Origin of the sequence: Streptomyces sp. NPDC005774 (assembly GCF_042871645.1) — a bacterium.
Lineage (GTDB): Bacteria > Actinomycetota > Actinomycetes > Streptomycetales > Streptomycetaceae > Streptomyces > Streptomyces pratens.
Map to the genome: position 1 here is coordinate 57672 of NZ_JBIAIV010000015.1, position 51955 is coordinate 109626.

43 protein-coding genes and 3 pseudogenes (1 of these 46 running past the window's edge) are annotated in these 51955 nt (G+C 71.2%); 23 read left to right on the forward strand and 23 right to left on the reverse strand.

Annotated features, from left to right (window positions below; translation table 11 throughout):
• The 3 genes from ACFYQA_RS16275 to ACFYQA_RS16285 all read right to left on the reverse strand — a co-directional run.
• On the reverse strand, positions 1-1114 hold the 5' portion of the coding sequence (locus ACFYQA_RS16275) for an FAD-dependent oxidoreductase (RefSeq protein WP_388917395.1). Its footprint begins 419 nt before the window's first position; 1114 of the gene's 1533 nt are visible here — the first part of the coding sequence; it begins with the start codon at positions 1112-1114; its stop codon lies off the left edge, out of view.
• Positions 1115-1258: 144 nt separating this feature from the next.
• Positions 1259-1927: a histidine phosphatase family protein gene (locus ACFYQA_RS16280; RefSeq protein ID WP_388917398.1), complete on the reverse strand. Its 669-nt coding sequence runs from the start codon at positions 1925-1927 to the stop codon at positions 1259-1261.
• 292 nt (positions 1928-2219) lie between these two features.
• Positions 2220-3353, reverse strand: a complete 1134-nt coding sequence (locus ACFYQA_RS16285) for a glutathione-independent formaldehyde dehydrogenase (protein WP_388917401.1) — start codon at positions 3351-3353, stop codon at positions 2220-2222.
• A 177-nt stretch (positions 3354-3530) separates the two neighbouring features.
• On the opposite strand from ACFYQA_RS16285, the gene ACFYQA_RS16290 reads away from it, so the two are divergent.
• Entirely contained in the window at positions 3531-3722 is a 192-nt protein-coding gene (locus ACFYQA_RS16290) for a hypothetical protein (protein WP_030931808.1), read from the forward strand.
• A 22-nt stretch (positions 3723-3744) separates the two neighbouring features.
• Here the strand turns inward: ACFYQA_RS16290 and glpK are convergent, their stop codons facing one another.
• Both glpK and ACFYQA_RS16300 read right to left on the reverse strand, forming a co-directional pair.
• Positions 3745-5262: a glycerol kinase GlpK gene (gene glpK, locus ACFYQA_RS16295; RefSeq protein ID WP_388917404.1), complete on the reverse strand. Its 1518-nt coding sequence runs from the start codon at positions 5260-5262 to the stop codon at positions 3745-3747.
• A gap of 87 nt (positions 5263-5349) precedes the next feature.
• Entirely contained in the window at positions 5350-6237 is an 888-nt protein-coding gene (locus ACFYQA_RS16300) for an MIP/aquaporin family protein (RefSeq protein ID WP_388917407.1), read from the reverse strand.
• A gap of 149 nt (positions 6238-6386) precedes the next feature.
• On the opposite strand from ACFYQA_RS16300, the pseudogene ACFYQA_RS16305 reads away from it, so the two are divergent.
• Positions 6387-6745, forward strand: a pseudogene (locus tag ACFYQA_RS16305) (transposase); the annotation flags it as partial.
• Here ACFYQA_RS16305 and ACFYQA_RS16310 read toward each other — a convergent pair.
• The gene (locus ACFYQA_RS16310) at positions 6735-7997 is read right to left on the reverse strand and encodes a hypothetical protein (RefSeq protein WP_388917410.1); all 1263 of its coding nucleotides are present in this window, start codon (positions 7995-7997) and stop codon (positions 6735-6737) included. The pseudogene ACFYQA_RS16305 and the gene ACFYQA_RS16310 overlap by 11 nt on opposite strands.
• Positions 7998-8533: 536 nt before the next feature.
• On the opposite strand from ACFYQA_RS16310, the gene ACFYQA_RS16315 reads away from it, so the two are divergent.
• Entirely contained in the window at positions 8534-11077 is a 2544-nt protein-coding gene (locus ACFYQA_RS16315) for a glycoside hydrolase family 2 protein (RefSeq protein WP_388917413.1), read from the forward strand.
• A gap of 68 nt (positions 11078-11145) precedes the next feature.
• A complete protein-coding gene (locus ACFYQA_RS16320; protein WP_388917632.1) occupies positions 11146-12162 on the forward strand; it encodes a LacI family DNA-binding transcriptional regulator in 1017 nt (338 codons plus the stop codon).
• 63 nt (positions 12163-12225) lie between these two features.
• Here the strand turns inward: ACFYQA_RS16320 and ACFYQA_RS16325 are convergent, their stop codons facing one another.
• The 4 genes from ACFYQA_RS16325 to ACFYQA_RS16340 form a co-directional block, all read right to left on the reverse strand.
• Positions 12226-13920, reverse strand: coding sequence for a multicopper oxidase family protein (locus ACFYQA_RS16325; RefSeq protein ID WP_388917416.1), 1695 nt, complete (start codon positions 13918-13920; stop codon positions 12226-12228).
• Between the two features lie 193 nt (positions 13921-14113).
• Positions 14114-14881 (reverse strand): alpha/beta fold hydrolase, encoded by a 768-nt coding sequence (locus tag ACFYQA_RS16330; protein WP_388917419.1) that lies wholly within the window; start codon positions 14879-14881, stop codon positions 14114-14116.
• 190 nt (positions 14882-15071) lie between these two features.
• The gene (locus tag ACFYQA_RS16335; protein ID WP_388917422.1) at positions 15072-15314 is read right to left on the reverse strand and encodes a hypothetical protein; all 243 of its coding nucleotides are present in this window, start codon (positions 15312-15314) and stop codon (positions 15072-15074) included.
• Entirely contained in the window at positions 15311-15571 is a 261-nt protein-coding gene (locus tag ACFYQA_RS16340) for a hypothetical protein (RefSeq protein ID WP_388917425.1), read from the reverse strand. The genes ACFYQA_RS16335 and ACFYQA_RS16340 overlap by 4 nt, the downstream gene beginning before the upstream one ends.
• Positions 15572-15818: 247 nt before the next feature.
• On the opposite strand from ACFYQA_RS16340, the gene ACFYQA_RS16345 reads away from it, so the two are divergent.
• Both ACFYQA_RS16345 and ACFYQA_RS16350 read left to right on the forward strand, forming a co-directional pair.
• Positions 15819-16655 (forward strand): helix-turn-helix domain-containing protein, encoded by an 837-nt coding sequence (locus ACFYQA_RS16345; RefSeq protein WP_388917428.1) that lies wholly within the window; start codon positions 15819-15821, stop codon positions 16653-16655.
• Positions 16643-16852, forward strand: coding sequence for a DUF397 domain-containing protein (locus tag ACFYQA_RS16350; protein ID WP_388917431.1), 210 nt, complete (start codon positions 16643-16645; stop codon positions 16850-16852). The genes ACFYQA_RS16345 and ACFYQA_RS16350 overlap by 13 nt, the downstream gene beginning before the upstream one ends.
• Before the next feature lie 104 nt (positions 16853-16956).
• On the opposite strand, the gene ACFYQA_RS16355 is transcribed toward ACFYQA_RS16350, so the two are convergent.
• A complete protein-coding gene (locus tag ACFYQA_RS16355; protein WP_388917434.1) occupies positions 16957-17916 on the reverse strand; it encodes an ABC transporter substrate-binding protein in 960 nt (319 codons plus the stop codon).
• An 84-nt stretch (positions 17917-18000) separates the two neighbouring features.
• Between ACFYQA_RS16355 and ACFYQA_RS16360 the strand changes: the two genes are divergently transcribed.
• The 3 genes from ACFYQA_RS16360 to ACFYQA_RS16370 are packed head-to-tail and all read left to right on the forward strand — an operon-like array spanning position 18001 to position 20965.
• On the forward strand, positions 18001-18999 hold the full coding sequence (locus ACFYQA_RS16360; RefSeq protein ID WP_388917436.1) for a FecCD family ABC transporter permease: 999 nt from the start codon (positions 18001-18003) through the stop codon (positions 18997-18999).
• The gene (locus ACFYQA_RS16365) at positions 18996-20105 is read left to right on the forward strand and encodes a FecCD family ABC transporter permease (protein WP_388917438.1); all 1110 of its coding nucleotides are present in this window, start codon (positions 18996-18998) and stop codon (positions 20103-20105) included. The genes ACFYQA_RS16360 and ACFYQA_RS16365 overlap by 4 nt, the downstream gene beginning before the upstream one ends.
• A gap of 44 nt (positions 20106-20149) precedes the next feature.
• Positions 20150-20965: an ABC transporter ATP-binding protein gene (locus ACFYQA_RS16370; RefSeq protein WP_388917635.1), complete on the forward strand. Its 816-nt coding sequence runs from the start codon at positions 20150-20152 to the stop codon at positions 20963-20965.
• Between the two features lie 166 nt (positions 20966-21131).
• On the opposite strand, the gene ACFYQA_RS16375 is transcribed toward ACFYQA_RS16370, so the two are convergent.
• The 3 genes from ACFYQA_RS16375 to modA form a co-directional block, all read right to left on the reverse strand.
• Positions 21132-22232 carry an ABC transporter ATP-binding protein gene (locus ACFYQA_RS16375; RefSeq protein ID WP_388917440.1) on the reverse strand — a complete coding sequence of 367 codons (1101 nt, stop codon included), beginning with the start codon at positions 22230-22232 and terminating at the stop codon, positions 21132-21134.
• A complete protein-coding gene (modB, locus tag ACFYQA_RS16380; RefSeq protein WP_388917442.1) occupies positions 22229-23023 on the reverse strand; it encodes a molybdate ABC transporter permease subunit in 795 nt (264 codons plus the stop codon). The genes ACFYQA_RS16375 and modB overlap by 4 nt, the downstream gene beginning before the upstream one ends.
• A gap of 86 nt (positions 23024-23109) precedes the next feature.
• The gene (gene modA / locus ACFYQA_RS16385; protein ID WP_388917445.1) at positions 23110-23931 is read right to left on the reverse strand and encodes a molybdate ABC transporter substrate-binding protein; all 822 of its coding nucleotides are present in this window, start codon (positions 23929-23931) and stop codon (positions 23110-23112) included.
• Positions 23932-24169: 238 nt separating this feature from the next.
• Here modA and ACFYQA_RS16390 point away from each other — a divergent pair, with 238 nt between their 5' ends.
• From ACFYQA_RS16390 to ACFYQA_RS16410, 5 genes are all read left to right on the forward strand, one after another.
• Positions 24170-25636 carry an ATP-binding protein gene (locus ACFYQA_RS16390; RefSeq protein WP_388917448.1) on the forward strand — a complete coding sequence of 489 codons (1467 nt, stop codon included), beginning with the start codon at positions 24170-24172 and terminating at the stop codon, positions 25634-25636.
• A gap of 544 nt (positions 25637-26180) precedes the next feature.
• Positions 26181-27716 (forward strand): polysaccharide lyase family 1 protein, encoded by a 1536-nt coding sequence (locus ACFYQA_RS16395; RefSeq protein ID WP_388917451.1) that lies wholly within the window; start codon positions 26181-26183, stop codon positions 27714-27716.
• 132 nt (positions 27717-27848) lie between these two features.
• Positions 27849-29108, forward strand: coding sequence for an MFS transporter (locus tag ACFYQA_RS16400; RefSeq protein ID WP_388917454.1), 1260 nt, complete (start codon positions 27849-27851; stop codon positions 29106-29108).
• Positions 29109-29178: 70 nt separating this feature from the next.
• Complete coding sequence (locus tag ACFYQA_RS16405; protein ID WP_388917457.1) at positions 29179-29760, forward strand: sugar O-acetyltransferase; 582 nt, start codon at positions 29179-29181, stop codon at positions 29758-29760.
• Positions 29761-29767: 7 nt separating this feature from the next.
• Complete coding sequence (locus tag ACFYQA_RS16410) at positions 29768-30331, forward strand: TetR/AcrR family transcriptional regulator (RefSeq protein ID WP_388917460.1); 564 nt, start codon at positions 29768-29770, stop codon at positions 30329-30331.
• Between the two features lie 63 nt (positions 30332-30394).
• On the opposite strand, the gene ACFYQA_RS16415 is transcribed toward ACFYQA_RS16410, so the two are convergent.
• The 7 genes and pseudogenes from ACFYQA_RS16415 to ACFYQA_RS16445 form a co-directional block, all read right to left on the reverse strand.
• Positions 30395-31669 (reverse strand): MFS transporter, encoded by a 1275-nt coding sequence (locus ACFYQA_RS16415; RefSeq protein WP_388917463.1) that lies wholly within the window; start codon positions 31667-31669, stop codon positions 30395-30397.
• Positions 31670-31674: 5 nt separating this feature from the next.
• Entirely contained in the window at positions 31675-32322 is a 648-nt protein-coding gene (locus ACFYQA_RS16420; RefSeq protein ID WP_388917638.1) for a GNAT family N-acetyltransferase, read from the reverse strand.
• Positions 32314-33474: pseudogene (locus tag ACFYQA_RS16425) on the reverse strand (type III PLP-dependent enzyme); the annotation flags it as partial. The pseudogene ACFYQA_RS16425 and the gene ACFYQA_RS16420, both read right to left, overlap by 9 nt.
• Complete coding sequence (locus tag ACFYQA_RS16430) at positions 33471-34847, reverse strand: DUF6271 family protein (RefSeq protein WP_388917466.1); 1377 nt, start codon at positions 34845-34847, stop codon at positions 33471-33473. The pseudogene ACFYQA_RS16425 and the gene ACFYQA_RS16430, both read right to left, overlap by 4 nt.
• Complete coding sequence (locus tag ACFYQA_RS16435; protein ID WP_388917469.1) at positions 34844-35917, reverse strand: phytanoyl-CoA dioxygenase family protein; 1074 nt, start codon at positions 35915-35917, stop codon at positions 34844-34846. Before ACFYQA_RS16435 ends, ACFYQA_RS16430 begins: the two co-directional genes overlap by 4 nt.
• A gap of 232 nt (positions 35918-36149) precedes the next feature.
• Positions 36150-37253: pseudogene (locus ACFYQA_RS16440) on the reverse strand (glycoside hydrolase family 3 protein); the annotation flags it as partial.
• A gap of 226 nt (positions 37254-37479) precedes the next feature.
• A complete protein-coding gene (locus ACFYQA_RS16445) occupies positions 37480-38244 on the reverse strand; it encodes a GntR family transcriptional regulator (protein WP_388917471.1) in 765 nt (254 codons plus the stop codon).
• Positions 38245-38615: 371 nt separating this feature from the next.
• Between ACFYQA_RS16445 and ACFYQA_RS16450 the strand changes: the two genes are divergently transcribed.
• From ACFYQA_RS16450 to ACFYQA_RS16465, 4 genes are all read left to right on the forward strand, one after another.
• On the forward strand, positions 38616-39890 hold the full coding sequence (locus ACFYQA_RS16450; RefSeq protein WP_388917474.1) for an extracellular solute-binding protein: 1275 nt from the start codon (positions 38616-38618) through the stop codon (positions 39888-39890).
• An 88-nt stretch (positions 39891-39978) separates the two neighbouring features.
• Complete coding sequence (locus tag ACFYQA_RS16455; RefSeq protein WP_388917477.1) at positions 39979-40965, forward strand: carbohydrate ABC transporter permease; 987 nt, start codon at positions 39979-39981, stop codon at positions 40963-40965.
• A complete protein-coding gene (locus ACFYQA_RS16460; RefSeq protein WP_388917480.1) occupies positions 40962-41792 on the forward strand; it encodes a carbohydrate ABC transporter permease in 831 nt (276 codons plus the stop codon). Before ACFYQA_RS16455 ends, ACFYQA_RS16460 begins: the two co-directional genes overlap by 4 nt.
• Before the next feature lie 9 nt (positions 41793-41801).
• On the forward strand, positions 41802-43292 hold the full coding sequence (locus ACFYQA_RS16465) for a glycoside hydrolase family 3 protein (protein WP_388917483.1): 1491 nt from the start codon (positions 41802-41804) through the stop codon (positions 43290-43292).
• A gap of 84 nt (positions 43293-43376) precedes the next feature.
• Here ACFYQA_RS16465 and ACFYQA_RS16470 read toward each other — a convergent pair whose 3' ends face one another.
• Entirely contained in the window at positions 43377-45008 is a 1632-nt protein-coding gene (locus ACFYQA_RS16470; protein WP_388917485.1) for an MFS transporter, read from the reverse strand.
• Between the two features lie 771 nt (positions 45009-45779).
• Between ACFYQA_RS16470 and ACFYQA_RS16475 the strand changes: the two genes are divergently transcribed.
• A complete protein-coding gene (locus ACFYQA_RS16475) occupies positions 45780-46421 on the forward strand; it encodes a TetR/AcrR family transcriptional regulator (RefSeq protein WP_388917488.1) in 642 nt (213 codons plus the stop codon).
• Between the two features lie 164 nt (positions 46422-46585).
• Here ACFYQA_RS16475 and ACFYQA_RS16480 read toward each other — a convergent pair whose 3' ends face one another.
• Entirely contained in the window at positions 46586-47362 is a 777-nt protein-coding gene (locus tag ACFYQA_RS16480) for an IclR family transcriptional regulator (RefSeq protein WP_388917491.1), read from the reverse strand.
• A gap of 79 nt (positions 47363-47441) precedes the next feature.
• On the opposite strand from ACFYQA_RS16480, the gene ACFYQA_RS16485 reads away from it, so the two are divergent.
• From ACFYQA_RS16485 to ACFYQA_RS16500, 4 genes are read left to right on the forward strand one after another with little or no spacing between them, the layout of a single operon-like run.
• Complete coding sequence (locus ACFYQA_RS16485) at positions 47442-48611, forward strand: cupin domain-containing protein (protein ID WP_388917494.1); 1170 nt, start codon at positions 47442-47444, stop codon at positions 48609-48611.
• Positions 48608-49456 (forward strand): fumarylacetoacetate hydrolase family protein, encoded by an 849-nt coding sequence (locus ACFYQA_RS16490; protein ID WP_388917497.1) that lies wholly within the window; start codon positions 48608-48610, stop codon positions 49454-49456. Before ACFYQA_RS16485 ends, ACFYQA_RS16490 begins: the two co-directional genes overlap by 4 nt.
• Positions 49456-50166: a maleylpyruvate isomerase family mycothiol-dependent enzyme gene (locus tag ACFYQA_RS16495; protein WP_388917500.1), complete on the forward strand. Its 711-nt coding sequence runs from the start codon at positions 49456-49458 to the stop codon at positions 50164-50166. Before ACFYQA_RS16490 ends, ACFYQA_RS16495 begins: the two co-directional genes overlap by 1 nt.
• 40 nt (positions 50167-50206) lie before the next feature.
• Positions 50207-51562 carry an FAD-dependent oxidoreductase gene (locus ACFYQA_RS16500; RefSeq protein WP_388917503.1) on the forward strand — a complete coding sequence of 452 codons (1356 nt, stop codon included), beginning with the start codon at positions 50207-50209 and terminating at the stop codon, positions 51560-51562.
• Positions 51563-51955: the final 393 nt, after the last annotated feature.

The following is a 51955-nucleotide window of genomic DNA, read 5'->3' on the forward strand; positions in this document are numbered from 1 at the left end:
CCATGGCGCCGTTGCTCATGCCCCAGCCGCCGAACCCGGTCGCCACGTACGCATGGTGCGCGCCGGGATGGAAGGGGCCCACCAGCGGCACACCGTCGCTGGCCTCGTTGTCCTGGGCGGCCCACCGGTACGCCGTGTCGCCGACCGGGAAGTGCTCGTGCATCCAGGCGTCCAGCCGGAGGAACCGCTCGTGGGTGTCACCCGTGCCGGGCGTGAAATCCTCGCCCGTGACGATCAGCAGACGCCTGCCCTCGTCGAGCGGAGCGGTACGGACCGACCGCTTGCCCATGTCGTCCGTGATGTACATGTGCTCCGGCGCTGCGGAGGCCGGCAGGGGAGCGGCGACGACCAGTTCCCGGTTCGGTGACAGGCGCGCGAAGAGGAGAGCCCGGTCGAAGACCGGGTAGTGCGTGGCGACGACGACGTCCTTCGCCGTGACCGTCGTTCCCCGTTCGGTCTTCACCTTGCACGGACTGCCCTCGGTGAGGCCGGTCACCCGGGTCCGCTCATGAATGACACCGCCCCGTGCGGTGAGGTCGTCCGCGAGGGCGAGCAGATACCTGCGCGGGTGGAACTGCGCCTGGTGCGCGACGCGCACGGCCGCCGCCACCGGGAAGGGTAGGTCGGTCTCCGTCACGAAGGACGCGTCCAGCCCCGCTTCCGCGGCCGCCTCGGCCTCGGCCTCGAACACGGCACGGCGCTGCGGGTCGGTGGTGAAGGTCAGAGCCGACGCCCGCTCGAAGTCGCAGTCGACACCCAGTTCGGCCGCCACCGCTCCGACCCGTTCCACCGCCGCCTGCTGGGACCGGGCGTACTGGCGCGCGCCCTCCGCGCCACGGGTACGGCGCAGCCGCTCGTACACGAGGGAGTGAGCCGCGGTGAGCTTCGCCGTCGTGTAGCCGGTCACCCCGGCCGCCACGCGATCCGCCTCCAGCACGACCACACTGCGCCCGGCCCGGGTCAGTTCCCAGGCGGTACTCAGGCCGGCCATGCCCGCCCCGATCACGGCGACGTCCGCCGTCGTGTCGGTGTCCGACGGGGGCCACCGGGTGCCCGGTGCGGTAGCCATCCAGTACGACTCGGCCATGCCGGGCAGTTCAGGTCGCGTTGTCATGGATCAGGTGTTCCCCCCGCGGCCGCGAGGAGACGTGGCGGGCCTTTTCTTCCCCTGAGCGGCCCTGCGCCACCGTATGCACCGTCACGTCACCGAACACGTTGTTCTGGACCTGCGCGAGGTACGGATGGGCGAGACCGGTGGTCAGGCCCCGAAGCCCGCCAGGGCTTCCCCCGCGGGCCCGCTCGCACCGGGGGCGCCGGCCGCGGGACCGACGGACCGGCCTGCCCAGGTATGGACACGCCAGCCTTCGTCGGGCGCGCCGGAGAGGATGACGACACCGGTGTTCCGGAGCGCGTGCCGGGCCGCGAAGTCGACGTCGACGTTCTCGGCCCGCGCCGCCGCCCACATACGGATGGCGGCGCCGTGACCGACCATGGCCACGGTCCGCGCCCCCGTGCCCGCGGCCTCCTCGACCACCGCGTCGAAGCGCCGCAGCGCCTCCACGCCGTTCTCCCCGCCCGGCATGCGCAGCCCGGTGTCTCCCGCCGACCAGGCGAAGGCGGTGGTCAGGTACGTCTCGACGGCCTGGTCGTCGCCCCGCATCTCCAGGTCGCCGGCCGACAGTTCCCGGATGCCGTCCCGCACCCGGACCTCCAGCCCCGTCCGGGCCGCCAACGGCTCAGCAGTGAGCTGGGTGCGCAGCAGCGTGGACGCGTAAAGCGCGCCGATCTCCTCCTCCGCGAGTGCCGTGGGGAGGGCGGCCGCCTGCTCCCGGCCCAGGGGAGTCAGCGCCGGCCCCGGTGCGGCCGTGTCCAGCAGGTGCTTGAGGTTGGACGGGGTCTGACCATGGCGAATGAGCAGCAAGCGCATGCGAACGGGCCTGTCTTCAGGGAGGCTGGTGGCGGATTTCCACTGTGCCACCTCAAGACCATGCCCGGGGCGGCGGGGCCGCATGGGACCGCAGGGGCCGACGCGTGGCAACGGCTTGTCGCCACGCGTCGGCCCCTGCGGTGCCAGGCGGCATCATCTCCGCGAGCGACACCCGCCGGAGCGAGGCGCAGTGCGTACCGAAGTGCTCGGCGAACGGCGGCCAGAGGTGTCGGCCATGGAGTCCGAGGAGGAGGCCCGTCGGCTCGCGCCGGAGGAGGCCGCCGGACAGGCTCTACGGGTGCAGCACCACCTTGGTGTAGCCCTCGATCCGCTTGTCGAACTTGTCGTAGGCCGACGGCGCCTGGTCCAGGGGCAGTTCGTGGGAGACGACGAAACTGGGCTTCGCCCTGCCCTCGATGATCATGTCCCGCAGGAACCGGTTGTAGCGCTTCACGTTGCACTGGCCCGTGCCGAGCCGCAGACCCTTCTCGAAGAGCTTGCCGATCGCGACGAGGAGCATGCCCTGTTTGGCCTGCTCGTCCGGGCCTCCGGGGTCGGACGGGACGTAGAGGCCGGGTACGCCGATCGCCCCGGTGGCCCGGACCGTACCGACGAGCGAGTTCAGGACGGTGGCCGGCTCCTCGTGGTCCGCGCCCTGCGCCGTGGCCTGGTAGCCGACGGCGTCAACGCCCTTGTCCGTGCCCTCACCGTCGGTCTGCTCCTTGATCTGCTCGACCGGATCGCCCTCGGCGAAGTTGACCGGAACCGCGCCGATCTCCTCGGCCTTCTGCAGCCGCTCGGGGACCCGGTCCACGACGAACACCTTCCTCGCCCCGCGCAGCAGAGCGGAGTAGGCGGCCATGAGGCCGACGGGCCCCGCGCCGTACACCGCGACGCTCTCGCCGGGGCGGACCTGGGCGAGTTCACAGCCGTGGTAGCCGGTGGGGAAGATGTCGGCGAGCAGAATGAAATCGCTCTCGTGCTCCTGTCCCGACGGCAGTTTCAGGCAGTTGAAATCCGCGTAGGGGACGCGCAGGTATTCGGCTTGACCGCCCGGCCAGGGCCCCATGGAGACGTAACCGTAGGCACCGCCGGGGAAACCGGGGTTGACGGTCAGACAGAATGCGGTGAATCCGTCGACGCAGTTTTTGCAGAATCCGCAGGAGACGTTGAAGGGCATGACCACGCGGTCGCCGGCCTTGAGCGAGGTGACGCCCTGGCCGACTTCCTCGATGATCCCCATGTTCTCGTGGCCGAAGACGATGCCGGGCTCGGCACCGGTGCGGCCCTCGTACATGTGCAGGTCGGAACCGCAGATAGCGGTCGAGCTGACCCGTACGATCACATCGTTCGGGTGCTGGATTCCGGGCTTGCCGACATCTTCCACGGCGACGCTGAACGGCTCCTTGTACACGACGGCCTTCATGGCTGCAACCTTTCGCTCGGCGATATACGCTGCTGGTTGCCACGCCCCCCGAATCATCCGCGTGACGCATCTCTCATGATTCTCCGGACTTTCCGAATGGGCAAGCCAGTAGCCTCCGGGAAATGCGCATCCGGCGCCGTCCCGTGAATCATGAATCAGGAAGGGGGAGAGGCGGACATGGCAGCTCAGAGGTTGGGTACCTTGCTCGTCCCCGTGCCGGGACTGTCCGGCACCACCTACCCACCGGGAACGACCGTGACGGTCCGTGGTCGCGGTGCGACGGTCGACGCCTTCGTCAACGGCGACTGGCTTCCTCTGTCGTGGTGGGAATTCTCCGACGGCCTCCGTGAGGACATCGCCGACCGCTGACAGCCGCGTCGGCCGCCGTTCGTCAGGTGACCTTGACCCAGTCCAGGGTGCGTTCCACGGCCCGCTTCCATTCCTGGTAGCCGTTCTGGCGCTGCTCCTCGCTCCATACCGGGCTCCAGCGCTTCGACTCCTGCCAGTGCGAGCGCAGTTCGTCGGTGTCGCGCCAGAAGCCGGTGGCGAGGCCGGCGGCGTAGGCGGCGCCCAGCGCGGTGGTCTCGGCGACCACCGGACGGCTGACCGGCACACCCAGCACGTCGGCCTGGATCTGCATGCACAGGTCGTTCGCGGTCACGCCGCCGTCGACCTTGAGCACGTCCAGGTGGACACCCGAGTCCTGTTCCATGGCATCGACCACGTCGCGGCTCTGGTAGCAGATGGCCTCCAGCGTGGCCCGTGCGATGTGACCGCCGGTGTTGTAGCGGGCCAGCCCCACCATGGCGCCTCGGGCGTCGGAGCGCCAGTACGGGGCGAACAGGCCGGAGAAGGCCGGAACGAAGTACATTCCGCCGTTGTCGTCCACCGTACGTGCCAGCTGCTCGCTGTCCGGGGCGCTCCTGATGATTTTCAGCTGGTCGCGCAGCCACTGCACGGCCGCGCCGGTGACGGCGATGGATCCCTCCAGCGCGTAGACCGCGGGGCTGCCGTCGAACTGGTACGCCACCGTCGTCAGCAGCCCGTGTTGCGAACGCACCAGCTCCGTACCGGTGTTGAGCACCAGGAAGTTGCCGGTGCCGTAGGTGTTCTTGGCCTCGCCGGGGGAGAAGCAGACCTGGCCGACGGTCGCCGCCTGCTGATCGCCGAGGACGCCGGTGATCGGGACGGGGGCGCTCAGCGGCCGGGAGGTCCGGGCCTGGCCGTACGCCTCGGGATGGGACGAGGGGCGGATGGACGGCAGCATCGCGCGCGGGATGCCGAAAATGCCCAGCAGTTCGTCGTCCCAGTCCAGGGTCTCCAGATTCATCAGCATGGTGCGGCTGGCGTTGGTCACGTCGGTGGCGTGCACACCGCCGTTGGGCCCGCCGGTGAGGTTCCACAGCACCCAGGCGTCCGTGTTGCCGAACAGGGCGTGGCCCGCCTCGGCGGCCTCGCGCAGTCCGTCCACGTTCTCCAGCAGCCACTTGATCTTGCCGCCGGAGAAGTAGGTGGCCGGCGGCAGGCCGGCCTTGTGGCGGATGACCTCGCCGTGGCCGTCACGTTCGAGGGCGGCGGCGATGCTGTCGGTGCGTGTGTCCTGCCAGACGATGGCGTTGTAGTACGGGCGGCCGTTGCGCGGGTCCCAGACCACGGTCGTCTCGCGCTGGTTGGTGATGCCGATGGCCTTCAGATCGGTGGCCGACAGGTTTCCGGCACGGAGGGCGTTCTGGATCACCGTGTTGGTGCGCTCCCAGATCTCCACCGGGTCGTGCTCGACCCACCCCGACCGCGGCAGGATCTGGCGGTGCTCGAGCTGGTGTTTCGCCACCTCGTTTCCGGCGTGGTCGAAGATCATGAAACGTGAACTGGTGGTGCCCTGGTCCACCGCGCCGACGAATTCGGGCATCGTGGCCACCTCTTCTCGTGGTCGTGCGGGAGGGTGCGCTCCGGGGCAGGGGGGCGCGTCGCTGATCAGGCCTGATCCGGACAGGCTTTAGGGCTCTTCGGTGGCCGGGCCCTCTTCGGCCGCCCCGAGCCTGGCCTTGATCACCGGGCTGATCAGCAGGTCGTACACACCGGTCCCGACGACTCCGCCGATGAGGGGGCCGACAATGGGGATCCACCAGTATCCGCTGAACCATTGGAAGGTTCCGGGCAGGGCGATGGATCCCCAGCCTTCGAAGAAAGTGAACAGCCGGGGTCCGAAGTCGCGGGCCGGATTGATCGCGTATCCGGCGTTGGTGCCGAACGTCAGACCGATCGCGACGACCACCAGGCCGATGAGGAACGGGCCCAGATTGGACATCGGGGCCGTATTGCGGGTGTCGATGAGTGCACAGATCAGTAGAAGCAGAATTCCGGTGCCCACGATTTGGTCGAGCAAGGGCCCCCACCAGGAATCCCCGAAGTATTCGGCGGGGAATGTGGCGAAGATCGAGTAGGTCGCCAGTGATTCGTCACGGGGAACCCCCGCCTTGAAATTGGCCGCGTCGATCGCCCACCGGTAGCACGCGTAGACGAGTGCGGCGGCGACGAACGCCCCCACGACCTGCGCCAGCCAGTAGGGGAGGACCTTCCGCCAGGGAAAGTCCCGTCGGACGGCGAAGCTCAGCGTCACCGCGGGATTGATGTGGGCGCCGCTGATGCCGCCGGCCACATACACGCCGAATACCACGGCGAGGCCCCATCCCCACGAAATGATGAGCCAGTTGGCGGGACCGAAGTCCGCTGTTTGTCGACCCGATCCGGGCAGGCCGACGACGGCAACGGCCACCGACCCGGCGCCCAGTAGAATCAGGACGAATGTCCCCAGAAACTCCGCGATCATTTCACCGGCGAGGCCTTTTCGGTAACCACGTCGATGGACTATGCGTTCAGCCATCGGTTCTCCTCGGCTGGAATGGCGCAGAATTGCCCTCCCCGTTACCGGGAATCTATATCGGCCGGAGGGATCCCGCCTGCGCGGCGCCGAATTTCCCTCGCATGGAGTAATGGCGCCTTTCCGCTCTCGGCCCGAGGTGATCCGGCCGGGGCGGCGAACCGAAGCCGATCTGGCTGTGGTGGTCACGCACCGACGCCACTGCCGCGGACACCGACCGCTGCCGGCAGGCGTTCCTGTGCTGGTTCGGCATTGAGCACACCTTCAGAATGATCAAACAGACCATGGGCTTGACCAGGCTCAAGGTCCGGGAACCGGAGGCCGCCGACCACTGGACCTGGCTGGTGATCGCGGCCCACACCCGGCTCCGCCTCGCCCGCCCGCTCGCCGTCGACCTGCGCATCACCCGGCAAAACGCTACGACGTCGGCCTCGAACTCGTCGCCGGCCGGCCCTGCCGCCGCCCCGCTCACCACAAGAAAAGCACCAAACCGCGGCGCGTCACCGAGTGAGCGCGCTCGGAGGGGTGCTGGCCGTGCCGGCTGTGCATGTCTCATCGGAGAGCTGTCGCACGGAAACGCGCGGGGCCCCGTGTGCAGGAGGGAGGACGTGGAAGGCGTAACAGCCCTCCGCTGTGGTCTCGTTCACGAAAATGAAACTTCTTGGTGGTCCGATACCGAGCATTTCGGCGATAACGGTAATCGATTCACCTTGCCTCTTGATGTCGGCCAATCCCTCAGTAGATTGCGTGGGAGGGAAGAGCTGGGCGATCTCTGCGTCTTGCAGGACTCCGTCAGCTGCGGCTCGGGCGAGGCGCTGTCGGCGTGTCTCGACGTTTTCACGCAGGTCTGCGCGGGCCTTCGTTTCATCACGCTCTGGTTGAGTCGCCAACCAGATCCAGGCGCTTACGACGGTCACGAGCAACAAGACACAGAGGGCTATGACCCCATTGAATAAGCAACCGCCGGTGGTGCCGATCTGGACTTGTGGTCTTCTCGCCATGGGCACAGCCTGTAGCACGAGCACGCCTACACGCTGACTGCGCCGCCAAACCGTAACGCCATGGACGGCGCGGACCAGGCACGTGCCTTCCTGCTCAGCCATGACGTCCCGGCCGGCGACGCGGACACGGTGTGGACGGCCGTCGCCCTGCACACCACGCCGGAGGTGCCGGTCTCCCACGGCGTCGCGCAACCGGTCCAGGTCGCGGGCGCCGTCCGGGGTGGACAGGTGGGGCAGCAGCTTCGCGGCCCGCTTCCGGCATCCGTCGGCCAGTTCAGCCCTCCCGGCGTACCAGGCCTGCCGTTCCTTCTCGCCCACCGGGAACCCGGCCGGCTGCCGGGCCCACCAGGCCGCCGCCTCCTCGGCGTCGGCGAAACAGCGCACCGCCGTGCTGCGGCCGATACCCCGGGGATCCCAGCTGACCACGTCGAAGCGTTCGCGCGGCCCGGCCGGGAAGAACCGTTCGTACCAGAGCGGCAGAGCGGCCGTGCCGGAACCGCCCGGGCCACCGGGGTTGAAGAACAGCGAACCGATCCGCTCGGACGGGCCGGTGGCCTTGTGCCGGATCAGGGCGAGGTCGATGGTCTCACCCGCCGGACGGTCGTAGTCGAGCGGAACTTCCAACGTCGCGCGGTCGAAGCCCTGCTGGGCCGGATCTTCGCACGGCTGCCACTCCAGGGCCGCCGCCCCGCTCGGCCCTCCCCGCACGGGCTGCGGCACGGCGGCGGCAGCGGGGGAGAACAGTACGCACGGCAGCACCACCGCGACGCACCACGCCAGCCTGCCTCGACATCTCGATATCGGCCCTGACATCAGGTGTCCCTTCGAGTCGACGTGCCGGCCGCTCGTTGCCGGGGGCCGGGCTGTTTCCCCTCGCCCAACGGCCGGGCGGTTCGCACCGCACGCGCTGAGCATCCGAACGCGGTACGGGAGGAGAGACCCCACCGCCCGGAGTCCGGCGAACGACGAGGTGCGGGTCGGAAACGACGAGGTGCGGGTCGGGGCGGGACGAAGATCGCGCGGGTTCTTGCACCCCCGGCACCCCCGGCACCCCCGCACCCTCGAGGGGACCTTTCCGATGAACCGGTAAAGCCGCGCATGTCTCCGCGCCGCCCATGGTCGCCTGTTCGCCGTCGCGGCGGTGTTCTGCGGAATGTCCTCCGCCTGCGCTTTTCCTGGAACGGTTCCCGCGTCCCGGGTGTGGGATCAGGGCGTACTAGACCGGTTCAGTCGCCTGCCGTTAGTTTGAGCGGAGCCGTACACGAGAGGGCCGGACCGTCCTGCTGAAGGAGTCGTACATGAAGGAAGCCGTCCAGCTCACCGAAGGATGGAGCCTCGACCACGGCGGGAGCCCCCTGCCCGCTCAGGTCCCCGGCTGTGTGCACGTCGACCTGCTCGCGGCCGGTCTGATCCCGGACCCCTGCGTCGGCCTGAACGAGACCGAGGTGGCCTGGGTGGGCCGCCGGGCCTGGACCTACACCCGGGAGCTGGCGCCCGGCGAGACGGCCGCGGAACGCCACGAGCGGACCGACCTGGTCTTCGACGGCCTCGACACCGCGGCCGTGCTCACTCTCGACGGGTACGAGCTCGGCCGGACCCGGAACATGCACCGGAGCCACCGCTTCGACGTCACGGGCCGGCACGGCCCGTTGCACATCGCGTTCGCCTCCGCCTATGAGGAGGCCGCTGGGGTGCGGGCGCTGACCGGGGAACGGCCCAACGCCTACCCCGAGCCGTTCCAGTACATCCGCAGGATGGCGTGCGGCTTCGGCTGGGACTGGGGGCCGACGCTGGTCACCGCCGGGATCTGGCGCCCGGTCCGGCTGGAGCGCTGGTCGACGGCGCGTCTGGCGGCCGTCCGCCCCCTGGTGACGGTCCGCGACGGCCTGGGCAGGGTGGAGGTGCGCGTCGACGTCGAGCGCACCGAGCGGGGAGCGGACCGCCGCCTGGAGGTACGCGCCGCGGTGGGCGGCGTACAAGCCAGTGCCGCGGTGGACGGGACCGGCGCGGTGCTGACCCTCCAGGTACCCGACCCGCGGTTGTGGTGGCCGCGCGGATACGGCGAACAGCCGCTGTACGACCTGGAGGTGACCCTCGTCGACCGGGGCCGGGGTGCGGCAGCACCGGCCGAAACCCCCGCGGGGGGCCGGCCGCTCGACTCCTGGACGCGCCGGATCGGGTTCCGCGACGTGACCCTCGACCGCTCACCGGACGAACACGGCACCGCGTTCACCTTCGTCGTCAACGGCCTACCGGTCTTCGCCCGCGGCGTGAACTGGATCCCCGACGACGTCTTCCCCTCCCGCGTCACCCCCGAGCGCTACCGCACGCGGCTGCGCCAGGCCGCCGACGCCGGCGTCGACCTGGTACGGATCTGGGGCGGAGGCATCTACGAGGACGACGCCTTCTACGACCTCTGTGACGAACTGGGCCTCATGGTCTGGCAGGACTTCCTCTTCGCCTGCGCCGCCTACCCGGAGGAGCAGCCCCTGCGCGGCGAGGTGGAGGCCGAGGCGCGGGACAACGTGGTCCGGCTCATGCCGCACCCCAGCCTCGTCCTGTGGAACGGCAACAACGAGAACCTGTGGGGGTTCCGGGACTGGGACTGGGAGCCCGGACTGCGGGGCGACTCGTGGGGCGGCGGCTACTACCTCGACCTGCTGCCCCGCGTCGTCGCCGAACTCGACCCCACCCGTCCCTACACCGCCGGCAGCCCCTGGTCCGGTTCCTGGGACCACCACCCCAACGACCCCGCGCACGGCACCCACCACTCCTGGGAGGTGTGGAACCGCCGGGACTACGCGGAGTACCGCGACTCCGTTCCGCGCTTCGTGGCGGAGTTCGGCTGGCAGGCACCGCCGGCGCTGGCGACCCTGAGGCGCGCGCTTCCCGGGGAGCGGCTCGCTCCCGACTCGCCCGGCATGCTCCACCACCAGAAGGCCGAGGACGGCAACGGCAAGCTGAACCGGGGCGTGGCACGCCACTTCGTCCTGCCCGAGGACGACTTCGACCGCTGGCACTACCTCACCCAGGTCGTGCAGGCCCGCGCGGTCGCCGCCGGGATCGAGCACTGGCGGTCGCACTGGCCGGTGTGCGCCGGCACCGTGGTCTGGCAGCTCAACGACTGCTGGTCGGTGAGTTCGTGGTCCGCGGTGGACGGCGACGGCCGCCTCAAGCCGCTCTACCACGAGCTGCGCCGCGTCTACGCCGACCGCCTGCTGACGCTCCAGCCGGGCGGCGTGGACGACGACACCGACGGCCCGGTGCTCGCCGTGGTCAACCAGTCCGCCGCACCGTGGCACACCGCCGTGAGTCTGCGCCGCGTACGCGCGGACGGCACCGTCCTGGTGGAACAGGTCCTCGACGATCTGACCGTCCCCGCCCGTCAGGTGAATCGCCTGCCCGTGCCCGGCGACCTGATCCCGGACGCGCCGTCCGCGAGTGAGTTCCTCGTCGCGGACACGCACGCGGACGTGGGCACGGAGGAACTGCGCGCCCTCTACTTTCCCGTCGCCGACAAGGACTTCGCCTACCCCGCCCCGCGCTACGACGTCGTCGTACGGACCCCGGTCGGGCCGGCGGGCCCGGCCGGTGCGGGAGACGGCGACGACGCCGGCGATGGTGGCGGCGCCGGTGGCGGTAGTGTCGAGGTCGTGGTCACTGCGCACACCCTGGTACGGGACCTTCTCCTGCGGGCCGACCGGTTGGGCCCCGACGCCGTCTGCGACTCCGGACTGCGCACCCTGCTGCCCGGCGAGACGATCCGGCTACGGGTGAGGAACGCCGTGGACACCGGCGCCAACGCCGTGCGCGGCGCCTTCTCCAGCGTGGAACCGGCGTGAGCACACCCAGTACGCCCAGCGCACCCGGTACACCCAGTACTCCGGGCGCATCCCCCGAACGCGTCACCATCAAGGACGTCGCCGCTGCCGCCGGAGTCTCCAAAGGCGCGGTGTCGTTGGCGTTCAACCACAAATCGGGGGTGTCCGAGGCCACCCGGGACCGCATCTTCGCGGCGGCCCGCCAACTGGGCTGGGCGCCGAACTCGTCCGCGCGCAGCCTGTCGCGGCAGTCGGTCGACACCATCGGGCTGGCCATCTGCCGGCCTGCCCGGCTGCTGGGCCTGGAACCCTTCTACATGGAGTTCATCTCCGGCATCGAGAGCGTGCTCGCCGAACGCAACTGCTCCCTGCTGCTGCGCCTGGTGGGCTCACTGGAGGAGGAGATCACCCTCCAGGAGCGCTGGTGGAAGGAACGCCAGATCGCGGGGTCCGTCCTGGTCGACTTCCACCAGCGGGACCCGCGGATCGCTCCGCTGCGAGAGCTCGGGCTGCCCGCGGTGGCCGTCGGGCACCCGGACCTCACCGGTGGCTTCCCGTCGGTGTGGACCGACGACGCCCCTGCCGTGGCCGAAGCGGTGCGCTATCTCGCGGCCCTCGGCCACCGGCGCATCGCCCGGGTGGGCGGGCCCGCCGGACTCGGCCACAGCGCCATCCGGGCGGAGGCGTTCGAGCGGACCCTGGAGGAACTCGGCCTGGACGGCGGCCGGCACGTCGAGACGGGCTTCTCGGGGGAGGAAGGCGCACGGGCGACCCGCTCGCTGCTGCTGACGCCGGACCGCCCCACGGCGATCGTCTACGACAACGACATCATGGCCGTGGCGGGGCTGGGCGTGGCGGCCGAGATGGGCGTCTCCGTGCCCGACGACCTGTCCCTGCTGGCCTGGGACGACTCCCAGCTGTGCCGCCTGACGCATCCGACCCTGTCGGCGATGAGCCACGACGTGCACCGCTTCGGGGCGGAGGTCACCGAAGTCCTGTTCGACGTGATCGCCGGTGAGGAGGTCCGGCCCCGCCCCGTGGCGACCCCCTCACTCGTGCCGCGCCGGTCCACGGCACCGCCTCGGGCGCAGGGCACACGCCTTTAGGGCCTTGTCCGGCGGATCATGTCCGATCCGCTCCGCACCTCGCCGGGGGAGTCCCTGCCGTGGTCATTTCCGATAGCCGAGGATGGTCATCATTCCGGATTCGGAGTGGTACTGGTTGTGGCAGTGGAGCATCCACAGGCCCGGGTTGTCGGCGTTGAAGTCGAAGACGAGTCTGCGGTGCGGCAGTACCAGGGCGGTGTCCTTGCGGGCTCCGCCCGCATGGCCGCTGGTGAGGGCGAAGGTGTGGCCGTGCAGATGGATGGGGTGCCACATATCGGTGGCGTTGAAGAAAGTCAGCCGGACCCGTTCTCCCTCCCGGACCGGGTGGCGTTCTTCGACGGAGTAGGGCCGATGGTCGAAGCTCCAGTCGAACTTCCTCATGCTGCCGGTCAGTCTGAAGCACAGCTCTCGGTCCGGGGGGCGATCGTAGAGGGCTACGGATTCGTCCGGCACGAACCGTCTGGCTGGCACGAACCGGCCGTCGAGCTCCTCCGGATGCGCGGAGCATCCGGGGAAGCTTCCGCTGCCGGTGCGCAGGACCGCCAGGGCCCTCGCGTTCTTGCCTTCGGCGAGCGCGACCAGCGGGAACACTCCGTCCTTGGCGGTGATGAGCACGTCGTAGCGTTCGGCCATGCCCAGCAGCAGGGTGTCCGCCCGCATGTGCTCGACCGGGTAGCCGTCCGTGTGCGTCACGGTCATCTCGTGGCCGCCGAGTGACACCCGGAAAGCCGTGTCGCTCCCGGCATTGATGATCCGCAACCGGATCCGGTCCCCGGGGCGGGCCCGGAAAACCGAAGCGGCTTTCGGGATACGGCCGTTGATCAGATAGTACGGGTGGTCGACATGACCGCCCCCGCTGCGCAGCAGGTGGCTGTGTCCCTTCCACAGGACGCGGGAAGGGCCGACGGACTTACCGGGGGCGGAGGCCGAGTCGGGCATGCCGGTGGACCCGTCGTGGCCGGAACCGTCAGGTGAGGTGTCCTCACCCATGTCCATCGGGATGTCCCTGCCGTCGTGCAGCTGCGTGAGCACGCCGTCCGGAGTGGAGCCGTCCACGCCGTCCAGCCAGTCGTCCAGGACGACGACCCATTCCTTGTCGTAGGACAAGGGTTCCTTGGGGTCCTCGATGATCAACGGGGCGTACAGGCCGCGGTCGAGCTGCATTCCCGAGTGTGAATGCAGCCAGTACGTCCCCGGATGCTGCACGGCGAAGCGGTAGGTGAAGTCCGCGCCGGGTTTGATGGAGGGCTGGGTCAGGCCCGGTACACCGTCCATGTCGCAGCGCAGACGGACACCGTGCGAGTGCAGCGTCGTCACTACAGGCAGATGGTTGACGAGCTTGAGAGCGAGAGTGTCACCCGCGGTGACCCGAACCTCCTTGCCGGGCAGCGTGTCACCGTACGCCCATGACCTGACGGTCGGCCCGCCCAGGTCGAGGGACGTCTCGGTGGCAGTCAGCGTGAACGTGCGCAGGGGGCCGGAACCGCGTTCTCTCTCGGCAGCGACGACCTCGGGATCGGACGGGTTCACGTATCCCTCGGGCCCCCTGGGAACGAAACCACCGCCGCGGTAGCCGGGACCCTCGGCCGCCGCGGCGGTGCCGGTTGCGGAGGGCGAACCGGCCTCAGGGTGGGGGCCGGGTCCGGAGGGTGAGTCGGCCTCAGGGTGGGGGCCGGGTCCGGAACAGGCGGCCAGGGCCCCCGAGCCGATGGCCGTGATCGATGCACCGAGCAAGGTGCGCCGCTTATGTGAGTGCATAGATACATAACACATGTCTTATAGTCACATATGTGGCAATTAGATCGGCGCGTCCCGTGATTCGCCCATACGGCCCAACGAGACTCCCGCCAGAACCCCGCGGAAGGCAGCCGACAGGAGGACGGCTCCGAACGGGCGCCCGCGCACCGCGTGCCCGGCAGCTCGCCCGGTCCGTCGCCCGGTTGGCTCCGTCTCAGTTCGTGAGCGCGGCCGAGGTGGCGCGGGCGAAGGCTTCCGGGGTGTCCAGCATGATGTTGTGCCCGCACTCCGGGATCGCGACCACATGCACGCCCGCCGCCTCCGGCGTGTCGGTGCCGGGCAGCGGACCGTCGGCCTCCGGCACCAGATGGGTGCGGGGGATCTTCAGATCGAGCAGCAGTTCGCGCACGGTGGGGACGGTGCCGCGGGCGAGGTGGACCGCGCTGCGGTGCAGCGCCTCGCGGCCCGCCAGACGCATCGTGGACCACCAGTGCTCACCGGCCCGGTCACGGACCTCTTCCCAGCCGCCCGCCAGAAACTCCTCCTCGGAGTACGCGGCGATACCGCTGCTGCCGAGAGCGCCGGGCCGGGGCGGGACCGGGTCGAGGTTGGCGTCGACCAGGACCAGACGGGCCACGAGGTGCGGGTGCCGTGCGGCCAGGACGACGGCCACCGAGCCACCCATGCTGTGCGCGATCAGCTCCGCGCCGGCGACCCCCGCCGCGGTCAGCGCCCCGGCGAGAGCATCGGCGTGCGACTCCAGGGAGTAGTCGAAGTCCGTCGGCCGGTCGCTGATGCCGTGACCGAGCAGATCGATCAGCAGCGAACGGCGGCCGGCCAGCAGCGGATGCACCGCCACCTGCGCGAAGTAGGCGGGCGACGTGGCACCCAGGCCGTGCACGTAGACGCGGGAAGGCTCCTGCCCCGGCAGCTCGACCCAGCGGATCCGGTCACTCCCGGGTGTCACGGCGGCATTGCGCACGGTCGGCTCTCCTGCGGTCGAGGTCGGTGAAGAGACGAGGATAGCCATGGTCGCCGGGCCTCATCGTCCCGGCGCCGACCTCCCTGGCCCCGCTCCCGGCAGAACGTCTCCGCGTGCCGAGGAACATGCAACTGTCTGGCCGGACAACGCTCATGGCACGCCCTGGCACATCCATGGCCGCCGAGCGCCGTCATCCGAGCTGTCTGCTGCGGGCGTTCGCCTCCGCGACGAGGGCGCTCAGCAGCTCGGACGGGGTGAGGGGGCGCAGATGGAGCGGGTCGGCGTCCCATTCGCGGCCACCGGTGAGCGGGCGGAGCTGGACATACGGGCCCACATGCCCCATGACCCGTCCGACGCGGTCGCGCAAGGTGTCGCGGACGGCCGCGCCGAGACCGGGAAACCGAACGGCATCGAGGCTGACGTCGTCCGTCACTCGACGACTCCCTCCGCGCTGCCCACCGCCCTTCCCTCCGCAGCCCCCCTGGTGATCACGTCCGCGAGCGCGAGGGCGACCGGGGCCGAGCACACGCCGAGGTGGACAAGGGCGTACGGGGCCTCGCGGGCTCTTCGGTCGTCCGCCCACGGCGTACGGATGTCCATCGCGGGGAGCTGGACACCGGCCCGGGTGAGGGCGGTGGCGAGGGCGTCGCGGGCCTCGAGAGCTTCACGGATCTTGGGGGTGTGCGGCATGGGGTCCTCGTCAAGGTGCGGTGGGCCGTGTGCGGGCGTGCGGTGATCGACGCGGTTTCGCCGATCTCCTGACCCGACTGCGCTGGGCGGATTACGCTGCGTAGTCCGGTCGTTACAAGGATGCCCGGGGTGCGGGCGCCCACGCCGTGGACGGGGCAGTGGGTCCCCGGCGCGCGGAGGTGCTTCCACGGAGTCCACACGGTTCACACCGTCGCATCGTTCAGCAGTACATCCCGGAAGGAGCGGTATGTCGCAGCGACGCGCCATCACTGGCCGCAGTCAGGAACCCCGTCAGCGGTTCGCCGAGGAACTGCGGACGTTACGGGCAGCAAGCGGTATGAGCCTGCGGGCACTCGGTGAACGGCTGGGCTGGGACTGGTCGTTGTTCGGCAAGATGGAGAAGGGCGAGACGATCGGCAGCCCGGAGGTCGTCCAGGCCCTCGACACCCACTACGGCACCCCGGGCCTCCTGCTGGCCCTGTGGGAACTGGCCGCCGGGGACCATACGCAGTTCCGCGAGAGATACCGCCGGTACATGGCACTGGAGGCGGAGGCGGTGAGCCTGTGGCACTTCGCGGTGAGCGTGCTGCCGGGCCTGTTGCAGACGCCGGGGTATGCGAGGGAGGTGCTGGCGGCGGGCGGGCTCAAGGGCAAGGAACTCGACCAGCAGGTCGACGCGCGGATGGGACGGCGTGAACTGCTGGATGGCGAGAAGGCCCCGCCGTTCCGGACCATCCTTTCCGAGGCGGTCCTGCGCACTGCCCTGCTGGACACTCTTGAGTGGCGAGGGCAGTTGGAGCACCTGTCCGAGATGGCGGAGCGCCCGAACATCATCGTTCAAGTACTGCCTTTCAGCGCCGGCCCCTACGGGCTCGACAGCACCGACGTATGGTTTCTGCGCCTGCGGCGGGGGCAGACCGTGGCGTACACGGAGAACGCGCACCGTGGTGACCTGATCGAGGACAGTGAGGCGGTCGAGAGACTGCAAAGTGCCTACGATGCAGTTCGTGACCTGGCGCTGACCCCGGCCGAGTCGCAGAAGTTCGTCCTGCGAATGTTGGAGGAAATGCCGTGCGAACCATAGATCCGAGCGTGGTGACGTGGCGCAAGAGCTCTTACAGCAATTCGGACGGCGGCGCGTGCGTCGAGGTCTCCGACGACTTCGCCTCCGTCGTCCCCGTGCGGGACGGCAAGATCCCGCACGGCCCCGTGCTCGTGTTCCCGGCTGCTGGCTGGGCGTCCTTCGTTTCCGCCGTCAGGGGCGGGCGGTTGGACGGCTGAACGGACATGGCGACGGCCCCGTGGTCTCCTCGTTGGATCGCGGGGCCGTTGGCGTGACCGGGGTCATTGCCGGGTGAGGCGTTCTCCGGCCGTGCCGGCTCAGGTCACTTGGTGAGGGCCTTCTCGATGTCGGTGATGACCTTCTCCATGGCGATCGGGCCGTTGCTGCTGCTCCAGACCTGGCCGTCGACCCCGTGGTCCCGGCCTGCCTCGACGGCCTTCAGCCGGGTGAAGGCCTTCTCGGAGCGGGCGGCCTCCAGTGCCTTGTCCCCCTCGGCGTTCAGCGTGGCGATGAAGACGTGGTCGGCGTCGGCCTTGGTGAGGTTCTCCAGGGACAGCGGGTCCGAGTGCGGCTGCTTGCCGAGGTCCTTGGCGATCGGCAGTGGCGACAGGCCGGCCTTCTCCAGCATCGCGGTGGGCATGTTGGCGGAGTTCATCACGATCGGGCCGCCCGGCATCCACCGCATCACGACGCCCGTGCCCTTGGCGCCGTCGCCCGCGTTGCCCGCGCGCTCGACCAGGGCGTCGATCTTCTGGTCGAGCTCGTCGGTCTTGCCCAGCGCCTCGCCGTAGGTGTCGAGGCTGGAGCGCCAGTCACCGGCGGCCGGGACGATGGTCGGCGCGATGGCGGAGAGCGTCTCGTACTGCGACTTCTCCAGGTTGGCGCCGGTGAGGATGATGTCCGGCTCGGCCTTGAGGATCGCCTCGGTGTTGGGTTCCCGCACCGTGGCGACCAGCGGGATGTCGGCGGCCCGGTCGCTCAGGTAGGCGGGAACGCCTTCGGCGCCCCGGGCGGCGCTGGTGCCCACCGGGGTGATGCCGAGCGACAGGGCGGTGTCCAAGGAGACATCACTGAGGGTGACGACCCTCTTCGGTGTGCCGTCGATCTTCACCTCGCCGAAAGCCGTCTGCACGACCCGCTCGGTCCCGCCGGCCGCCGACTTCCCTTTGCTGTCACCGGAGTTGGCGGAATCCGACCCGCCACAGGCGGCGAGGGTCATGACCAGCGGGGCAGTGGCCAGAGCGAGAGCGGCGGAGCGCAGCGAAGATCGGCTTCTGGGCATGGGTGTCTCCAGGGGAGGTGGATGTATGGCGAAAGCAAAGTTAGGTTAACCTCACCTTGGTTGAATCTGAAAGGAGGGGCGGTTGTGACGCTGCGTGCACTGTTCCTGCGCGGCTTGCTCCCCGGCGCCGGGGTTCTGCTGGCCGCGGTGGTGGCGAGCCTGCTCCTGGGTGCGGGCGATGTCGGGCCGGAGCGTGCCCTGTCCGCCCTGCTGGGCGGCGCCGACGGTGATGCCCGGTTCACCGTGCTCGAACTGCGGCTGCCCCGCACCCTGGTCGCCGTCGCCGTCGGTCTGGCCCTGGGGATCGCGGGAGCCCTGCTCCAGGCCGCCGCCCGCAACCCGCTGGCCGAACCGGGCCTGCTCGGGGTGAGCGCGGGGGCCTCCTTCGCGGTGGTGGTCGCCCTGGTGCTCGGCGCCTCGGCCGCCACTCTCGGCCCCTACGTGGCGGTCCTCGGGGCCGGCGCCGGATGTCTGCTGGCACTGGGCGCGGCCCGACTGCGCGGCGCAGGGGACGACCCCGTCCGCCTGGTACTCGCCGGAGCCGCCTTCAGCGGACTGATGGCCGCCGGCTCCTCGGTGATGCTGCTCGTCGACGCCCGCGCCGCCGACGAGATCCGCTTCTGGACCATCGGATCGGTGGCCGGTCGGGAACTGGCGGACCTGTGGGCCGTCGTCCCCGTCGTCGGTCTCGGGCTTCTCCTCGCCGTCCTCGTCGCCCCCGCCCTGACCGCCCTGAGCCTCGGCGACGACGTGGCCACCGGCCTCGGCCACACACCCGGCCGGGTCAGGGCCGTCGCGGTCGCCGCCGTGGCCCTGCTGGTCGGCGGTGCCACCGCCCTGGCCGGCCCCGTCGCGTTCGTCGGACTCGTCGTGCCGTTCGCCGCGCGCGCCCTGGTCGGCCCGGACCTGCGCAGGCTGCTGGCCGTCTCCGTCCTCCTCGGCCCCGCCACCGTCCTCACCGCCGATGTCGTCTCCCGGCTCGTGGCCCGCCCCTACGAGATGCCCCTCGGCGTCATGACCGCGCTGCTCGGCGCGCCCGTCCTGGTCGCCGTCGTCCGATCCCACAGGTTGCCCTCGCTGTGACAACGCATCCCGCCCCGCCCGGACCGGCGACCGAGACCAAGCCCGCGGCGCCCGCCCGCCGTCCGCCGCTCACCGTCCCCGGAACCTGGCGCCTGGCCGTCGGCCCCTACGCCGTTCTGATCCCGCGCAAGCCGCTGCTGGGCACCGCCGCCGCCCTGGCCGTGCTGATCGCGGCGAGCGCGGTGCACCTGGCCGTCGGCGAGATCCTCGTCCACCCGCTGGACGCGCTGCGCGCCCTGTTCGGCGACGGCACCCCCCGCGACCTGCTCGTCGTCGAACGCCTGCGGCTGCCCCGCCTCCAGGCCGGCCTGGCCGTCGGTGCCGCCCTCGGCGCGGCCGGCTGCCTGATGCAGACCCTCGCCCAGAACCGGCTGGCCACCCCCGACACCGTCGGCCTCAACGACGGCGCCGCCGCCTTCGCCGTCGCCTCCGTCACCGGACTCACCACCAGCCTCCTGCCCAGCGGCGCCGCCCTGTCCGGCGCGGCCACCGCCGCCGCCCTCACCCTCGCCCTCAGCGGCGGAGCCGGACGCGGAGGCTACCGCTTCCTCGTCGTGGGCCTCGGTGTCGGCGCCGTCTTCGGCGCCGTCACCAGCCTCGTCCTCGCCCGCTCGGCCGCCGACGCGGCCAACGCCGCCTACGGCTGGACCGTCGGCACCCTCAACAGCCGCGACCAGGACGCCGTGGCCCTGCTCGCCGCCGCCCTGCTCGTCGTCCTGCCGCTCGCCATGGTCCTCGGCCGCCGACTGCTCCTGCTGCGTCTGTCCGACTCCGTCGCCTCCGGTCTCGGCGTCCGCATCAAGGGCCTGCGCCTGGCCGTCATCGCCCTCGCCGTCGTCCTCGGCGGCCTCGCCGTCGCCGTCGCCGGACCGCTCGGCATGATCGCCCTCGCCGCTCCCGAGGCCGCCCGCCGCATCGCCGGGCCCCGTTCCGTACCCGTCCTGCTCTCCGCCCTCGCCGGGGCGCTCTTCACCCTCCTCGCCGACCTGCTGGGCCGCACCGTGCTGGCCCCGCTGGAGATCCCCGTCGGCCTCGTCACCGCCGTCGTCGGCGGCCCGTACCTGCTCTGGCTGCTGCTCACCACCCGTACCAGGAGGTCCCTGTGAGCTTGGACCGGGAGCTGTCCGCGAACCCGTACCAGGAGGTCCCCGTGAACCCGGCCGAGACCGACAGCCGCCTGCACACGCGCGACCTGCGTCTGGCCCACGGTTCCAGGGTCGTCGTCGACGGCCTCGACCTCGCGCTGCCCGAACGCCGGGTCACCGTCATCGTCGGCCCCAACGGCTGCGGCAAGTCGACCCTCCTCGGCGGACTGGCCCGCACCCTGCCCGCGCGCGGCGGCGCCGTCCTCCTCGACGGCCGCGAACTCACCAGGATCCCCACCCGGGAGATCGCCCGCAGCATCGGCATGCTCCCCCAGTCAGCGATCGCCCCCGACGGCCTCACCGTCCGCGACCTCGTCCGCTACGGCCGCCAGCCCCACCAAGGCCTGCTGCGCCAGTGGTCCGCCGACGACGCCCGCGCGGTCGAGGAGGCGCTCACCGCCGCCGACCTGCACGACCTCGCCGACCGCCCGCTCGAGACCCTCTCCGGCGGGCAGCGCCAGCGTGCCTGGATCGCCATGGCCGTCGCCCAGGAGACCCCGATCCTCCTCCTCGACGAACCCACCTCGGCCCTCGACATGGGCCACGCCCTCGAAGTGCTCGAACTGGTCCGCTCACTGGCCGCCCAGGGCCGCACCCCGGTCCTGGTCCTCCACGACCTGACCACCGCCTGCCGCTACGCCGACCACATGATCGCCCTCAAGGACGGGGCGATCGTCGCCCAGGGCCCGCCGTCCACCATCGTCACCCCCGACCTGGTCCGGGAGCTCTACGGCGTCGAGAGCGCCATCCTCACCGACCCGCTCCACGGCACCCCGGTGATCTGCCCCCTACGCGTCACCCCCTCCGGGGCAGACGCCTGAGCACAACCCGGACATCCCCGGGACGCCTCGACGAGCCCCGTGCGCCGTGCCGTCGACGCGCCCACCCGCCTCGACGGCACGGCGGGGCCGTCGCCGCCGATGGGTGTCCCGGGGCAGGACCTCCACCTGCGTCGCCGTGTGATTCCGGGAGAGGCCGAACCCGCCGTCAGACCGGATAGGCGTGGGTCTGGGTCGCCTTGAGCGTGGCCCACACCTCCGCGCCCGGGTGGAGGCCGAGTTCGGCGGCGGCGACCGTGGTGAGGTCGGCGGCCAGGAGGAGTTCGCCGGTGAGGTCCACGCGGATCTGGTCGCCGTGGGTCTCCATTCCGGCGACCTCGCAGTGCCAGAGGTTGCGGGCGCTGGAGCCGGTGGGGCGGCTGCTGTGGAGGGTCACGGCGCCGGGCGGGAACGCGACGAAGACCTGGCCGGTGAGGTGCTCGGTAGTGGTGAGCGCCGGGCCGCCGTCCAGTCGTACGGTGTGGCCCTCGGCCCGGCCGGTGTAGAGGTTCAGGCCGACGAGCTGGGCGATGTAGTCGGTGCGCGGGTGACGGGCGATGTCCCGGGGCGTCCCCTCCTGGACGACCCTGCCGTGCTCCACGACCACCAGACGGTCGGCCAGCACCATCGCGTCGAGCGGGTCGTGCGTGACCAGGACGGCGACGGCCTCGAAAGCGGCCAGATGGCGCCGGAGTTGGGCGCGTACGTCCAGGCGGGTACGCGCGTCCAGGGCGGCGAGGGGCTCGTCGAGGAGGAGCAGCCGGGGGCCGGTGGCCAGGGCACGGGCGAGGGCCACGCGCTGCGCCTGGCCGCCGGAGAGGCGGCGGGGCTTGGCGCCGGCGTGGTCCGCCAGGCCCATGCGGTCCAGCCACGCGGCGGCCGTCGCCCGTGCCTCGGCCTTCGTGGCGCCCTGGCAACGGGGGCCGAAGGCCACGTTGTCCAGAGCCGTGAGGTGCGGGAAGAGGAGATAGTCCTGGAAGACGACGCCCACGGGGCGGGACTCGGGCGGCCTGCGAGTCAACTCCTTTCCGTCCAGGTGGAGATGGCCGGCGATGAGGGGCGCGAGGCCGGCCAGGGCGCGCAGCGCCGTGCTCTTGCCGGCGCCGTTCGGGCCGAGCAGGGCGACGACCTCGCCCGGCGCGGCGGTGAGCGCGATGTCCAGGCGGAAGGTGCCGTGGTCGACGACCAGGTGGGTGTCGAGACCGTCGGGTTCGGGGGTGCTGGTGTCGTCGCCGGTGAGGCCGTGCCGGGGCTTCCCCGTGTGGGTCATGACGCGGTCAACCAGCGGTCGCGCAGGCCGGCCAGCACCGCGATCGAGACGGCGAGCAGGACCACACTGAGCGCGATGGCGGCCTCCGGGTCGCTCTGCAGGGCGAGATAGACGGCGAGGGGCATGGTCTGGGTCCGGCCGGGAAAGTTGCCGGCGAAGGTGATCGTCGCCCCGAACTCGCCCAGCGCCCGCGCCCAGGCCAGCACCGAGCCCGCCGCGATGCCCGGCGCGATCAGCGGCAGCGTGACCCGGCGGAACGCGGTGAAGCGCGACGCGCCCAGCGTGGCCGCGGCCTCCTCGTACCGGCGGTCGGCGGCACGCAGCGTGCCCTCGACACTGATGACCAGGAACGGCATCGCCACGAACGCCTCCGCGACCACGACCCCCGCCGTGGTGAACGGCAGGCTGATGCCGAACCAGGAGTCCAGCCACTGCCCGACGACGCCGTTGCGGCCCAGCGCCATGAGCAGGGCGACACCACCCACCACCGGCGGCAGGACCAGGGGGAGGGTCACCAGTGCACGGACCAGTCCCCGGCCGGGGAATTCCGTACGGGCCAGCAGCCAGGCCAGCGGTACGCCGAAGACCAGGCTCACCGCCGTCGCCGCGGTGGCGCACACCAGGGAGAGCCGCAGGGCCTGCCACACGGCGGGGCTGGTCAGCTGCTCGGGCATGCTCTGCCACGGGGCCCGGACCAGCAGCGCGAGCAGCGGCACCAGCAGGAACGCCAGTGCGAGGAGTGCGGGGAGCAGCAGGGGCAGTGGCACACCCTGCCCGCCGCCCGGCCCCATGCGGCGCCGCGGACCGGCGCTCTTACGGGTGCCCTTATGGATTCCCTTATGGGTCCCTTTACGGGTGCCGGAGGTGTCCGCCGGGGTCACGGCGTCAGGAACCCGGCGTCCGCCAGCACCCGCCGGCCCTCGTCGGACCGCACGTATGCGATGAACGCCTCGGCCGCCACGGCGTTCGGGGCGTCCTTGAGCAGGGCGATGGGGTAGTCGTTGACGGCCTCGGCGGCCTCGGGGAAGTCCACACCCTCCACCTTGTCACCCGCCGCGTGCACGTCCGTCTTGTACACGAGGGCGGCGTCGGCCTCCTGCAACTGCACCTTCGTCAGGGCGCTCTTGACGTCCTGCTCGTACGACACCGGGGTGAGCTTCAGGCCGGAGGCGTCCAGCGCCGTCTGCGCGGCGGCCCCGCACGGCACCCCCTTGTCGCACAGGACGACCTTCAGCTCCGGGCCGGCCAGGTCCTTCAGCGAGGAGATCCCCTCCGGGTTGCCCGGCAGGGTGGCGATCTCCAGCCGGTTGCGGACGAAGGTGGCCGGGGTGCCGGCGGTGTCCCCCGCGTCCGTGACGATCTTCATCGTCTTCGGGCTGGCGGAGGCGAAGACGTCGGCGGGGGCACCGCTGGTGATACCGGCGGCGAGGCTGTCGCTGCCGCCGAAGTTGAACGTGACCTCGGTGCCCGGGTTCGCCTTCTCGAACCGCTCGCCCAGCGTCGTGAAGCTCTCCGTGAGGGAGGCCGCGGCGAACACGGTCACCGTGCCGGACGGCTCACCCGAGGCGGAGCCGGACCCGGCCTTGTCCCCGTCCGCGGACGAGGAGCAGGCCGTCGCGGCCCCCAGAACCAACAGCACGGCAGCACCGGCACCGGTCAGCCGAGGTAGGCGGGCCCGGGATACGGAGCGGGTGGTCACAGGACTTCTCCCTCTGCCTACTGCTGTTCGTGGACCGATCCAGGGGGACACATGCGCTGATGATAATGCCGCAGATGCGGGCTGAGGATCTTATTTAGCATCGCATCGGCTGTACACAGACCCAGTAAAGCTCGCAGGTGCGTTTATGTGCGGCCACCGCTCGCGGTGCCTGAGCCGCGAAAAATGATAGCTCCAACTATGATAGTTACACCTATCATTCCTGTAGAGGTGGTTCACGATGCTCAAGCCGGCGCGCCTGTTCGGACGGGACGTGGAATGGCGGGAACTGGGGGAGTTCGCCTCGTCGGAGCGGCAGGGCGCGTCACTGGGGCTCGTGTACGGGCGGCGGCGGCAAGGAAAGACGCTGATGCTCGAGCTGCTGGCCAGGGAGAGGGCCGGCTTCCTGTTCGCCGCGACACAGCAGAGCGAGGCGCAGAACCTGGCGGATCTGGGTGCCGCGTACGCGTCGTTCCACGGGCTGCGGCGACCGGTGATGTTCGGCCACTGGCGGGAGGCCCTCGACGAGTTGCTGCGCATCGGCGAGGACCGGGCCGTGCCCGTGGTGATCGACGAGTTTCCGTACCTGGTTTCGGCGACTCCCGCGCTGCCCTCGTACCTGCAACAAGCGCTGAGTCCGCTGAGCCATGCCAAGGAGCACACCCGTACCCGGCTGATTCTCTGCGGCAGCGCGCTGACCACCATGGCGCAGCTGCTCGGCGGGGGTGCCCCGCTCCGAGGACGAGCGAGCATGGAGCTTGTGGTGCGTCCCTTCCGGTTCCGGGAGGCAGCCGACTTCTGGGGCGTGGCGGAGGATCCCGAAGTGGCCTTCAAGCTGCACGCGCTCATCGGCGGTACGCCCGCGTACAAGGAGATGTCCGGGGGGACGGGGCCGGACGGTCCGGCGGACGTCGACCGGTGGGTGGCCCGTCGGCTGCTGAATCCGGCCTCGGCCATGTTCCGTGAGGGAGGGCTGCTGCTGCGCGAGGAGCCCTCGATCGCGGACCCGACCTCGTACGCGGCGGTCCTGGCGGCGGTGAGCGCAGGTCATCACCGCAGGTCGGAGATCGCCGGCGCCCTGGGGCGGCCGAGCGGCTCGCTGGCGCACCTGCTCTCCGGGCTCCAGGACATCGGTCTGCTGGAGCAGAGCGAGGACGCCATAAGGGACAAGCGCGGTGTCTTCCGGGTGGCTGAACCGATGGTGCGGCTGCACCAGTTGCTGATCCAGCGGCATGAGCCGGAGCTGGTGGTGGGCCGGGCCGACCAGGTGTGGCAGGAGAACGCGGACACCGTCGCCGGCAAGATCTACGGACCGCACTTCGAAGAACTGGCCCGCCAATGGTGCTTCGAGCACGCTGAGCCCGAGACCCTCGGAGGGCGGCCGAACTGGGTGCGGCCCACCGAGATCGCCTGCCGGGAACACCGCCGTGGCCATGAACTGGATGTCGTCGTGGGGGAGTCGCCGGCGTTCGGAACGGACCGGATCACCGCGATCGGTGAGGCGAAGGGCACCCTCACCCCCGTCGGGCTGCCGCACTTGGAGCGTCTGGAGCACCTGCGAGGGCTCCTGCCCAGTGCCCGGGTCGGCGCACTGCCCAAGCTTCTGCTCTTCGCCCGCTCCGGCTTCACCGGTGATCTCCGGCGGGAGGCGGACCGGCGCAGTGACGTCGAACTGGTCGACCTGCACCGCATGTACCGCGGGGATTGACCAACTCCCTCCCCGCGGGCTTCGGATGGGCGTGAACGGCCGCTGGTGTATGAGATACGAAAGAGCACACCCATGGTGTCCGGAGCCTTGCCAGGCCGACGGGGGCCGCCCTATTCTCGCGGTGAGAAAGCGCTTTCCCCCGGTTGTCGATTCGGATCCAGTGGAGTGAAGTCGCCGCGTCGACAGGTGACTTCGCATAGGAGCCGCCACGGGTTCGGTGAGGGAACACGGTCGCGGTGATCCCGTGGCCGACGCCGGCCGGCATGCCGACCGGGAGGGGGGACGGCGCCCGTAACGCCAGCACCGCTCGCAGCACCCGCAGCAGGGCAGGGCCAGGGCGCCCGCAGGGCGCGATCACAGTACGGCCGCGTACGCAGCGAGTGGCCGAGCACGGCCGAGCGCGGCCGTATCCGTCCGGAGGGATGTCCGCCGGATCCGACCGCGCCCTATGTGACATGCCCATGCCATTACAGTCAGCCATCGCGGCTGCCCTGACCCATGCCACCTGTCCCCGGCACGTGCAGACGAACAGGGAGAGACTCGGATGAAGAGATCAGCAGCAGTGCGCCTCAGTGCGACGCTGGCCACGGCGGCCCTCGCGGCCGCGACCGGGCTGGTGGTGTCGACGTCCTCGGCGTCGGCGGCCGTGAGCGGCAGCGCCACGGGCTACGCCACCCAGAACGGCGGGACCACCGGCGGCGCCGGCGGGCAGACCGTGCGCGCCACCACGGGCACCGCGATCCACTCGGCCCTGTGCAGCCGGGCCAGCAGCAGCACCCCGATCACCATCGAGGTCCAGGGGACCATCAACCACGGCAACACCACCAAGGTGTCCGGCAGCAGCTGCAACACCGCGGCCGGCGTGATCGAGCTCAAGCAGATCAGCAACGTCACGATCGTCGGGGTCGGCAGCGGTGCCGTATTCGACCAACTGGGCATCCACATCCGGGAGTCCAGCAACATCATCATCCAGAACGTGACCGTCCGGAACGTCAAGAAGTCCGGCTCGCCCATCTCCAACGGCGGCGACGCCATCGGCATGGAGAGCGACGTCCGCAACATCTGGGTCGACCACACCACGCTCGAGGCGTCCGGCGGGGAGTCGGAGGGCTACGACGGCCTCTTCGATATGAAGGACAACACCCAGTACGTGACCCTGTCGTACAGCATCCTGCGCAACTCCGGCCGCGGTGGCCTCATCGGGTCCAGCGAGAGCGACCGCTCCAACGGCTACGTCACCTTCCACCACAACAAGTACGAGAACATCGACTCCCGTACCCCGCTGCTGCGCGGCGGCATCTCGCACATCTACAACAACCACTACGTGAACCTGCACGAGTCCGGCATCAACTCCCGGGCCGGGGCCCGCGCGAAGGTGGACAACAACTACTTCAAGGACTCCAAGGACGTCCTCGGCACCTTCTACACCAGCGAGGCCGGCTACTGGCAGGTCAGCGGCAACATCTTCGACAACGTGACCTGGTCCAGTCGCAGCGGCGACAACCAGCCCGCCGGCCCCAACCCGACGTCCAACACCTCGGTGAGCATCCCCTACTCCTACAGCCTCGACAACGCGAACTGCGTACCGGACGTGGTGAACCGGACGGCCGGCGCCAACAAGGGCAACCAGGTCTCGAACGGCAACTGCACCCCGCAGAACCCGGGCCCGACCGACCCCACGACTCCCCCCACCGACCCGACCGATCCCCCCACCGGGACCAACCTCAGCCTCGGCGCCGGCGCCGACGGCTCCAGCAAGGCCAGTGGCACGAGCTACGGCAACGTGATCGACGGCAACCTGGGCAGCTACTGGTCGCCGAGCGGCTCGACCGGCTCCGTCTCGGTCAAGTGGTCGTCCGCCACCTCGGTGTCGAAGATCAGCATTCGTGAGGCGGCGGGCTCCGAGGGCGGCATCCGCAACTGGAGGGTCCTCAACAACGACACCGGAGCCGTTCTGGCCTCCGGCAGCGGAGCGGGCGTCATCTCCTTCGCGAAGACGTCGCTGAAGAAGGTCACCTTCGAGATCACCAGCTCGAACGGCAGCCCGCGGGTCGCCGAGTTCGAGACCTACAGCGGCTAGGCAGGCCCCTGAAGGCAGAGGCTTGTACGCGTCCGGCTCCAGGTCCCCGCCCGGGGCCCGGGGCCGGGCGTCGGCGGTGCCGCCGAAAAAAGGGGAGTGTACGTTCGTACGCTCTGCGGATAGGGTCCGTGCATGACCATTGACGTACTGCGGCGGCCGGGCCCGGCCGAGCGGCAGGCTCGCGCAGCCGTTGCCGTGCTCTTCTTCACCAACGGCGCCCTGTTCGCCAACCTGCTGCCGCGCTATCCGCAGATCAAGGCGGATCTCGGCATCGGCAACGCCGCCTACGGACTGGCCGTCGCGGCGTTCCCGGCGGGGGCCGTCGTGGCCGGGCTGGGGGCGGGAGTCCTCGTCCGCCGACTGGGCTCGGCGCGGGCGGCGGTGGCGAGCACCCTGCTGACCGCGGCCGGCATCCTCGTCGCCGGTCTGGCGCAGTCGGTGATGCTGTTCGCGATGGCGCTGTTCCTGGCCGGCGCCATGGACGCGTTCACCGACGTCGCGCAGAACGCCCACGGGCTGCGGGTGCAGCGCCGCTACGGGCGCTCCATCATCAACTCCTTCCACGCCATCTGGTCCATCGGCGCCGTCACCGGCGGAGCCATGGCCGCCGGGGCGATCGCGCTCGACCTCCCGCTCGGCGTGCACCTGCTGATCTCGGGCGTGCTCTTCGGGATCACCGCCTGTGTCGCCCTGCGATTCTGCCTGCCGGGACCCGACACCGAGCCTGCCGAGGAGACGGAGACGGAGACAGGGACGGAGACGAAGGGGGAGTCGCGGGAGAAGGGGAGCACCGGAGGCGGGCGTTCGGCCGTGATCTCGCGGACGCGGTACGTGCTGGCCGCGCTCGTTCTCATCGCCACCGCCGGCACGCTCGTCGAGGACGCGGGCAACTCCTGGGCCGCGCTCTACCTCTCCGACTCGCTGAACGCGTCGGCGGCACTGGCGGCCTCCGGCTTCATCGCCCTGGTCGGGGCCCAGTTCGTCGGCCGGATCCTCGGCGACCGGTTCGTCGACCGGTTCGGTCAGCGCGCGGTGGCCCGCGCCGGCGGCCTCATCGCCGCGGTCGGCATGGGGCTGGCGCTGGCCGTGCCCACGGTGCCCGGCACGATCCTCGGCTTCGCCGCGGCCGGGTTCGGCGTGGCGACCCTGGTGCCGGCGGCGATGCACGAGGCCGATGAGCTGCCCGGCCTCAAGCCCGGATCGGGGCTGACGATCGTCTCCTGGCTGATGCGGCTCGGTTTCCTGCTCTCCCCGCCGATCGTCGGGCTCGTCGCCGACGAGGCCGGCCTGCGCCTCGGCCTGCTGGTGGTGCCCCTCGCGGGCGCGCTCGTGGTCGTGCTCGCCGGAGTACTGGGGGCCCGGAAGCGTCACCCGGCAAGCAGCGAGGGGTAGAAGAGCGCCGCGGCGGCTCTCGTGCGCGATGAATGTACGTTCGTACGCTCCAGGGTGTACCGTCGGTTTCATGGCGACGGACCACTTCGCGCAGGACCCCCGTACCAACCTGGAACGGATGCAGGCGGGCGACCTCTACATCGCCGACGATCCCGAGATCGCCCGCCGGCAGCAGGAGGCCGTACGCCTGGCCGCCCGCTTCCAGGCCGCCTTCGTCGAGGACGCCGCCGCGGCGCAGTCGATCCTCGCCGAACTGCTCGGTGCCGTGGGCGAGGAGGCGCATGTGCGCCCACCCCTGTACGTCGACTACGGCAGCAACATCACCATCGGGGCACGCACCTTCGTCAACTACAACCTGACCGCACTGGACGTCGCGGCCATCGTCATCGGCGAGGACTGCCAGATCGGCCCGAACGTCCAGCTCCTCACCCCCACGCACCCCGTGGAGCCGCAGCCCCGGCGGGACAAGCTGGAGGCCGCGCAGCCGATCACCATCGGCGACAACGTCTGGATCGGCGGCGGCGCCATCGTCCTTCCCGGGGTGACCATCGGGGACAACTCCGTGATCGGGGCCGGCGCGGTCGTCACCAAGGACGTGCCGGCGAACGTGATCGCTGTCGGCAACCCCGCCCGCCCGGTCCGCGACATCTGAGGCTCCCGTGGCCACCGGACACACCGACCCGCAACGGCGCGAACGCATCATCGCCGCCACCCTCGACCTCATCGCCGAGGAGGGCCTCGCGGCGGTCTCGCACCGCAAGATCGCCCGGCGCGCCGGGGTGCCGCTGGGGTCGATGACGTACCACTTCAGCGGGATGGACGAGCTGCTCAGGGAGGCGTTCGGCGAGTTCACCGGTCGTGCGGTCGCGGTCTTCGACGCGTATCTCGCGGCGCCGGCCGGCCGGGAGGAGGCCATCGAGGCCGTGGCCGACCTCGTCCACGTCCTGTCCGAGGGCAGCCGACGCGACCTCGTGCTCACCCAGGAGCTGTACGCCCTCGCCGCCCGCCGGCCCGCCTACCGGGAACTCACCCACGAGTGGATGCGCCGCAGCCGGGTCCACCTCGAGAAGTACTTCGACCCGGACACCGCCCGCCAGCTCGACGCCCTCATCGAGGGACTGACCCTCCATCGCGCCCTGTCCCGGGAACCCCACGACCGGGCCCTGACACTCGACGCGATCGCCCGCATCACCACGGCAACCGGCATGCCCCGGGAGCCCTGAGCGGGACCCCCAGCCGCCCGTGCGGCACAGTCCTGACCACTGTGCCGCACGGGCATCACCGCCTCAGGCGACCCCGTCCACGTTCGGCCCCGCACCCCCACCGGCCGGGGCGGCCACAGCCTGCTTCCGCCAGGTGACGCGCCGCGCGGAGACGGACACCAGCAGGGCCGAGGCGGCGACCACCGCCATGCCGACCGTCAGGTCCGTTCGGCCCGCCACGAAGCCGATCAGCGCCGGGCCCGCCAGCAGGCCGGTGGTGCCCATGGCGGCGACCAGGGCCAGGGCCCTGGGACCCTCCGCGGCGGCCGCGACGTAGAGACAGGGCGTCACGGTCGCCATGCCCAGGCCCACACAGGCGAAGCCGATCAGCGCGGGCCAGGTCCCGCCGGCCGCCAGGGCGAGCGCGAGACCGGTGCCGGCCACCACGCTGCCGACATGGACGACCCGTGCGTCGCCCAGGCGGCTCCGCCAGCCGTCGCCGAGGAGGCGGGCCAGCACCATCATCACCGAGACCACGGCGATGCCCAGCGGCGCGAGCTGCCCCGACGCGCCGGTCTCCGCCGTGAGGTAGAGCGCCGACCAGTCGTTCATCGCGCCCTCGGTGACCGTGCCGAACACCATCGCGCAGCCCAGCCAGAGCGCCGCCCTGGACGCCCCGGCGAAGCGCCGGACGGTTTTGGCGGTGCCCCTCGCGGCGCCCTCCTCCGACGCCTCGGCCTTCCCGGCCGCCTCCTCCTGCTCGGACCCCGGGGCCTGCTCGTCCGCCGACAGACGCGGGCGCGCGGCGGCGAGCAGCAGCAGGAGCAGGGCCGCGGCGACGGCGAAGTGCGCGGACACGGTGTGCGTCACGAGGTTCATCCCCGACGCGAGGAGCGCGGCCGCGAGCGAGCCCGCGCTGAACGTGGCGTGCAACTGCGCCATTGCGGCCCGTCCGTACCGGGCCTCGAGCGCCGCGCCCTGCGCGTTCATGGCGACGTTCAGACAGCCGACGGCCACCCCGTCGACGAAGACCACCAACAGGGCGAGGGGGTAGGAGCCGGCCGCGGACAGCGCCGGCAGCACCGCCGCCAGAACCAGTGCCGACCAGAGCGCAAGACGCCGCGAACCGAGTTGCCGCATCAGCCGGGCGACCAGCGGGAAGGACACCGCGGCGCCGACCCCGCAGACCATCAGCAGCAGACCCAGCCGTGTTTCGTCGAGACCGAACCGGTCCTTGAGGGCGGGCAGCCGGGAGACCCAGGTGGCGTACTGGAAGCCGAGGAAGCAGAACAGCGCGGCGATGGCCAGCTGGTCGCGCCGGAAGGCGCCGAGCGTACGGGGTGTGGGGGTGCGGGACATGGGCGTCAGCCCTCCGTTTCGGGGCCGTCGGACCGGTCGGCCGGGACCGGGCCGGACATGTAGACCGCGTTCTCGCCGTAACTCGCGGGGAGTTCGACCCGCCGGTCGGGCCGGAACCCGTGCCGGGCCCAGAAACTCTCGGTGCCTCCCACGGCGACCAGGGAGACCTCCTCGTACACCTGCCGTGCGGTCGCGCTGAGATGGCGTACGAGCCTGCTGCCCAGGCCCCGGCCGCGCAGGTCGTCGGCGACGACCAGGTCGTGCAGATGCAGATGGGAGGAGGCGAAGGACCGTTCCTCGGGCCGCTCCAGGTCCGGATACCGCGACGGCGGGTAGGGCAGGGCGAGGACGTAGCCGGCGATCCGGTCGCCGGTCTCCAGGACGAAGCAGGTCGCCGGGGAGGCGCGGCCCCGGGACTCCAGCGCTTCCCGGCCCTCGGACAACCCGGCGGGTGCGTACACCTCGGCCTCCAGGGCGGCGACCCGCGGCCAGTCGTCCTCGGCGAGGGGGCGGATACGCAGGTCGCCCAGCACCCGACCCCGCACCGGCACCTGATCCCGCACCGGCACCTGATCCCGCCCGGAACGGGCCGGGGAACCGCCCCTGCCGCCACCGCCCCTGCCGCCACCGCCCCTGCCGTCGCTTCCGCCCACGCAGCTGTGGGGGAGCGGGGCGAAGCCGTTGAAGCCGCGGGTCATGTAGCTGGTGGCGTAGGCGCCGCTGGAGAGCACCCAGACCGGGTCACCCGAGGCGAGCGCCTCCGGCACGAGGACACGGCGGTGCTCGGGCGCGTAGGAGTCGTCGCTGTCACAGGTGGGGCCCGCGACGACGGCGGGGACCAGGTCGGCGTCGGCCGGATGGGTCGGAAAGACGAGCGGATACTGCAACTCGTCCATCTCATAGAGGCCGTTGAACTTTCCGCAGCTCAGATAGAGCCAGTACGCCCGTTCCCCGTCCGGCCGCCGGCGCGAGCTGAGCCGGGAGACGTGCGCCCTGACGGCACCGTGGTCGGCGACCAGATGGCGTCCCGGCTCGATCAGGAAGTCCAGTGGGTCCGGGGCGAGTTCGCGGAGGCGTTCCATGCCCTCGCGTAGGACGGCGAAGATCTTGTCCAGCGGGGGTTCCAGCCGGTCTCCCCGCCGGTTCGTGTAGCCGAGTGCGGGCAGGCCGCCGCCGAGGTTGACGTGATCGGGCGAGATCCCGCGCGCGTGCAGTGCCGTCAGGACCTCACCCAGCGTCGCGAACGCCTGCTGCCAGGCCTCGGTGGTCATCTGCTGCGACCCGACGTGCACCGACAGCCCGGCGGGCACCAGACCCGCCTCCCGCGCCGACTCCAGTACGCGTACGGCGTCGTCCGCCGAGCAGCCGAACTTCCGGCTCAGTCCCCACAGGGCCCCGTGGCCCGTGGTCGCCAGTCGGCAGAACACCCGGGAGCCGGGGGCGTGTACGGCCAGCGCCGCCAGGTCCTCCGGGCTGTCGGTGGCGAAGTCCCGTACGCCGATCCGGTAGGCCTGGGCGATGTTCTCGTCGGACTTGACGGTGTTGCCGTAGTGGATCCGGTCCGCGGGCGTGCCCGTGGTGAGGGCTTGGACGATCTCCCGGGGGCTCGCCGCGTCGAACCCGGCGCCCCGGCCGGCCAGGCACGCCAGCACCTCGTCCACGGGGCACGCCTTCATGGCGAACCGCACGCCGACGCCGGGTAACTCCCCGGTCAGCGCGTCGAACCGGGCGGCGATGCCGTCCAGGTCATGGATGATCCGGTCGTCCGGGGCAGCCGCGAGCGCGGCACGCAGTGCCGGATTCACCGGACCGCGCTCCGGGACCGGGCGGTGCCGCCGGGGTGGGCCGCGCTCCGGACGTCCGTCGCCCGGCTCGCGTCCACCAGCGCCGCCCAGCCGTCGATCAGCAGCACGAAGTCCTCGATGTCCCGCCCCGCCTCCGCCAGCAGCCGCTCCCGCTCCGCGGCCACCCGCTCGGCGAACTCGGCGTATTTGCCGCCAAGTTGCCGATAGGTCTGCTGGACGACGTCCAGCCGGCGCTCGTTCTCGGCGCGGTCTTGCCGCAGGCTCTGCGTCAGCAGGGCACGGACCGGCGCCGCGTCGAGCCGCTGCCCGTCGTCGAGGAGCGCGGGGCCGGCCTCGGCCATGCCGGCGTAGACGAAGTGGAAGTGGAGCATCGACAGCAGGAACTTCACGAACCGCCGCTGGTACGCCATGAATCCGGCGTGCGTGCGGCGCTCACCGGTGTAGAAGTTCTCGATGTCCCGGTTGTGCAGGACACCGGGCAGGGTGGCGTCGTGCACGGCGTGGATGAGGAAGTAGTCGCTGCCGATGGTGTCGGTCGCGGGCGGCAGCGGCAGCCGCTCGTACACGTCCTGGTGGAAGGCGATGTTGCACATGTCCACCCGCATGGGGTCGACCAGGGTCAGCGTCGCGCGGTCGCCCCGGAAGGGAAGCAGCCCGGCACCCTTGAAGGACTCCTCGGACAGCACCGCCCGCTCCTCCTCGGACCACTCGGCCGGGGCCCACAGGCCCACGACCGTGTCGTACGCGTCCTTGTCGAGTTCCCGGATGCCGCCGATGTCGACGGACAGTTCCCCGATGAAGGACGCGCCCACCATCGCCACCGGCCGATGGGCGAGCGACGGGGCGAGGTTCGTCTCCGACACCCCGGCGGACGCGTCGGCGGCCCGCTTGCCGAGAGACGCCAGCTCGTGATGGATCGGGAAGACGGGCTCGCCCTCGAACACCTGGTAGCGGCTGTCGGAGTCCCGGCGGTGCACCGAACGGCACCCCAGAGCGGCCGCGACGAGGAACGCCCGGTTGGTGCAGGCACCGTACGAGACGCCGTCCGGGAGCAGGAGGCCGAGCAGGCGGTCCGGCTCCGGCAGCGCGGCGCGGTCGATCACGTCCCGCAGAAAGACCCGTTGGGCCTGCTCGTCGAGGTGGTGCACCACGACACCCGGGACCACGGGCAGCCCGGCGACGGTGCGGGCGTGCGCCGAGACGGTCGGCGCGTCGGAGGAGTCGAGAATCAGCAGATGCACCTCGACCCCGAACTCCCGTACGGCGTAAGAGGCTTCGGCGGCAACGGCGGAGATGGTCGCCGAACACGCCCGGTTCGTCGGGAGCGTCAGACCGACCCTGTGCCGGCGGGACACGTCGGACGCCCCGGTCATCGCGCCCGCCCGGGACGGCCACCGTGCTCGCGCCAGGAGTCCAGGCCCAGCAACTTCCGTCCCAGATCGCTGAGTTCGGCGGTGTCGTACCGCTCGGACTCGTGCCGGGTCGCGTCACCGAGCAGGGTCGCGTTCCAGTCCGGGGTGCTGAGCGTGCGCCAGGACTCGATCCGGGACCGGCGCAGCTCCTCGTGCTCCTCCAGCGCCGGCATCATCGACAGGTACTGCACCGCCCGCACCCCGTCGGCGGAACCGTTGGGCGCCACGCCGTGCGCCAGCATGCCGTTGAAGATCAGCAGGTCACCGGCGTTGAGCTGAGGCCGGATCACCGGGAACTCGGCCCGGTCGACCCCGGGCCGGATCGGGTCGCGGCCGGCGGGCTGGGCGACCTTCCACTCCTCGAAACGGTGGAAGAGCTCGGGTGAGCACTGGAAGCCGCCCTGGTCCGGCTCCGTGTCCGTGAGCGCGACGATGCCCTGCACCCGCTGCGGCGGCACACTGGCCGTGGTGTCGACGTCCCAGTGCAGCTCGATGTCGAAGCCCTCGTCCGTCGGCTCGATGAACGACCGGGAACGGTTCCCCACATTGGGCGGGTTGAGGTTGAGACGGTCCAGGGTGACCCAGAGCTCCTCGCAGTCCCACACGTCGGCGAAGGCGTCGTGGACGCGCCGCGACTGCCTGCTGTCCCAGAGCAGTTGGTGGTGGTACGCCTCGACGAAACCGTAGACGTACAGGTCCCGGTCGAGGTCCGAGCGGAAGGCGCGCTCCTCGTACCAGGTCTCGGGGCGCTGCGGGTCGAGGCCCTGGAAGTCCCAGGCGAACTCCAGCAGCAGCTTGGCGGCGTCCGGGGATATCGCCTCCCGGACCACCACATAGCCGTACGCCTGCCAGGAGGCGAACTCCTCCTCGGAGAGCACCCGCAACGGCCGGGACTTGGTGAGATGCCGCAGCTGGGTCCCGGCGAGGTAGGTCTCGCCGTCGGCACTGAAGTACGGGCGCTCGGAGGCGGCGCGGTGTAAGAAGCGGTGGCGCGTCGGGCTGTCCTGCGTCGGGCGGTCCTGCGTCGTCATACGGTCACTCCGGAAATCCTGGGTCGGTCGTCAGTAGTGCGGGGGTATGGGATCGGGCGATCAGGCGCATTCGGGCAGGAGGACAGGACCCGGCCGCGTCGGTGCCCGCGCGCGACAGGGGCATGAAGGAAAGGGGAAGGGCAGAGAAGGGGAAGGGCAGAGAAGGGGAAGGGCAGAGAAGGGGAAGGACAGAGGTCGGGGTGAGGTGAGCCGGTCAGGTGCTGCGGACCGCGGCACGCCGGGCCGCCGCTGGGCCCGTCACGGGTCCGAGCCCGGCTCCGTCGCCGGCCGCGTCCCGCCGTAGTCCGCCCGACCAGCGGGCGAACTCCTTTACGCGGGAAGCGGCTTCGGTGAGCCGTTCCTCCGGCAGGCGCCCGTCCCGTACGGCGCGGACCAGGGCGTCGGCGAGCCGGGCCGTGGTCCGTTCGCCCGCGTGCCCGCCGCCGATGCAGACCGCGTCGGCCCCCGCGGCGACCGCCCGGACGGTGGCGCCGGCCACGCCGTAGCGGTCGGCCACGGCGCCCATCTCGACGGCGTCGGTCACGATCAGACCGGTGAAGCCGAGTTCGCCGCGCAGCAGGTCCTGGGTGACGGCGCGGCTCAGGGTCGCCGGCCGGCGGTCGTCGTAGGCGGGGACCAGCAGGTGCCCGGTCATGACGGCCCGCACGCCCGCGTCCATCGCGGCGATGAACGGCGGCAGCGCGGTCAGGGCCAGGGTCCCGGCCCGCGCCGGCACCTGCGGGAGTCCGAGACGGCGGCTGACAACGGTGTCGCCGTGGCCCGGGAAGTGCTTGGCGCAGGCGGCGACACCCGCCGACTGCAGGCCCCGTACCCACGCGGCGGCGTGCCGGGAGACCACGTCGGTGCGCGCGCCGAAGGAACGGACCCCGATCACCGGGTGGTGCGGATCGGGGGCGACGTCGGCGCTCGGCGTGTAGCTCAGGGTGATGCCGAGCGTGTGCAGGTCCCGCCCGACGCCGTGGGCGACCCGCTCGGTGACATCGATGTCGTCGAGGGCGCCCAGCGCACGGTTGCCTGGCCGGAACGCCCCGGTGCGGGCGTCGGGGCGGGTGGTGTCGCCCGCCTCCTCGTCGTCCGCCTCCTCGTCCAGGCCGATGACGAGGTCGGGGTTCTCGGCGTGCAGCGCGGAGGTGAGCGCTGCCACCTGCTCGGGGCCGTGGATGTTGCGGCCGAACAGGACGACGGAGGCGAGCCCCTCGGAGATCCGGCGGCGCACCCAGTCCGGCACGGTGGAGCCGGTGAAGCCCGGCTGGAGCACGGAGTGCGCCAGCCGCAGCAGGCGTGGGTGACCGCCGATGCGGCCGTGGTCGGCCATGCGGGACCTCCGGGCGGAGTGGTGCGCGTGGACGGGGAGGGGGAAGGGAGTGGAAGGGAAGGGGAGGATCGCGGCGCGGGAAGGCGCCCGATATGACGGGTTCGGGTCTGATGGCCCGGACTGATCGGTGCGTTGGATATTGGCCTGGACCAATGAGGCGTGTCAAGGAGCAGCTGAGCGCGGGCATGTCAAGAGGGGTGCCGTCGGCGTCGAGGTGCGAACGGCGTTAAGGTGCGGGCGGCGTCAGGATCGCCGTGAACCTGTACCGCGAGCCGCGGTACACCGCGCGGACCCATTCGACGGGCACCCCCTGTTCGTCCCGTGAGTGACGGGACAGCCGCAGCATCGGCAGGCCCACGTCCGTGTGCAGCAGGCCTGCCTCCCGCGGTGTGGCGGGGGAGGTCTCGATGGTCTCGTCGGCCTCCGCCAGGCGTATGCCGTACACCTCGGTGAGCGTCGCGTAGAGCGAGGTGCGGCGGGCCAGGTTCCGGCGCAGACCGGGGAAGCGGCGCGCGGACAGATGGGTCGCCTCGATCGCCATGGGTTCGCCCCCGGCCAGCCGCAGCCGCTCGACGCGCAGCACCTTCTCGCCCCGCTCCACCTCGAGCAGGGCCGCCAGTTCCTCGCCGGCCGCGATGTGGTCGATGTTCAGGACCTGGGAGGCGGGGGTGAGGCCCTGGTTGCGCATGTCCTCGGTGTACGAGGTCAGTTGGAGGGTCCGGTAGATCTTCGGGCGGGCGACGAAGGTGCCCTTGCCCTGGATGCGGACCAGCCGGCCCTCGCTCACCAGCTCCTGAAGGGCCTTGCGGACGGTGGTGCGCGAGGTCCGGAACTCGAGGGCGAGGAAGCGCTCGGCCGGCATCGAAGAGCCCGGTGGGCGCGCCTCGGTCATTGCCAGTAAGCACTGTTTGATGCGGTAGTACTTCGGGACGCGGCCGGTGGGGTCCGGTGCCCCCGTGTCGGTCCGGGCGCTGCTGAGGTCCGTGCTCATGACCTGCCTTCCGGCTGCGGGGTCCGGCGGCGCGGACGGCGGGTGCCGGCCGCGGTGCACATCGGCGGACGGCCGGGTTCGGCGCCGCACGCTCGGCGGTCCCGTTATAACCGCACACCTTCTTTTGGTCTAGTCCAACCCTCGACGCGTCCCCGTTTGGGGGGAGTTCAAGGTTCCGCCGGGAGCGTCCGGAGCGGCTCGGGCGATTGGCCGCGCGACCCTTGACAGGGCCATAGGTCTAGGCCAAGCTCCCCCTTGCTGGTCTAAACCATTTAGAGGAAGCCGGGTCCCAGCCCGCCGAGTGCCGCGCCGTTGCGAGGGTCACCGCCGAGGGTGTGGGTGTGGAAGGCATTCCTGAGGAGGGGTGGCGCGTGAAGCGCAAGCTGATAGCAGCGATCGGGGTCGCGGGCATGTTGTTCTCCGTCGCCGCGTGCGGGGGAGACGACGGCGACGGCAAGAGCACCGGGGCGGACGGCTACGAGGGGCAGACGCTCACCGTATGGGTGATGGACGGCTCCTCGCCCGACGAGTGGCAGAAGGACCTCACCAAGGAGTTCGAGACCAAGACCAAGGCGAAGGTCAAGTTCGAGATCCAGCAGTGGAACGGCATCCAGCAGAAGCTGACCACCGCCCTGTCCGAGGAGAGCCCGCCCGACGTCTTCGAGGTCGGCAACACGCAGACCCCGGCCTACGCCAAGACCGGCGGCCTCGCCGATCTCACCGAACTGAAGTCGTCGATCGGCGCGGACTGGACCGAGTCCCTCAACGAGTCGTCCGTTTTCGACGGCAAGCAGTACGCGGCACCGTGGTACTTCGCCAACCGCGTGGTCCTCTACAACAAGAAGGTCTGGGCCGACGCGGGCCTCAAGGGCACGCCCAAGACCCGTGGCGAGTTCTACGACGCGCTCAAGGCGATCGGTGACAAGACCGACGCGGAGCCGATCTACCTGCCCGGCCAGAACTGGTACCACTTCGTCGGACTCGTCATCGGCGAGGGCGGCGAACTGGTCAAGAAGGACGGCGACAAGCACGTCTCCAACCTCGACGACCCGAAGGTCGCCGCCGCCATGGAGACGTACAAGAAGTTCCAGGCGCTGTCCAAGGCGCCCAAGGACAAGGACGAGGCCACCCCGCAGCAGGGCGAGGTCTTCGCCAAGGGCAACGTCGGCGCGTTCATCGGCATGGGCTGGGAAGCCGGCATCGCCGTCGAGGCCAACCCGAAGATCGAGCAGGACATCGGCTACTTCACGATCCCGGGCGACACGGCCGGGCAGCCCGAGGGCGTCTTCCTCGGCGGCTCCAACCTCGCCGTCGCCGCGGGCAGCAAGAAGCAGGACCTCGCCCAGGAGTTCCTGAAGCTCGCCCTCTCCGACAAGTACGAGGGACAGCTGGCCAAGCTCAACGGCGTCATCCCCAACAAGGAGTCGCTGCAGGGCAACCTGAAGGGCAACGCCCCCGCCGAGGCCGCCGCACCGGCCGCCGCCGTCGGTGGCACCACCCCGCTGATCCCGGAGTGGGCCGCGGTCGAGAACGCGCCCAACCCGATCAAGACGTACATGACGGCCGTGCTCAACGGCAAGTCCCCGGCCGAGGCCGCCGCGCAGGTCGAGGGCGAGTTCAACAAGCGCCTGGCGCAGGAGCAGTAGGCGCGCGAGCGCACGGACCGGAGCGCGGGGCCGGCCACACGGCGGCCCCGCCCCGGCGTTGAGTACGTCGAGAAGAGAGAGCGCGAGCATGACCGTGCAGACCGAACGGCCGTCCTCCGACCCGGCGGACCTCCGCAAGGCGGACGGCGGGAAGGCCGGTGGGCCGACACCGCCGGCCGCGTCGCGGGCCGGCGCCTTCGCCCCGTACCTGCTGCTGCTGCCGGCCCTCGCGGCCACCGTGCTGCTGCTCGGCTGGCCGCTGCTGAAGGACGTGTTGCTGTCCTTCCAGAACCTCAACATGGGGCAGCTGATCCAGCACGTCACCGAGTGGAACGGCGTCGACAACTACAAGGAGACCCTCACCAGCGAGGACTTCTGGCGGGTCACCCTCCGCTCGATCCTGTTCACGGCGGTCAACGTCGCCCTGATCATGGTCCTGGGCACGTTGGTCGGGCTGCTGCTCGCCCGCCTCGGCAAGCGGATGCGGGTCACCCTGCTGCTCGGCCTGGTACTGGCGTGGGCCATGCCGATCGTGGCCGCCACCACCGTCTACCAGTGGCTGTTCGCCCAGCGCTTCGGTGTCGTCAACTGGGTCCTGGACAAGCTCGGCTGGCACTCCATGGCCGACTACAGCTGGACCAGCAGCCAGATGTCGACCTTCTTCGTCGTCATCGTGCTGATCGTGTGGATGTCCATCCCGTTCGTCGCGATCAACCTGTACGCGGCGACCACCACCATCCCGAACGAACTCTACGAGGCCGCCTCCCTCGACGGCGCGGGTGCCTGGCGGAGCTTCACCACGGTCACCATGCCGTTCCTGCGGCCGTTCCTCTACGCGACGACCTTCCTGGAGATCATCTGGGTCTTCAAGGCGTTCGTCCAGGTCCTCGCCTTCAACGGCGGCGGTCCCGACCGGCTCACCGAGATCCTCCCCGTCTACGCCTACGTCGAGGGCATGGGCAACCAGCACTACGGCATGGGCGCGGCGATCGCGGTCCTGACCATCCTGGTCCTGCTCGGCCTGACCGCCTACTACCTCAGGATCGTGCTCAAGCAAGAGGAGGACGCGCTGTGAAGCGCTCGCTCTTCGGCCGCCTGTGGCCCAACGCCACGGCCGTCGTCCTGTTCATCGGCTTCGTCTTCCCCGTGTACTGGATGTTCGCCACGGCCCTCAAGCCGACCGGCGACATCATTTCGGAGGACCCGGTCTGGTTCCCGACCGACGTCACCTTCGAGCACTTCAGGACCGCGACCGGCGCCGACCACTTCTGGACGTACGTCCGCAACTCGCTGACCGTCACCGTGCTGGCCGTCGTCTTCTCGCTGGTCATCGCGCTGGCCGGCTCCTTCGCCCTGGCCCGGATGCGGTTCAGGGGGCGGCGCGGCTTCATCATCGGTTTCATGATGGCCCAGATGGCGCCCTGGGAAGTCATGATCATCGCGATGTACATGATCGTGCGGGACGCGTCGATGCTGAACAGCCTCGTGCCGCTGACGCTCTTCTACATGATGATGATCCTGCCCTTCACCATCCTGACGCTGCGCGGCTTCGTCGCCGCCGTGCCGAAGGAGCTGGAGGAGTCGGCGATGGTCGACGGCTGCACCCGCGCCCAGGCGTTCCGCCGGGTCATCCTGCCGCTGCTCGCCCCGGGCCTGATGGCCACCTCGCTGTTCGGCTTCATCACCGCCTGGAACGAGTTCGCTCTGGTCCTGGTGCTCAACAAGGAAGCCGAGGCGCAGACCCTGCCGCTGTGGCTGTTCAGTTTCCAGACCCAGTTCGGCGACGACTGGGGCGCGACCATGGCCGCCTCGTCGCTCTTCGCCGTCCCCATCCTGATCCTCTTCGTCTTCCTGCAGCGCAAGGCCGTCAGCGGCCTGACCGCGGGCGCAGTGAAGGGATAACGCCACCCGATGACGACATCCACCACCGGCACCGACACCCTCACCCGCGACGCCCTGGCCGTGCTCCAGCCGGGATTCGCCGGCACCACCGCGCCCGACTGGGTGCGCCGACGGCTCGGCGAAGGGCTGGCCTCCGTCGCCCTCTTCGGCCGCAACGTCGCCACCGCCGAACAGGTCACCGCCCTCACCGCACAGTTGCGGGCCGAGCGGGACGACCTGCTCGTGGCCATCGACGAGGAGAGCGGCGACGTCACCCGGCTGGAGGTCCGCACCGGCTCCTCCTTCCCCGGCAACCACGCCCTCGGCGCCGTCGACGACACCGCCCTCACCCGCGGCGTCGCCCGCGAACTGGGCCGCCGGCTCGCCGAGTGCGGCGTCAACTTCAACTGGGCGCCCTCCGCCGACGTCAACGCCGACCCGGACAACCCGGTCATCGGCGTCCGCTCCTTCGGCCGCGACACCGGCCTGGTCGCCCGGCACACCGCCGCCTGGGTCGAGGGCCTGCAGTCCACGGGCGTCGCCGCCTGCACCAAGCACTTCCCCGGCCACGGCGACACCAGCGTCGACTCCCATCACGCCGTCCCGCACATCGACCTCGACGCCACCACCCTGCACGAACGCGAACTCCAGCCGTTCCGGGCGGCGATCGAGGCCGGCACCCGCGCCGTCATGAGCGCCCACATCAAGGTCCCGGTCCTCGACCCGGACCGCCCCGCCACCCTCTCCCGCCGCATCCTCACCGGCCTGCTGCGCGGCGAACTCGGCTACCAGGGGCTGATCGTCACCGACGGCATGGAGATGCGCGCCGTCTCCGGCACCTACGGTCTCGAACACGGAGTGGTCCTGGCCATCGCGGCCGGCGCCGACGCGATCTGCGTGGGCGGCGGGCTGTGCGACGAGGACACGGTGCAGGGCCTGACGGACGCGCTCGTCGCCGCCGTCCGCTCGGGCGAACTCCCCGAGGAGCGGCTCGCCGACGCCGCCGCCAGGGTCCGCGCACTGGCCGACTGGACCGCCACCACGCGGCTCTCCCCGGCCCCCGGGGGCGACCGCGATCCGGAGATCGGCCTCGCGGCGGCCCGCCGCGCGGTGACCGTGACCCGTACCGGGCCCACCGCGCCGGTCACCGGGCCGGTGTACGTGGCCACCTTCCACCCCGCCGCCAACATCGCCGTCGGCGACGAGACCCCCTGGGGCGTCGGCGCGGAACTGGAGCGGCTGCTGCCGGGCACCACCACCGGCTCCTTCACCGGTACCGACGCCGGTGCGCGGGCACTCGAGGCCGCGGCCGGCCGGCGGGTGGTCGCCGTGGTCCGCGACGAGCACCGGCACCCGTGGATGCGTACGGCCCTGGACACCCTGCTCGCGGCCGGGCCGGACACCGTGGTCGTGGAGATGGGCGTACCGCAGTCCGCGCCGCGCGGCGCGCTGCACATCGCCACGCACGGCGCGGCGCGCGTGTGCGGGACCGCGGCGGCGGAGACGGTCGTCGCGGGCTGACACGCCGGGAAGGCCCCGGCCGTCGTCGGTGTGCGCCGACGGCCGGGGCCTTCGTGGTGGGGACGGGGCGTACGGAGGACCGCGTCAGACCGCGGTCGGGGTCTGGGGCTGTCCGGACGGGGTCTTCCCGGCCGTGTGCTCCGTGTCCAGTTCCTGGGGAGCGCGGACGCCGGCCATGCCCACCACGGTCACGATCGCGGCCACGAGGGCGGCGACGGCGCACACCATGTAGGCGAGGCTGTAGCCGCTGCCCAGGGCGTCGAGGGCGATGCTCTGCGCGGCCGAGCCCGGGGCCTCCGGCGGCAGGCTGTTGACGGCGATCGGACCGGCCGCCTGACCGATCTCGGTGGCGGCGCCCAGCTGGTCGGGCGGCAGGTCCGAGCCGGCCAGGTTCGAGGAGAACGTGTCGCCCGCGCGGCTGAGGGCGACCGCGCCGACGACCACCGGGCCCAGGGCGAAGCCGAGGTCGCGCAGCATGTTGGTGGTGGCGCTGGCCATGCCGGCCAGCCGGCCCGGCACGCTGTTCAGCGCGACGGCCGTGATCGAGCTGACGCCCAGGGCGAAGCCGATGCCGATGAGCAGGGTGGGCAGGACGAAGGGGGTCAGGCTCGTGTCGGTGACGTCCAGCCGGGTGCACAGGAACGAACCGACGGCCATCAGGAGGAAGCCCGTGGTCAGCAGCCAGTTCGGGGCGACCCGGTGGAGCAGCCGGGAGACGACCGGGATCAGGACGAACGCCGGGCCCTGCAGCAGAAGGAACGGAACGGCGACGCGGAGCGGGTCCTGGTGCTGGACGGGACCGAGCCACATGCTCGTCGTGAAGCACGCGCCGAGGAAGGCGATCATGCCGATGACGGCCACGATCGATCCCACCGTGAAGGCGCGGTCCTTGAACAGGGTCAGGTTGAGGATCGGGGAGTCCGCCCGGCGCTCGATCAGGATGAAGGCGATCAGGAAGCACGCGCCGACGACGAACGCACCGATGATGTCCGGCTCGCCCCAGCCCTTCTCGGGTCCCTCCACGGCCGCGTACAGCACCAGGATGAGACCGAGCGCGAAGGTGATCTGGCCGGGGATGTCGAGGCGACGACCCTCGGCGGCCTTCGACTCCCTGGCCATGGTCAGGCTGAGCACCACGCTCGCGAGGGCCAGCACGACGAGAACCATGTAGGAGCCCCGCCACGAGCCGGTCTTGGCGAAGACGCCGCCGATCAGCGGGGAGACCGCCGCGCCGGCGGACAGGAAGCCGCTCCACAGCGCGATGGCGCGGGCCCGTTCCCGCGCGCTGCGGGCCACATCCGCGATCATGGTGAGCGATCCGGGGAACATGGCACCGGCGCCGAGACCGTTCAGCGCGGCACCGGCCCACAGGGTCTGCACGTTGGGCGCGAGGGACGAGACGATACTGCCGGCGACGACCATCGCCGCACCCGCAGCGATGAGCTTGCGGCGGCCGAACAGGTCGCCGAGGACACCGAAGGTGAACTCGAAGACGACCACGGCGATCATGAAGGCCGCCGTGATCCAGGTCAGCTGGGACCCATGGGTGCCCAGGTCCTGCTGGAAGAGGCCGTTGAGAGAGGCCGGCAGGGCGTTGGCCAGCTGGGCCACGAACACCGCGCAGCTCGCGGCCGCAAGCGTGCCCGCGTAGCCCGGCCTCCGGGCAGCCCCCGCGGAAGGGCCGGAGGACGTCGTCGTCCCGTTGTTGAGCGTCACTGCGTTCTCCCTGACTGGGATGGTGAGACGGTTCGGCCCCTTGTGGCCGATACCGGTTTGGTGGTGAGCCGCCGCTCAGGGCGTGGGGGAACCGGGTCGGACGGCCCGGACGGGCTTCCGGGGCACAGTGCGTGCGCCGGGAGCCGGACAGGTGGGTGGGTTCGTCCGGCTCCCCTGGGGGCGGGGAACGCCGGGAACCGGTCGGTGGTGCCGTCGAGCACGACACGCTGCTCGACGCCCGCGAGGCGGGGCGCCGTGGATGCGGGAGCACACGGTTGCCGGGTGGCCGTCCAGGTGGAGCCGCGGCCACGGCCGGGAGGGCCGGCGGTGATCAGCAGGCGGCCGGCCACTGCCGCTCCGGCCGGACTAACGGCGTCCGGCGCGCAACGAAGTACCTCACTCGGGGTGTTCCTCTCTGAACCATGGGCCGAGAAGTGCTGCGGCCTCACATTCGTGACGGAGGGCTGGATCGGTGGATACGCCCGTCCGGCCACGGGTGAACGTGGCCCGAAGTGGGGGAAGAAGCGCCGGGTCGGGCTGTAGGAGTGGCGCGAATCGAGCGCGGTGACGGCGAGAATGACACTCCGCTTTACGTTCCGTCAAGGAAATGTGCGCTATGTATTGGAAACAATTTTGGGGTGAGGACCCCGAGGTCGGGCGCGGTGCCCGACGCTACGATGAACGCCATGACCGCCCCCGCCGCCCCGCTGCCCGCCCCCACTGCCGGCCCCCTGTCCACTCCGCCCGACACCACGGGACGGGGGCGCTGACATGGCCGGGCTGCGCGAGGCGCAGAAGCGGATGACCCGCCAGCTCCTGCTGGACTCGGCGCTCGACCTGTTCCGCGCCAAGGGCTACGCCGCGACGACCGTGGACGACATCGCGGCCGCGGCGGGCACCACACGAGTGACGTTCTACGCGTACTTTCCGTCCCGCAGCGATCTGATGCGGGCGCTCATCGGCGAGTTGAACGAGAAGCTCGAACGCGTCGACTCGCCCGCCCGCCGCTCCACCGCCCGGCGGCTCGTCGAGGTCGTCCAGGACGGCAGCCGCGAGGCGATCACCGAGTGGCTGTACGACATCTCCGGCCGCTGGGACTCCGTACGGCCCCATCTGGTGGCCGCGTTCGAGGCGGCGGCGGTCGACCCGGATCTGCGCGGACTGGTGAACGCCTGGCTGGACGAGGCCGTCAGCGACGTCGAGGAGGGCCTCCACCGGGCCGACCGCTTCGCACCGGACAGCCGTCACCTGCGCGGCGTCCTCGTCCTCGCCCAGCTCGACCACGTCGCCCGCAACTGGACCCCCGGCCGCTGGAAGGCCGACCGCGAAGCCATGATCGACATCCTCGCGGAAAGCTGGACGGGCCTCCTGAACGACGGCACCACGGAGTCACCGGCGCCGGACCAGCCCTGACCCTCCGCCCCCTCACGCCACGAGCGGACCGGCCCTGCCCCCGTCCCGCCCGCGCGACGGACGCACCCATCGCGGGCTGACCGGCTGCGGACGGACCAGTCCACGGGCTGACCGGCCGTGGGCCGGCCCCTCGCGGGCCGGCCGGCCGCGGGGCCTCAGGCCGCTCAGGTCATCGTCGCCAGGTCCGTGCCCAGGGCCCGTGCCGCCGCCCGCAGGGTGCCGACCAGGGACTGGAGCTCGTGCGGGTCGTAGCGGATGCCGGGCATGGAGATCGACAGGCCCGCCAGGGTCCTGCCCTCGCGGTCGCGGACCGGGACGCCGACGGCCACCAGACCGCGCTCCGAGCGGTTCCGGTTCACGGCGAAGCCGCCCTTGAGGACGCTCTTCAGTTCCTTGGACAGCCGGCCGAGATCCGGGCGGTCCTGCGGCCGGTCACGGTAGCGCTCGGGCGCGTACACCTCCGCCAGTTCCTCCTCGCTCAGCTCGGCGAGCAGCAGCAGACCCCCCGTCGTACGGTGGGCCGGGAAGACCATCCCCTCCCGGGAACCGACCCGCAGCGACCGGTGGCACTCCACGCTCGCGATGAACCTGGCGGTGTCCCCGGTGCGGATGGTGAGGTTCGTGGTCTCGTTCAGCAGGTCCACCACCCGGTGCAGATGGGGCAGGGCCGCCGTCCGCAGCCGTGACACCAGGGAGCGCGAGTGCGTCGCCAGCTCCAGTACCGGACCCGCGTGGTACACGCGCTGCTCGTCCCGTACCGCGAAGTCCCGGTAGACCAGCATGGCCAGCAGCCGGTGCGCGGTCGACCGGGCGACCCCGAGCCGCTCGGCGAGCTGGGTGACGGTCAGGGCGCCCTCCAGCTGGAGCATCGTCGCGGCCCGCAGCGCGTGGTCGACACTCGTGATCGCGTACGGCGGCGGCGTCTTGAGGGGCTTGTCCACGGCGGGCCTCCCGGCGTCAATGGTTCTGCTCTCCAGAATTTACATGTCCGTTCCCTGGGACGGGGGAGATGCTGTTCGCGTGACTACCTCATTCAGCACCCCCTCTGCCACGGGCTCCCCCGTCCGCCTGAGCGCCGTCAGTGCCGCGGACCAGCCTGACGTCACCCCGGCGCTCGAGGAGCTGTACCGGGGCTTCGAGAGCGAGCTGCTCGTCCCGCTGTGGACCGAGATCGGCGACCTCATGCCGGCTCACCCGCGCTCCCGCGCCGTCCCGCACCTGTGGCGCTGGGAGAAGCTGCGGGAACTGGCCGCCCAGGCCGGCGAGATCGTCCCGGTCGGCCGGGGCGGCGAGCGGCGCGCCATCGCACTGGCCAACCCCGCCCTCGGCGGACGGCCCTTCGCCACGCCCACCCTGTGGGCGGCCATCCAGTACCTGATGCCCGGCGAGGACGCCCCCGAGCACCGTCACACCCAGCACGCCTTCCGCTTCGTCGTCGAGGGCGAGGGCGTGTGGACGGTCGTCGGCCGCGACCCGGTGGCCATGCGCCGCGGCGACTTCCTCCCGCAGGCCGGCTGGAACCTGCACGCCCACCACAACGCCACCTCCAAGCCGATGGCCTGGATCGACGGCCTGGACATCCCGTTCCAGTACACCAGCGAGGCCCAGTTCTTCGAGTTCGGCCGTGACGAGATCAGCGACGCCGAGCGGATCACCCCGGACCGGTCCCGCTCCGAGCGCCTCTGGGGACACCCGGGGCTGCGCCCCGTCGCCGCCACCGTGGACGCCCCCGGCACGCCCCTCCTCGCGTACCGCTGGGAGTACACCGACCGCGCGCTCACCGACCAGCTCGCCCTGGAGAAGGAGGGCTTCGGCGGCACCGTCGAGCCCGGCCACGCCGCCGTCCGGTTCACCGACCCGTCCAACGGCACCGACGTGCTGCCCACCATCCGCGCCGAGGTGCACCGCGTGGTGCGCGGCGCCGAGACCGCCCCGGTGCGCGAGACCGGCTCGTCCGTCTACCAGGTCTTCGACGGCTCCGGCACCGTCACCGTCGGCGACACCTCCTGGTCCGTGACCCGCGGCGACCTGTTCGTCGTCCCGTCCTGGCAGCCGCTCTCCGTGCGCTCCGAGGCCGGTGCCACCGACTCCGACTCCGGCGCCCTGGACCTCTTCCGGTTCAGCGACTCCCCGATCTTCGAAGCCCTCCGGCTCGACCGCACCCACGTGGAAGGAACCACCCGCTCATGAAGCTCGCCACTCTCCGTACCGACGGCACCACGAAGGCCGTCCGGCTCGACGGTGACGTCCTGGTCGACCTCGGGTTCCCCGACGTGGGCACCCTCCTCGCGCAGGACGACTGGGCGGAGCTCGCCGCCGCCCCCACCGCCGGTGACGCCACGACGTACCCCGCCGAGGGCGCCGACCTCGCGCCCGTGGTCCCGCAGCCGTCCAAGGTCGTCTGCGTCGGCCTCAACTACCGCAACCACATCCAGGAGATGGGCCGGGACCTGCCCGAACACCCCACCCTGTTCGCGAAGTTCGCCGACTCGCTGATCGGCGCGACGGACGACATCGTCCGCCCCGAGGAGACCGAGCAGTTCGACTGGGAGGTCGAACTCGCCGTCGTCGTCGGCAAGCAGGTCCGCCGCGCCAAGGGCGAGCAGGCCGAGCAGGCCATCGCCGGTTTCACCGTGCTCAACGACATCACCACCCGCGACTGGCAGTTCCGCACCCGCGAGTGGCTCCAGGGCAAGACCTGGGACTCCACCACCCCCGTCGGCCCGTACCTGGTGACCCCCGACGAGCTGCCCGGCGGCGTCCGCCCCGCGCTCGACGTCAAGCTCACCGTGGACGACGAGGTCATGCAGTCCGACAACACCGGTGACCTGCTCTTCGACCCGGTCGCCCTGGTCGAGTACGTCTCCACCATCATCCGCCTCAACCCCGGCGACATCATCGCCACCGGCACCCCCGGCGGCGTCGGCCACGCCCGCAAGCCCGGCCGCTACCTGCTCGGCGGCGAGAAGGTCGTCACCGAGATCCAGGGCATCGGCCGCCTGGAGAACAAGGTCGTCAAGGAGAAGCAGGCCTGATGTCCCGCTCGTTCGACGACGCCCGCCGCTGGGCGGAGCTCGGCACGAACCTGGTGCTCGAGGCCACCGCCGACTTCGACGACAAGGCCTACGACGCGCCCAGCGCCCTGCCCGGGTGGCAGCGCCGGCAACTCGTCGCCCACGTCGCCGCCAACGCGGACGCCCTCGGCAACCTCGTGCACTGGGCGGCCACCGGCGAAGAGACCCCGATGTACGCGTCCCCCGAGGAACGGGCCGCCGGCATCGAACGCGGCGTTGGCATGCCCGCCGCCGAACTGACCGGGTGGCTGCGCCGCTCCGCCGCCGAACTCGCCGCGTCCACGGCCGGGCTCGGCGGCGGCCAGTGGCAGAACCCGGTCGTGACGGCACAGGGCCGTACGGTGCCCGCCACCGAACTGCCCTGGATGCGCTCCCGCGAGGTGTGCGTCCATGCCGTCGACCTGGACGCCGGCATCACCTTCGCCGACCTGCCGGCCGATTTCCTCGGCGCCCTCTGCGACGACGTCATCGCCAAGCGCGCCAAGGCCCCCGGCCCGGCGCTGCGCCTGACGGAGACCGGTACCGGAGAGGTCCGGGAACTCCCCGGCGACGGCGAGCCGACCGTGCTCACCGGCCCGCTCGCCGAGATCACGGCCTACCTCACCGGGCGCAGGCACGCCCTCACCGCCCCCGACGGTGGCCCGGCACCCATTTTGGGTCCCTGGCTCTGACCCACAGCGCCGGGCCCCCGGCTCAGACAGGAAGATCACGATGACCCCAGCGACCCCTCCCACCGAAGGCCGACCCGACGTCATCATCGTCGGCGGTGGCATCGGTGGCCTCAGCACCGCCTTCGCCCTCGCCCGGGAGGGGCTGCGCGTCCGCGTTCTCGAACGGGCCAAGGAGTTCGGCGAGGTCGGCGCCGGCCTCCAGATCGCGCCCAACTGCACCCGCATCCTCGACGAGTACGGTCTGCTCGACGAGGCCAAGGAACTCGGCGTGGTCCCCGAGAACATGGTCATGCGCGACGCGCTCGACTCCCGCGAGCTGGTCCGCCTGGACCTGGGCGAGCTCGAGCGCCGCTACGGCTTCCCGTACATGGTCATCCACCGCAGCGACCTGCACGCGATCTTCTTGCGTGCCTGCCGGCGGGCCGGCGTGGACCTGGTCACCGACCAGACCGTCGTCGACTACGAGAACACCGACGACGGCGCCCGCATCACGCTGGCCGACGGCCACACCGAGGAGGCGCCGCTCGTCATCGCCGCCGACGGCCTGCGCTCCGTGGCCCGCCAGAAGCTGGTCGGCGACGACGTCGTCAGCTCCGACTACGTGGCCTACCGGGCGGCCGTCCCGATCGACGAGGTCCGGGACAACGGCATCGCCGAGAAGGACGTCACCGTCTACGTCGGACCCCGCTGCCACTTCGTCCAGTACGCGCTGCGCGGCGGCGACATGTTCAACCAGGTCGCCGTGTTCCAGTCGCCCAAGGCCCTCGCAGGGAAGGACGACTGGGGCACCCCCGACGAACTCGACGCGGCCTTCGAGGGAACCTGCGAGACCGTGGGCAAGGGCATCCCGCTGATGTGGCGGGACCGCTGGTGGCAGATGATGGACCGCGACCCGATCGACACCTGGGTGCACGGCCGCATCGTCCTCCTCGGCGACGCCGCCCACCCGCCGCTGCAGTACATGGCCCAGGGCGCGATCATGGCGATCGAGGACGGCTGGGTCCTCGCCCGGCACGTCTCCCGGCTGCGCGCCGAGGGCGACGCCGGGTCGGCCGTCGACTGGGACGCCGCGCTGGCCGCGTACGAGGCGGTCCGCGTCGAGCACTGCCGCCGGATCCTGACGACCGCCCGCGCCTGGGGCGAGCTGTGGCACCTCGACGGCACGGAACGGCTGCAGCGCAACGCGATCATGCGGGGCATCGACCCCGCCGAGTACGCCTTCACCGACTGGGTGTACGGGCCCACCGCGCTGTTCCCGGACGAGGAGCCGCCCATGTTCCGGCCCATCCCGCTCGCCTCGGCCGACGTCGAGCAGAGCGAGACCGCGGTGTCCGACGCCGTGCCCGAGGGCGTGGACTCCGGCGCCGCCGCGCTCGCGGGCGGCGCCGCCCGCTGACGACGGCCCTCACCGCGACCGCCGCCGAGGCGGTCGCGAGGGGGCCGGCGGACCGACCGTCCTGGTCGGCGGATTCGGCCGCGCCGGTACGACCGACCACGAGATCTTCACCGCCGCCCCCGGGGACGGGTGCATCGAGGAGACCTCCGGCACCACCGCCGCGGAACTCCGCGAACGGCTGGGAGTCCGGTTCACGGGCTGACGACGGCTCCGGACGACGGTTCCGGACGACGGCGCCGAGCCCGCGGGCCCACCGCGGGCCCACTGACCACACGAAGAAGGCCGGCCGGCCCCCCGGGGGGGGGGCGGGCGGGCGGGGGGGGGGGGGGGGGGGGGCCCCGGGGGGCCCCCCGGGGGGGCGCCGGCCGCCCGGACCCGCGGCCCGGGCCCCCC

Coding starts and splice junctions, on each gene's coding strand:
- ACFYQA_RS16280 (WP_388917398.1), bottom strand. CDS start 1,927: ATGCGCTTGCTGCTCATTCGCCATGGTCAGACCCCGTCCAACCTCAAG.
- ACFYQA_RS16285 (WP_388917401.1), bottom strand. CDS start 3,353: ATGAAGGCCGTCGTGTACAAGGAGCCGTTCAGCGTCGCCGTGGAAGAT.
- ACFYQA_RS16290 (WP_030931808.1), top strand. CDS start 3,531: ATGGCAGCTCAGAGGTTGGGTACCTTGCTCGTCCCCGTGCCGGGACTG.
- glpK (WP_388917404.1), bottom strand. CDS start 5,262: ATGCCCGAATTCGTCGGCGCGGTGGACCAGGGCACCACCAGTTCACGT.
- ACFYQA_RS16300 (WP_388917407.1), bottom strand. CDS start 6,237: ATGGCTGAACGCATAGTCCATCGACGTGGTTACCGAAAAGGCCTCGCC.
- ACFYQA_RS16315 (WP_388917413.1), top strand. CDS start 8,534: ATGAAGGAAGCCGTCCAGCTCACCGAAGGATGGAGCCTCGACCACGGC.
- ACFYQA_RS16325 (WP_388917416.1), bottom strand. CDS start 13,920: ATGCACTCACATAAGCGGCGCACCTTGCTCGGTGCATCGATCACGGCC.
- ACFYQA_RS16340 (WP_388917425.1), bottom strand. CDS start 15,571: ATGCCGCACACCCCCAAGATCCGTGAAGCTCTCGAGGCCCGCGACGCC.
- ACFYQA_RS16345 (WP_388917428.1), top strand. CDS start 15,819: ATGTCGCAGCGACGCGCCATCACTGGCCGCAGTCAGGAACCCCGTCAG.
- ACFYQA_RS16355 (WP_388917434.1), bottom strand. CDS start 17,916: ATGCCCAGAAGCCGATCTTCGCTGCGCTCCGCCGCTCTCGCTCTGGCC.
- ACFYQA_RS16375 (WP_388917440.1), bottom strand. CDS start 22,232: ATGACCCACACGGGGAAGCCCCGGCACGGCCTCACCGGCGACGACACC.
- modB (WP_388917442.1), bottom strand. CDS start 23,023: ATGGGGCCGGGCGGCGGGCAGGGTGTGCCACTGCCCCTGCTGCTCCCC.
- ACFYQA_RS16390 (WP_388917448.1), top strand. CDS start 24,170: ATGCTCAAGCCGGCGCGCCTGTTCGGACGGGACGTGGAATGGCGGGAA.
- ACFYQA_RS16395 (WP_388917451.1), top strand. CDS start 26,181: ATGAAGAGATCAGCAGCAGTGCGCCTCAGTGCGACGCTGGCCACGGCG.
- ACFYQA_RS16400 (WP_388917454.1), top strand. CDS start 27,849: ATGACCATTGACGTACTGCGGCGGCCGGGCCCGGCCGAGCGGCAGGCT.
- ACFYQA_RS16405 (WP_388917457.1), top strand. CDS start 29,179: ATGGCGACGGACCACTTCGCGCAGGACCCCCGTACCAACCTGGAACGG.
- ACFYQA_RS16415 (WP_388917463.1), bottom strand. CDS start 31,669: ATGTCCCGCACCCCCACACCCCGTACGCTCGGCGCCTTCCGGCGCGAC.
- ACFYQA_RS16430 (WP_388917466.1), bottom strand. CDS start 34,847: ATGACCGGGGCGTCCGACGTGTCCCGCCGGCACAGGGTCGGTCTGACG.
- ACFYQA_RS16435 (WP_388917469.1), bottom strand. CDS start 35,917: ATGACGACGCAGGACCGCCCGACGCAGGACAGCCCGACGCGCCACCGC.
- ACFYQA_RS16445 (WP_388917471.1), bottom strand. CDS start 38,244: ATGAGCACGGACCTCAGCAGCGCCCGGACCGACACGGGGGCACCGGAC.
- ACFYQA_RS16455 (WP_388917477.1), top strand. CDS start 39,979: ATGACCGTGCAGACCGAACGGCCGTCCTCCGACCCGGCGGACCTCCGC.
- ACFYQA_RS16465 (WP_388917483.1), top strand. CDS start 41,802: ATGACGACATCCACCACCGGCACCGACACCCTCACCCGCGACGCCCTG.
- ACFYQA_RS16475 (WP_388917488.1), top strand. CDS start 45,780: ATGGCCGGGCTGCGCGAGGCGCAGAAGCGGATGACCCGCCAGCTCCTG.
- ACFYQA_RS16490 (WP_388917497.1), top strand. CDS start 48,608: ATGAAGCTCGCCACTCTCCGTACCGACGGCACCACGAAGGCCGTCCGG.
- ACFYQA_RS16495 (WP_388917500.1), top strand. CDS start 49,456: ATGTCCCGCTCGTTCGACGACGCCCGCCGCTGGGCGGAGCTCGGCACG.
- ACFYQA_RS16500 (WP_388917503.1), top strand. CDS start 50,207: ATGACCCCAGCGACCCCTCCCACCGAAGGCCGACCCGACGTCATCATC.